Annotated in this window: 55 protein-coding genes (1 of these 55 cut by a window edge); 29 read left to right on the top strand and 26 right to left on the bottom strand. The window is 71.9% G+C overall.

Annotated features, from left to right (window positions below):
* Positions 1 to 1216: the 3' portion of an MMPL family transporter gene (locus ABD140_RS24025; protein ID WP_344243209.1), read on the top strand. Its footprint begins 920 nt before the window's first position; the window shows 1216 of its 2136 coding nt (coding positions 921-2136); its start codon lies off the left edge, out of view; it ends in the stop codon at positions 1214 to 1216.
* On the opposite strand, the gene ABD140_RS24020 is transcribed toward ABD140_RS24025, so the two are convergent.
* Both ABD140_RS24020 and ABD140_RS24015 read right to left on the bottom strand, forming a co-directional pair.
* Positions 1211 to 1672 carry a MarR family winged helix-turn-helix transcriptional regulator gene (locus ABD140_RS24020; protein ID WP_344243208.1) on the bottom strand — a complete coding sequence of 154 codons (462 nt, stop codon included), beginning with the start codon at positions 1670 to 1672 and terminating at the stop codon, positions 1211 to 1213. The two genes, ABD140_RS24025 and ABD140_RS24020, sit on opposite strands and share 6 nt — an antisense overlap.
* 55 nt (positions 1673 to 1727) lie before the next feature.
* Complete coding sequence (locus ABD140_RS24015) at positions 1728 to 2384, bottom strand: hypothetical protein (protein ID WP_344243207.1); 657 nt, start codon at positions 2382 to 2384, stop codon at positions 1728 to 1730.
* 168 nt (positions 2385 to 2552) lie between these two features.
* Between ABD140_RS24015 and ABD140_RS24010 the strand changes: the two genes are divergently transcribed.
* From ABD140_RS24010 to ABD140_RS24000, 3 genes are all read left to right on the top strand, one after another.
* A complete protein-coding gene (locus ABD140_RS24010) occupies positions 2553 to 3815 on the top strand; it encodes a sensor histidine kinase (protein WP_344243206.1) in 1263 nt (420 codons plus the stop codon).
* The gene (locus ABD140_RS24005; protein WP_344243205.1) at positions 3803 to 4462 is read left to right on the top strand and encodes a response regulator; all 660 of its coding nucleotides are present in this window, start codon (positions 3803 to 3805) and stop codon (positions 4460 to 4462) included. Before ABD140_RS24010 ends, ABD140_RS24005 begins: the two co-directional genes overlap by 13 nt.
* Positions 4463 to 4601: 139 nt before the next feature.
* Positions 4602 to 5528: a CPBP family intramembrane glutamic endopeptidase gene (locus ABD140_RS24000; RefSeq protein ID WP_344243204.1), complete on the top strand. Its 927-nt coding sequence runs from the start codon at positions 4602 to 4604 to the stop codon at positions 5526 to 5528.
* Positions 5529 to 5581: 53 nt separating this feature from the next.
* On the opposite strand, the gene ABD140_RS23995 is transcribed toward ABD140_RS24000, so the two are convergent.
* Together ABD140_RS23995 and ABD140_RS23990 are read right to left on the bottom strand one after the other, a co-directional pair.
* Positions 5582 to 8098 (bottom strand): FtsX-like permease family protein, encoded by a 2517-nt coding sequence (locus tag ABD140_RS23995; RefSeq protein WP_344243203.1) that lies wholly within the window; start codon positions 8096 to 8098, stop codon positions 5582 to 5584.
* 3 nt (positions 8099 to 8101) lie between these two features.
* Entirely contained in the window at positions 8102 to 8866 is a 765-nt protein-coding gene (locus tag ABD140_RS23990; protein ID WP_344243202.1) for an ABC transporter ATP-binding protein, read from the bottom strand.
* Positions 8867 to 9112: 246 nt separating this feature from the next.
* Here ABD140_RS23990 and ABD140_RS23985 point away from each other — a divergent pair, with 246 nt between their 5' ends.
* Together ABD140_RS23985 and ABD140_RS23980 are read left to right on the top strand one after the other, a co-directional pair.
* Complete coding sequence (locus ABD140_RS23985) at positions 9113 to 9784, top strand: enoyl-CoA hydratase/isomerase family protein (RefSeq protein WP_344243201.1); 672 nt, start codon at positions 9113 to 9115, stop codon at positions 9782 to 9784.
* Positions 9785 to 10258: 474 nt separating this feature from the next.
* On the top strand, positions 10259 to 11074 hold the full coding sequence (locus tag ABD140_RS23980) for an SAM-dependent methyltransferase (protein ID WP_344243200.1): 816 nt from the start codon (positions 10259 to 10261) through the stop codon (positions 11072 to 11074).
* A gap of 184 nt (positions 11075 to 11258) precedes the next feature.
* Here the strand turns inward: ABD140_RS23980 and ABD140_RS23975 are convergent, their stop codons facing one another.
* The gene (locus ABD140_RS23975; RefSeq protein ID WP_344243199.1) at positions 11259 to 12365 is read right to left on the bottom strand and encodes an NDMA-dependent alcohol dehydrogenase; all 1107 of its coding nucleotides are present in this window, start codon (positions 12363 to 12365) and stop codon (positions 11259 to 11261) included.
* 150 nt (positions 12366 to 12515) lie between these two features.
* Entirely contained in the window at positions 12516 to 13076 is a 561-nt protein-coding gene (locus ABD140_RS23970; protein WP_344243198.1) for an EF-hand domain-containing protein, read from the bottom strand.
* A gap of 81 nt (positions 13077 to 13157) precedes the next feature.
* On the opposite strand from ABD140_RS23970, the gene ABD140_RS23965 reads away from it, so the two are divergent.
* Genes ABD140_RS23965 through ABD140_RS23955 form a run of 3 tightly spaced genes read left to right on the top strand, consistent with a single transcriptional unit; the run spans position 13158 to position 16267 of the window.
* Positions 13158 to 14225 (top strand): SDR family oxidoreductase, encoded by a 1068-nt coding sequence (locus ABD140_RS23965; RefSeq protein ID WP_344243197.1) that lies wholly within the window; start codon positions 13158 to 13160, stop codon positions 14223 to 14225.
* Positions 14222 to 15964 carry a fatty acyl-AMP ligase gene (locus ABD140_RS23960; RefSeq protein WP_344243196.1) on the top strand — a complete coding sequence of 581 codons (1743 nt, stop codon included), beginning with the start codon at positions 14222 to 14224 and terminating at the stop codon, positions 15962 to 15964. Before ABD140_RS23965 ends, ABD140_RS23960 begins: the two co-directional genes overlap by 4 nt.
* Before the next feature lie 36 nt (positions 15965 to 16000).
* Positions 16001 to 16267: an acyl carrier protein gene (locus ABD140_RS23955; RefSeq protein ID WP_344243195.1), complete on the top strand. Its 267-nt coding sequence runs from the start codon at positions 16001 to 16003 to the stop codon at positions 16265 to 16267.
* A gap of 25 nt (positions 16268 to 16292) precedes the next feature.
* Here ABD140_RS23955 and ABD140_RS23950 read toward each other — a convergent pair whose 3' ends face one another.
* Entirely contained in the window at positions 16293 to 17126 is an 834-nt protein-coding gene (locus ABD140_RS23950; protein WP_344243194.1) for an SDR family NAD(P)-dependent oxidoreductase, read from the bottom strand.
* Positions 17123 to 17638 (bottom strand): nuclear transport factor 2 family protein, encoded by a 516-nt coding sequence (locus tag ABD140_RS23945; protein ID WP_344243193.1) that lies wholly within the window; start codon positions 17636 to 17638, stop codon positions 17123 to 17125. The genes ABD140_RS23950 and ABD140_RS23945 overlap by 4 nt, the downstream gene beginning before the upstream one ends.
* A 158-nt stretch (positions 17639 to 17796) precedes the next feature.
* Here ABD140_RS23945 and ABD140_RS23940 point away from each other — a divergent pair, with 158 nt between their 5' ends.
* A complete protein-coding gene (locus ABD140_RS23940) occupies positions 17797 to 18015 on the top strand; it encodes a hypothetical protein (RefSeq protein WP_344243192.1) in 219 nt (72 codons plus the stop codon).
* Positions 18016 to 18106: 91 nt separating this feature from the next.
* Here the strand turns inward: ABD140_RS23940 and ABD140_RS23935 are convergent, their stop codons facing one another.
* The 5 genes from ABD140_RS23935 to ABD140_RS23915 form a co-directional block, all read right to left on the bottom strand.
* Positions 18107 to 18505, bottom strand: coding sequence for a BlaI/MecI/CopY family transcriptional regulator (locus ABD140_RS23935; protein ID WP_344243191.1), 399 nt, complete (start codon positions 18503 to 18505; stop codon positions 18107 to 18109).
* A gap of 561 nt (positions 18506 to 19066) precedes the next feature.
* On the bottom strand, positions 19067 to 19798 hold the full coding sequence (locus tag ABD140_RS23930) for a DUF7873 family protein (RefSeq protein WP_344243189.1): 732 nt from the start codon (positions 19796 to 19798) through the stop codon (positions 19067 to 19069).
* A gap of 104 nt (positions 19799 to 19902) precedes the next feature.
* Complete coding sequence (locus tag ABD140_RS23925; RefSeq protein ID WP_344243188.1) at positions 19903 to 21432, bottom strand: DHA2 family efflux MFS transporter permease subunit; 1530 nt, start codon at positions 21430 to 21432, stop codon at positions 19903 to 19905.
* 325 nt (positions 21433 to 21757) lie between these two features.
* Positions 21758 to 22072, bottom strand: a complete 315-nt coding sequence (locus tag ABD140_RS23920; protein WP_344243187.1) for a DMT family transporter — start codon at positions 22070 to 22072, stop codon at positions 21758 to 21760.
* Positions 22069 to 22695 (bottom strand): FMN-dependent NADH-azoreductase, encoded by a 627-nt coding sequence (locus tag ABD140_RS23915; protein ID WP_344243186.1) that lies wholly within the window; start codon positions 22693 to 22695, stop codon positions 22069 to 22071. Before ABD140_RS23915 ends, ABD140_RS23920 begins: the two co-directional genes overlap by 4 nt.
* Positions 22696 to 22769: 74 nt before the next feature.
* Here ABD140_RS23915 and ABD140_RS23910 point away from each other — a divergent pair, with 74 nt between their 5' ends.
* The 4 genes from ABD140_RS23910 to ABD140_RS23895 all read left to right on the top strand — a co-directional run bounded on the left by ABD140_RS23910 (position 22770) and on the right by ABD140_RS23895 (position 26468).
* Entirely contained in the window at positions 22770 to 23330 is a 561-nt protein-coding gene (locus ABD140_RS23910) for a TetR/AcrR family transcriptional regulator (protein ID WP_344243185.1), read from the top strand.
* A 132-nt stretch (positions 23331 to 23462) separates the two neighbouring features.
* Positions 23463 to 24605 (top strand): DUF418 domain-containing protein, encoded by a 1143-nt coding sequence (locus ABD140_RS23905; protein WP_344243184.1) that lies wholly within the window; start codon positions 23463 to 23465, stop codon positions 24603 to 24605.
* Positions 24606 to 24618: 13 nt separating this feature from the next.
* Entirely contained in the window at positions 24619 to 25848 is a 1230-nt protein-coding gene (locus ABD140_RS23900) for a sensor histidine kinase (protein WP_344243183.1), read from the top strand.
* Complete coding sequence (locus ABD140_RS23895; protein WP_344243182.1) at positions 25845 to 26468, top strand: response regulator; 624 nt, start codon at positions 25845 to 25847, stop codon at positions 26466 to 26468. The genes ABD140_RS23900 and ABD140_RS23895 overlap by 4 nt, the downstream gene beginning before the upstream one ends.
* Positions 26469 to 26570: 102 nt before the next feature.
* Here ABD140_RS23895 and ABD140_RS23890 read toward each other — a convergent pair whose 3' ends face one another.
* Positions 26571 to 27803, bottom strand: a complete 1233-nt coding sequence (locus ABD140_RS23890) for an oxygenase MpaB family protein (protein WP_344243181.1) — start codon at positions 27801 to 27803, stop codon at positions 26571 to 26573.
* A gap of 158 nt (positions 27804 to 27961) precedes the next feature.
* Between ABD140_RS23890 and ABD140_RS23885 the strand changes: the two genes are divergently transcribed.
* Positions 27962 to 28639 carry a TetR/AcrR family transcriptional regulator gene (locus ABD140_RS23885; protein ID WP_344243180.1) on the top strand — a complete coding sequence of 226 codons (678 nt, stop codon included), beginning with the start codon at positions 27962 to 27964 and terminating at the stop codon, positions 28637 to 28639.
* Here the strand turns inward: ABD140_RS23885 and ABD140_RS23880 are convergent.
* Entirely contained in the window at positions 28630 to 29532 is a 903-nt protein-coding gene (locus ABD140_RS23880) for a hypothetical protein (protein WP_344243179.1), read from the bottom strand. The genes ABD140_RS23885 and ABD140_RS23880 overlap by 10 nt on opposite strands.
* 357 nt (positions 29533 to 29889) lie before the next feature.
* Between ABD140_RS23880 and gdhA the strand changes: the two genes are divergently transcribed.
* Positions 29890 to 31230 carry an NADP-specific glutamate dehydrogenase gene (gene gdhA, locus ABD140_RS23875; RefSeq protein ID WP_344243178.1) on the top strand — a complete coding sequence of 447 codons (1341 nt, stop codon included), beginning with the start codon at positions 29890 to 29892 and terminating at the stop codon, positions 31228 to 31230.
* A 13-nt stretch (positions 31231 to 31243) separates the two neighbouring features.
* On the opposite strand, the gene ABD140_RS23870 is transcribed toward gdhA, so the two are convergent.
* Positions 31244 to 32302, bottom strand: coding sequence for a DUF4267 domain-containing protein (locus tag ABD140_RS23870; RefSeq protein WP_344243177.1), 1059 nt, complete (start codon positions 32300 to 32302; stop codon positions 31244 to 31246).
* Positions 32303 to 32396: 94 nt separating this feature from the next.
* On the opposite strand from ABD140_RS23870, the gene ABD140_RS23865 reads away from it, so the two are divergent.
* From ABD140_RS23865 to ABD140_RS23845, 5 genes are all read left to right on the top strand, one after another.
* Positions 32397 to 35603, top strand: coding sequence for an ATP-binding protein (locus ABD140_RS23865; protein ID WP_344243176.1), 3207 nt, complete (start codon positions 32397 to 32399; stop codon positions 35601 to 35603).
* Positions 35604 to 35744: 141 nt separating this feature from the next.
* Positions 35745 to 36296 (top strand): EF-hand domain-containing protein, encoded by a 552-nt coding sequence (locus tag ABD140_RS23860; protein WP_344243175.1) that lies wholly within the window; start codon positions 35745 to 35747, stop codon positions 36294 to 36296.
* Positions 36297 to 36447: 151 nt separating this feature from the next.
* Positions 36448 to 37149 carry a siderophore-interacting protein gene (locus ABD140_RS23855; RefSeq protein ID WP_344243174.1) on the top strand — a complete coding sequence of 234 codons (702 nt, stop codon included), beginning with the start codon at positions 36448 to 36450 and terminating at the stop codon, positions 37147 to 37149.
* A gap of 112 nt (positions 37150 to 37261) precedes the next feature.
* A complete protein-coding gene (locus ABD140_RS23850; RefSeq protein WP_344243173.1) occupies positions 37262 to 38932 on the top strand; it encodes a ricin-type beta-trefoil lectin domain protein in 1671 nt (556 codons plus the stop codon).
* A 12-nt stretch (positions 38933 to 38944) separates the two neighbouring features.
* Positions 38945 to 40291: a sigma-70 family RNA polymerase sigma factor gene (locus tag ABD140_RS23845; protein WP_344243172.1), complete on the top strand. Its 1347-nt coding sequence runs from the start codon at positions 38945 to 38947 to the stop codon at positions 40289 to 40291.
* Positions 40292 to 40357: 66 nt separating this feature from the next.
* Here ABD140_RS23845 and ABD140_RS23840 read toward each other — a convergent pair whose 3' ends face one another.
* The 3 genes from ABD140_RS23840 to ABD140_RS23830 all read right to left on the bottom strand — a co-directional run bounded on the left by ABD140_RS23840 (position 40358) and on the right by ABD140_RS23830 (position 42615).
* Complete coding sequence (locus ABD140_RS23840) at positions 40358 to 41101, bottom strand: maleate cis-trans isomerase family protein (RefSeq protein ID WP_344243171.1); 744 nt, start codon at positions 41099 to 41101, stop codon at positions 40358 to 40360.
* Positions 41098 to 41658 carry a TetR/AcrR family transcriptional regulator gene (locus tag ABD140_RS23835; RefSeq protein WP_344243169.1) on the bottom strand — a complete coding sequence of 187 codons (561 nt, stop codon included), beginning with the start codon at positions 41656 to 41658 and terminating at the stop codon, positions 41098 to 41100. The genes ABD140_RS23840 and ABD140_RS23835 overlap by 4 nt, the downstream gene beginning before the upstream one ends.
* An 84-nt stretch (positions 41659 to 41742) precedes the next feature.
* On the bottom strand, positions 41743 to 42615 hold the full coding sequence (locus ABD140_RS23830) for an aldo/keto reductase family oxidoreductase (RefSeq protein WP_344243168.1): 873 nt from the start codon (positions 42613 to 42615) through the stop codon (positions 41743 to 41745).
* A 132-nt stretch (positions 42616 to 42747) separates the two neighbouring features.
* On the opposite strand from ABD140_RS23830, the gene ABD140_RS23825 reads away from it, so the two are divergent.
* Positions 42748 to 43191, top strand: a complete 444-nt coding sequence (locus tag ABD140_RS23825) for a winged helix-turn-helix transcriptional regulator (protein ID WP_344243167.1) — start codon at positions 42748 to 42750, stop codon at positions 43189 to 43191.
* A gap of 44 nt (positions 43192 to 43235) precedes the next feature.
* On the opposite strand, the gene ABD140_RS23820 is transcribed toward ABD140_RS23825, so the two are convergent.
* A complete protein-coding gene (locus ABD140_RS23820) occupies positions 43236 to 43961 on the bottom strand; it encodes a TetR/AcrR family transcriptional regulator (protein ID WP_344243166.1) in 726 nt (241 codons plus the stop codon).
* 103 nt (positions 43962 to 44064) lie between these two features.
* Here ABD140_RS23820 and ABD140_RS23815 point away from each other — a divergent pair, with 103 nt between their 5' ends.
* Positions 44065 to 44802: a siderophore-interacting protein gene (locus ABD140_RS23815; protein ID WP_344243165.1), complete on the top strand. Its 738-nt coding sequence runs from the start codon at positions 44065 to 44067 to the stop codon at positions 44800 to 44802.
* Between the two features lie 41 nt (positions 44803 to 44843).
* Here ABD140_RS23815 and ABD140_RS23810 read toward each other — a convergent pair whose 3' ends face one another.
* From ABD140_RS23810 to ABD140_RS23800, 3 genes are all read right to left on the bottom strand, one after another.
* Complete coding sequence (locus ABD140_RS23810) at positions 44844 to 45185, bottom strand: hypothetical protein (protein WP_344243164.1); 342 nt, start codon at positions 45183 to 45185, stop codon at positions 44844 to 44846.
* Positions 45186 to 45292: 107 nt separating this feature from the next.
* Entirely contained in the window at positions 45293 to 46045 is a 753-nt protein-coding gene (locus tag ABD140_RS23805) for an SDR family NAD(P)-dependent oxidoreductase (RefSeq protein WP_344243163.1), read from the bottom strand.
* 8 nt (positions 46046 to 46053) lie between these two features.
* The gene (locus ABD140_RS23800; RefSeq protein WP_344243162.1) at positions 46054 to 46941 is read right to left on the bottom strand and encodes a helix-turn-helix transcriptional regulator; all 888 of its coding nucleotides are present in this window, start codon (positions 46939 to 46941) and stop codon (positions 46054 to 46056) included.
* A 244-nt stretch (positions 46942 to 47185) separates the two neighbouring features.
* Here ABD140_RS23800 and ABD140_RS23795 point away from each other — a divergent pair, with 244 nt between their 5' ends.
* On the top strand, positions 47186 to 48328 hold the full coding sequence (locus ABD140_RS23795) for an MFS transporter (protein ID WP_344243161.1): 1143 nt from the start codon (positions 47186 to 47188) through the stop codon (positions 48326 to 48328).
* On the opposite strand, the gene ABD140_RS23790 is transcribed toward ABD140_RS23795, so the two are convergent.
* Positions 48273 to 49835, bottom strand: a complete 1563-nt coding sequence (locus ABD140_RS23790) for an AlkA N-terminal domain-containing protein (protein WP_344243160.1) — start codon at positions 49833 to 49835, stop codon at positions 48273 to 48275. The two genes, ABD140_RS23795 and ABD140_RS23790, sit on opposite strands and share 56 nt — an antisense overlap.
* Positions 49836 to 49915: 80 nt before the next feature.
* A complete protein-coding gene (locus tag ABD140_RS23785) occupies positions 49916 to 50647 on the bottom strand; it encodes an SDR family oxidoreductase (RefSeq protein ID WP_425544144.1) in 732 nt (243 codons plus the stop codon).
* 106 nt (positions 50648 to 50753) lie between these two features.
* Between ABD140_RS23785 and ABD140_RS23780 the strand changes: the two genes are divergently transcribed.
* Entirely contained in the window at positions 50754 to 51602 is an 849-nt protein-coding gene (locus ABD140_RS23780) for a LysR family transcriptional regulator (RefSeq protein ID WP_344243158.1), read from the top strand.
* Positions 51603 to 51677: 75 nt separating this feature from the next.
* Positions 51678 to 52085 (top strand): VOC family protein, encoded by a 408-nt coding sequence (locus tag ABD140_RS23775; protein ID WP_344243157.1) that lies wholly within the window; start codon positions 51678 to 51680, stop codon positions 52083 to 52085.
* 554 nt (positions 52086 to 52639) lie between these two features.
* Here ABD140_RS23775 and ABD140_RS23770 read toward each other — a convergent pair.
* Positions 52640 to 53242, bottom strand: a complete 603-nt coding sequence (locus ABD140_RS23770) for a TetR/AcrR family transcriptional regulator (protein ID WP_344243156.1) — start codon at positions 53240 to 53242, stop codon at positions 52640 to 52642.
* A gap of 73 nt (positions 53243 to 53315) precedes the next feature.
* On the opposite strand from ABD140_RS23770, the gene ABD140_RS23765 reads away from it, so the two are divergent.
* From ABD140_RS23765 to ABD140_RS23755, 3 genes are all read left to right on the top strand, one after another.
* Complete coding sequence (locus ABD140_RS23765; RefSeq protein ID WP_344243155.1) at positions 53316 to 54137, top strand: class I SAM-dependent methyltransferase; 822 nt, start codon at positions 53316 to 53318, stop codon at positions 54135 to 54137.
* A 522-nt stretch (positions 54138 to 54659) separates the two neighbouring features.
* Positions 54660 to 54959 carry a DUF6247 family protein gene (locus tag ABD140_RS23760; RefSeq protein ID WP_344243154.1) on the top strand — a complete coding sequence of 100 codons (300 nt, stop codon included), beginning with the start codon at positions 54660 to 54662 and terminating at the stop codon, positions 54957 to 54959.
* On the top strand, positions 54956 to 55213 hold the full coding sequence (locus tag ABD140_RS23755) for a hypothetical protein (protein WP_344243153.1): 258 nt from the start codon (positions 54956 to 54958) through the stop codon (positions 55211 to 55213). The genes ABD140_RS23760 and ABD140_RS23755 overlap by 4 nt, the downstream gene beginning before the upstream one ends.
* Positions 55214 to 55351 lie beyond the last annotated feature (138 nt).

Genomic DNA, 55351 nt, shown 5'->3' with positions numbered 1-55351 from the left:
GGCCCTGACCGTCCTGGTCACCATGGCCGCCTCGCTGACCCTGCTGCCCGCGCTGCTGGGGTTCTTCGGCGGCCGCATCCAGCGCCACGTCCGCAGGAGCGCCGCCAAGGCCGAGGCCAGGGGCCGCCGGGAGGGGCGCCGCTGGTACGCGCTGGCCGCCGCCGTGCAGCGCCGCCCGCTCGCCGCCCTGCTCGTGTCGGTCTTCGCGCTGCTGGCGCTGTCCGCACCGGCGCTCGGCCTGCGCCTGGGCTTCGGAGACGCCGGGAACAACCCGCCGGAGAGCACCACGAGGCAGGCGTACGACCTGCTCGCCGAAGGCTTTGGACCGGGCTTCAACGGCCCGCTCGTCCTGGTCGTCCAGGGCGGCGAGCCCGCGGCGCGCAAGCTGCGGGCGGTGCTGGAGCGGACCGACGGCATCGCCGCGACCGTCCCGCCGTGGCCCACCGAGGACGGGAGGCTGCACACGCTGATCGCCTTCCCCGCCACGGCCCCGCAGGACGAGGCCACCGCCGGCCTCGTCCACCGGCTCCGCGACGACGTCCTGCCCCCGCTCGCCCGGGAGACCGGCGCCCGCTACCTGGTCGGCGGCCCGACCGCCGCCACCCAGGACTTCGCGGACGCCGTCTCGTCGCGCATGCCGCTGTTCGTGGCCGTGGTCGTCGGCCTGTCCTCGCTGCTCCTGCTGGTGGTCTTCCGGTCGCTGCTGATCCCGGTCAAGGCGGCGGTCCTCAACCTCCTGTCCGTGGCGGCGGCGCTCGGCACCATCGTCCTGGTCTTCCAGCACGGCGGGTTCGGCGTGCCCGCGGGCCCCATCGAGGCCTACCTCCCGGTGATGATCTTCGCGATCGTCTTCGGGCTCTCCATGGACTACGAGGTCTTCCTCATCTCCCGCATCCACGAGGAGTGGGAGCGCACCCGCGACCCCTCCCGGGCCGTCCGCGCCGGCCTCGCCGCCACCGGCAAGGTCATCACCGCCGCCGCGGCCATCATGATCGTCGTCTTCGCCGCCTTCGTCCTCAGCCCCACGCGCATGCTCCAGCAGTTCGGCCTGGGCCTGGCCGCGGCCGTCCTGCTGGACGCCGTGGTCATCCGCTGCCTGATCGTCCCGGCCGTCATGCAGCTCCTGGGCGCCCGCGCCTGGTGGCTGCCGCCACCGCTGGCCCGCCTCCTCCCGAGGATCGAGGTGGAGCGCCGGACCGCCGACGTCGGGTTATGACTGCTGCCAGGAACGCTGGGAGAGGGCGATCCGCTCCAGCGCCGCCTTGAAGATCCGGTAGGCCTCCTCGCCCACGTCCTGGCGGTGGCGCCGCTCGATCAGGGCGAGGATGGCGCGGGCCTTGCCGATCTCGTCGAGACCCGACTCGGTGGGGACGACGAGCTTGGCGCGCCGGTCGCGGGGGTCGGGTTCGCGGCGCACGTAACCGAGCTCGACCAGCTCGTCGACGATCACTCCGACGATCTGCTTGTGCTGGCCGGAGCGCCGTGCCAGCTCGGTGGCCCGCGCCCCCTCGGGCGGCAGGAACGCCAGCACGGTGCCGTGCCGCGGCCGCACCTCCCGGTGGCCCTGCTCGGCCAGTTTCGCGAACAGCTCCTCCTGCAGGGCGCGTCCCAGCTGCCCGACCAGCATGCCCAGATCCGCCTCTCGCGCGGTGTCGACCACGACGACCTCCATTTAGTCATAAATATTGACTATCAATAGTCGTGATTGTACCGCCGTCGGAGGCGGATCAGCCGAAGACCTTCCGGGACCAGGTGTACTGGGCGTCGAGGAGCTCGGCCAGGAGGTCGAGGACGACGGTCCCCTTGCCGTCGGCGGCGTCGGCGTTCAGCGCGTACACCGTGTCGCCCGCCGCGCCGGGCGGCAGCAGCATGATCCGGCGGGCGCCCGACCGCTCGACCGCCCACGCCAGCTCGGTCATCCGGGCGCCGGGGGACAGTTCGAGGTCCTCGGGCAGGAGGTATCCCTCGGTGAGGTTGTCCAGGACCGCCCTGCCCGCGGAGCTCTCCTCCGGCAGCACCATGTAGGCGGGATAGGACATGACGATCGCGTCCTGGCGCAGCAGCCGCTGCATCCGGTGGTGCTCGGGCCCGTACGCCGACCCGGGCGGCACGGGCTGGGCCCGCAGCGAGCCGACCGCCGACTCCAGGAAGACCACCAGGTTCTCGCCGCACGCCTGCCACGCGCCGGGCGCCGCCGGGAAGCCGATGTAGCCGACGACCGGGAACGGCGGATCCGGCAGGGTGTTCAGCCCGAGGAACAGCCGCGGCTCCGCCACCGCCCCGGCCTCCCGGGCGTCGTGGAGCACCCCGTGCGCCACCTGCCCCAGCCCGCCCATGCCGTGGTCGGGGAACCGGGCCGCCGACCGTACTCGCGCGTCGCTCACGGTCCCATGGTGGCGACAACGGAGGACCGGCCAGGTCCGAACCGCGGAACATCCGGCTCTGCGGTGATGCGCGCCCTACGAGCGGCTTTCCGGGTACTGCTCCCGTCCGTTCCATCTGACAGAGATCGTTTCGTTGTCTAAGGTTGCTGGTCCGAAGGAGGGATGCGGATGGCGGCGAAGGGCGCCGAGGTCCGGCGGGCCGGACGCGAAGCCTTCCTGACGCGCACCCGTACCGTCCTGGACGCGCTCGAACACCTCATCGGCGGGCTCGGCACGGCCATGCTGGCGTTCGCCGCCCTGCTGTGGCTCCTCCTGGTCGGGCTCCTGTGCGCGGTCGGCGTCGGCCTGCTCCTGGGACCCACCGTGCTCCGCGTCATCCGCGCCGCCGCCGAGCGGGAGCGCGCGCGGCTGTCGCGGTGGGGCCCCGAGATCATCGGCATGGGGCCCGCGCCGAGGCGCGTGCCCGACGGCCTCGCGGACCGGACCGTCCGGCGGGAGCTGGTCTGGCTCCTGGCGCACGGCACGCTGGGCCTGCTCCTCGGCGCGCTCGGCGCGACCCTGGCGATGCAGGCGGTGCAGGACGTCACCTACCCGCTGTGGTGGCGGGTGCTGCCGCCCGACGAGGCCAGCCCGAACTTCGTCTTCTGGGCCGTGGACGGTGACGGCGACGCCGTGGCGGTCGCGCTCTTCGGCTTGGTGCTGGCCGCCTCCTTCATGCTCCTCGGACCGGCGGCGGCACGGCTCCAGGCGTGGCCCGGGCGGCGGCTCCTGACCCCTCCCGCCGACGTCGACCTGTCGCTGCGGCTGGCGCGGCTCACCGCCACCCGCGCCGCAGCGCTGGACGCGCACGCGATGGAGCTACGGCGCATCGAACGCTCCCTGCACGACGGGACGCAGAACCGGCTCGTCGCCGTCACCGTCCTGCTCGGCGCGACCCGCCGCGCGCTGGTCCGCGATCCGGAAGCCGCCGAGGCCCTGCTCGGAAAGGCGCACGACGCCGCAGAGGAGGCGCTGGCGGAGTTGCGCACGGTCGTGCGCGGCATCCTGCCGCCGGTCCTGGCCGACCGGGGGCTCGCCGACGCGCTCGCCGGGCTCGCGGCGAACTGCGCCGTGCCCTGCCGGACCGACGTCGACGTGCCCGGACGCTGCGCCGCCTCCGTCGAGGCCACCGCCTACTTCGTGACGGCCGAGGCGCTCACCAACGTCTCCCGGCACAGCCGGGCCCGGCACGCCTCCGTGACCGTGCGCCGGGAAGAGGACCTGCTGGCGCTGCGGATCGAGGACGACGGGATCGGCGGCGCGGACCCGGACGAGGGCTCGGGGCTCGCCGGGATCCGCGGCCGGATCGAGGCGCACGACGGCAGGCTCACCGTGACCAGCCCGCCGGGCGGGCCGACCGTTCTCCAGATGGAGCTGCCATGCGAATCGTGATCGCCGAGGACGATGCCCTGCTGCGCGAGGGACTCGCGCTGCTGCTGCGCGCGGAGTCCCTGGACGTGGTGGCCACCGCGGAGACCCCGGACGCCTTCCTGGCGGCCGTCGACGCCCACGGGCCGGACGTCGCGATCGTCGACGTGCGGATGCCGCCCACACACACCGACGAAGGCATCAGGGCCGCGGTGGAGGCGCGGAGCCGCCGGCCCGGCCTGGCCGTTCTCGTCCTGTCGGCGTACGTGGAGCAGGCGTTCGCCACCGAGCTGCTCGCCTCCGGCACCGCCCGGCTCGGCTACCTGCTCAAGGAGCGGGTCGGCCGCGTCGAGCAGTTCCTCGACGCGCTGCACCGCGTGGCGGAGGGAGGCACGGCCATCGACCCCGACGTCGTCGCGCAGCTGCTCACCCGGTCCCGCCCCGACCGGGGACTGGAGCGCCTGACCGCCCGGGAGCGCGACGTACTGGCCCTGATGGCCGAAGGGCTGGGCAACACGGCCGTCGCCGAGCGGCTCGTCGTCACCGAAGGCGCCGTCCACAAGCACATCCGGAGCATCTTCGCCAAGCTCGACCTGGCGCCCGACGACCGGGCGGACCGCAGGGTCGCCGCGGTCCTGCGCCACCTGGAGAGCGCCCGCGGCCTCGGCTGACGCCCGGCCTTCCAGCCTGCACCACCACGGGGGAGCAGGACGCTGGAGCGGATTTCGAGCGGGTGGCGGGAGCGACCCGGGGGCAGTGCGCTGCTGCGATGGAGCGTCCCCGTACACACCCCCATGAAGGGTTCGATCCATGCACACGTCAACGCCGCCGGACGTCGGAAAACCCGCCCCGAAACCCGGAGGCCGTGGCCTCACCGGAGTCGTCCGGCGGCATCCCCTGTCCGCCTTCTTCGTCCTGGCGTCGGGGGCGAGCTGGCTGTTCTGGCTGCCCTACATCCTGTCCAACGACGGGCTGAAGGTCCTGGACCTGGACTTCCCGCCGTTCCTGGGCGACGCCCAGATCCTCGGCGTCCTGCCCGGCGCGTACGTCGGCCCGCTCGGCGCGGCGCTGGCGGTCACCCTGGTCACCGGCGGCCGGGCGGGGCTGCGCGCCTGGCGGCGGCGGCTGTTCCAGGTGCGGGTGGGCTGGTACTGGTACCCGGTCGTGCTGCTCGGCGTCCCGGCCCTCCTGATCGGCGGCACCTTCCTGGTGCCCGGCGCCACGGAGGACCTGCGGGCGCCCTCCGCCATGGTCCTCGCGGCCTACCTGCCCCTCCTGGTCCTCCAGGTGATGACCACCGGCCTGGCCGAGGAGCCCGGCTGGCGCGACTTCGCCCTCCCGCTGATGCAGCGCCGCTTCGGACCCGCCGTCGGCACCCTGTTCCTCGGCCTGGTGTGGGCGCTGTGGCACCTGCCGCTGTTCTTCACCGGTTGGTCGCTCGCCGGCACGCGCCCGGACGCGCACTGGTGGGCCACGATCGGCGTCTTCACGGTCATGTGCGTGGCGATCAGCTACCTCATCACCTGGGTGTTCAACCACACCAAGGAGAGCCTGCCGGTCGCCCTGCTGCTGCACGCGAGCAACAACACCGTCGCCAGCATCGTCCTGCCGGAGATGTTCCCCGACACCGACGGCGCGGTGATGCTCTCCGCGGGTGCCATCGGGTACGGCATCGCCGCCGTCGCCCTCCTCGCCGTCACCCGCGGCCGCCTCGGTTACCGGGGCGCGCGCGACTGACGACGCGAGAGGCCCCGCCGGAACGCTCCGGCGGGGCCTCGTCGTGTGCGGGCCTACTCCCGGACGCCGATGCCCTCGACCGGCGGAGTGCGCAGGAGCCCGCCGATCGGCAGGATCGTGGAGACCAGCGCGAGTGCGGCGGTGCCGACCACGATGACGGCCCAGCCGAGGGCCGGGACGTAGGGGACGGGCTGCCCGGCGACGGCGTTGACGACCGAGGAGAGGGTGACCGCCGCGATCGCGACGCCGATCGTGAGCGCCACGCCCAGCAGCGCGCTCTGCTCGGCGTAGACCATCCGCCTCACCTGGCCGCGGGTCACCCCGACCAGACGCAGCAGGGACAGCTCGCGGGTCCGGGACAGCGCGGCCATGACCAGGGTGTTGGCGGCCGCGAGCACCGCATACCCGACCAGCACGGCGATCAGCAGCCGGTTCAGCCAGGCGCTGATCGCCAGGTCGCGGGCGAGCTCGCCGGTGAGCCGGTCCGTCCCGGTCACGGTGCTCGCCGGGTACCGCTCCGCGAGCGCGGCCAGCGCCGCCGTGCCGACGCCCGGCGCGGTGCGGATCAGGACGTGGTCGTCGAGACCGGTCACGGTGTGCCCGCCGAGCGTCTCGTTGGCCAGGGTGACGTCGCCGAACCCGAAGCCCCGGTCGTAGACGGCGACGACCCGCAGGGTGACCTCCGTGCCGTCGCCGAGCCACAACCGCGCCTTTCCGCCGAGCTTCCAGCCCGACGACTTCGCCCGCGACTCCGATACCGCGACGGCGGCGCCCTTCAGGTCGGCGAGGCTGCCCGACCGCACTCGCAGGTCCAGGGTCTGCTCCGCCCCCTGCGGGTCGATGCCCTGCGCGACGACCTCCTGGGCGCCGAAGTCCATGGGCACGATCACCGACGTGCGGCGCACCCCGGTCGCGGCGAGCACCCCGGGTATCCGGCGGGCCTCCTCCGCCGCTGAAGCGGGCAGCCCGGCACCGCTGGCGAGCACGTGCTGGGCGAGCGTCCCCTCGCGGCTCTGGACGACCGTCTCGCGCTCCAGGTTGTCCTGCAGGAACCAGACGGTGCCGCCGAATCCGACGGAGAGGACGAGCGCGGTGAGCACGGCGACCATGCCGCGCGCGTTCGCCCGCAGGTTCTCGGCGGCGAGGTGGCCGCTGGTCCGCCACACGGCCCGCAGGACCGGCGCGAGCAGCCGGGCGGTACCCGAGTTGATCCACGGGGCGAGGAGCGCGACCGCCAGCACGAACGTGTACAGCATGCCCACCGCGGCGCCCATGGCGGCCTCGCCGTCGAGGCCCCCGGTGAGTGCGATCAGGCATCCCGAGAGGGCGAGGAGCACCAGGCCGGAGACGACCCGGACTCGTCCGTCCGGCGCCGGTTCGACGGCCGCCTCGCCGAGCGCCTCGGTGGGGCGGATGCCGGTGGCGCGCCGCGCGGCGATCCAGGCGGACACCAGCGCGATGGCGGCCACCGCCGCGATCACCGCCGGGACGGCCAGGAAGCCGCCGCGCAGGGTGAAGGATTCGGGGACGAACCCCCGGTCCACGAGCTCGCCCCGGATCCAGACGGTGGCGGCCAGCCCGCACGGGACACCCACGACCGCGGCGAGCAGGCTGAGCACGCCCGTCTCGCCGAGGATCAGCGCCCGCACCTGGCCGGGTGTCGCGGCGATCGCCCGCAGCAGGGCGAGGTCGCGGCGGCGGTGCCGTACCGACAGACCGACCGTCGCGGCGACCACGAAAATGATGATCAGCGCGGCGTAACCGCCGAACGAGGCGCCGGCCTGCACGACGAATTCCCGCGCGGCGGCCGCCGCGGGTTCCTCGACCAGTCCGAGCCCGTCGCCCGCGTACGTCTTCGCCTCCGTGTCGGCCACGGCCTTGCGCACCGAGGCGATCACGGCCTCCGGGTCGGCGCCGGGCTCGGCGAGCACGCCGATTGCGTCGACGCGGCCCGGGTGCGGGTCGAGCAGGGCGGCCTGCGCGTCGGTGAAGAACAGCGCCGCCTCCCGGCCCCGCGCCGCCACGACGCCGCTGACCTGGAACCGCTGGACCGTCCCGCCGACGACGATCTCCGCGGTGGAGCCGGGACGCAGCCCTCCGGCCTCGGCGAGGCGGGCGTCGACGACGATCTCGCCGTCGGACCGCGGCCCCGTACCGGACACCAGCCGGTACGGGGCGAGCGCCGCGCTTCCCCAGCCGTGTCCCGCGGTCGGCACCTTCGCCGCGGCCACCGGCACCACCGCGATCGAACGGTCTCCCACCGCGTCCGCCACGCCGGGCACCGCGGCGATCCGCCGCACCAGCGCCTCCGGGACACCGCCGCGCTCGGGCAGCACCAGCGTGGTGGACTCGCTCTCGCCGAACATCTCCGGCCCGGCGATCGTGATGTCGCGCTGGGCGACGACGGCGGCGGCCCCGGCGTAACGCTGCGGCGCGCCCTGGTACCGCAGCCCCGACTCCACGAGAAGCCCGCACACCGTCAGGATCATGACTCCGGCGACGAGCGCGACGAAGGTCGCGACGAAGCCGCCCTTGCGGAAGCGCACCATCTGCACGGCCGGTCCGAGCACGGTTCAGCCCTCCCGCGCCGCGACGGGCCGGCGGCGGCCGAGCGCCGCGAGCTGCTCGGCGATGCGCCGGACCCCGGGCTGCGGCATGTCCTGCACGATCCGGCCGTCGGCGAAGACCATGACCCGGTCGGCGTACGACGCGGCGACCGGGTCATGGGTCACCATGATGACGGTCTGCCCCGACTCGTCGACCACCGCCCGCAGCAGCTCCAGCACCTCTGCCGCGGTCTGCGTGTCGAGCGCGCCGGTCGGCTCGTCACAGAAGATCACTTCGGGCCGGGTGGCGAGCGCCCGGGCGATCGCGGCCCGCTGCTGCTGGCCGCCGGAGAGCTCCGAGGGCCGGTGCCGGAGCCGGCGGACCAGGCCCACCCGCTCGACGACCTCGGCGACCCACGCCGGATCCGGTTTGCGGCCGGACAACCGCGACGGCAGCAGGATGTTCTGCTCCACCGTGAGCGCCCCCACCAGGTTGAACGCCTGGAAGACGAAACCGACGCGGTCGCGGCGCAGCTCGGTCAGCTGCTTCTCCGACATCCTCGACAGGTCGGTGCCGCCGAGCAGGACCCGGCCCGACGTGGGCCGGTCCAGCCCGGCGGCGCAGTGCAGCAGGGTGCTCTTCCCGGAGCCGGACGGACCCATCACCGCGGTCATCGTCCCTCGCCGGAATCCGGCGTCGACGTCGTCCAGCGCCACGACGGGCTGATCACCTCCGTACGTCCTGCTGACGCGCTCGACGCTGACGACGTCGTCGGCCGTGGGCATTGACATGGTGCGTGCCTTCCGAAAAGGGGGGTCTCGTGCGACGGATCCCCACGCTAAGGAGACCGGCCCTACGGCATCAATGCAGCCTGCGGCCCATGCGCGGTGGTGCAGGCACTACCGGTGCCCGGTGTGGGGGAGACCTCTGGGGAGGAAGGTGTCCTGCGCCAGATTCCGGGGAAGGGACAACCCCTACAGGGGGAGAGGCACACGCCGTGCCCGCCACGCCTCCTCCTGGTTTCCAGAAGGAGGAAAATGCCAGACCTGCGGCAAGAAGACCGTGTCTTCGTCCTGGACCTGGGCGACGGGGCCAACCGCCTCTCCCCGGAGCTGATGAAGCACATCAACGTCCTGCTGGACGAGGTCACCGCGCAACCGGGCCCGGTCGCGCTGGTCACCACCGGAACGGGCGAGTACTTCTCGCACGGGCTGGACCTGGAGTGGCTCGGCGAGCACAGCGGGGAGCAGGCCTCCTACATCACCGAGATCCACGAGTTGCTGGCCCGCTTCCTCGCCCTGCCCCTGCCCACGATGGCGGCGGTCAACGGCCACGCCTTCGGTGTCGGCGCGATGCTGGCGCTGGCCCACGACTTCCGGCTGATGCGGGCCGACCGCGGCCACTTCTGCTTCCCCGAGGCCGACGTCAACACCCCCTTCACCCCCGGCATGGCCGCGCTCATCCAGGCCAAGCTCACCCCCGCGGCGGCGATCGCCTCGATGACGACCGCCCGCCGCTTCGACGGAGTCCAGGCCCGGGAGCTCGGCCTGGTCGACGGCGTCGCCGACGAGGCGGGCCTGCTGCGGGCCGCCGCCGAATGGGTGCGCCCCCTGGCCGACAAGGACCGCCCCACGCTGGGCGCGATCAAGTCGACGATGTTCGCCACCGCCCTCGGGGCCCTGCGCGAAGCCGAACCGAAGCAGGTGTAGCGGCTCCGCGCGGACGGGACGACCGCGCCGTCCGGACGACGGCCCGCCGGGGCCGCGTCCGGCGCTGCGGTCGGCGAAGGGACGCCCGGAACACTCCGCCGCCAGGGGCTGAGCCCCTCTGCGAGCCGCGGTGTCGGCCCGGGCGGGCCGGATCGTGCTGGAGACGTGCTTTTCCGGTCGGCGCCGCTTCCCCCGCCACTGAAGGCGGGGCTTTTTGCTGTTATGGCACAGCAATCCTTAATGTCGGTCTTGTTGGAATTTCCATTTTCTCTGAGGGGCGGCTCTTCTCCGGCGGGTCCTTCAGCGGTGTCCGGCGACGGCTTCCCCTGCGGTCGAACGACCGGCCGCCCCGCAATTCACGGTTCCAGTAATATGCGAGAAGCCCGTATGGGCCGTCCCGATGCGGAACCGGCCGCATTCCCCGGGGCGGCACCTCCGAATCCCTTGCCCACCGACGAACGCAAGGAAGCTCTCGTGCAAGGCAACATCGTCTCCCCGGGCATCGACATCACGGCGGCGCACCCGGCACGCATGTACGACTACTACCTCGGCGGGCGTGACAACTACGCCGCCGACCGGAAGGCGGCGGACGGCGTCATCGCCCTCTTCCCCGACACCCCCCTGATCGCCGCGGAGAACCGCGCCTTCATGCGCAGGGCCACCGCCGCGCTGGTGCGGGAGGAGGGCATCCGCCAGTTCATCGACCTGGGATCGGGGCTCCCCACCGCCGACAACCTGCACGAGGTCGCCCAGCGCACCGCCTCCGGCATCCGCGTGGTGTACGTCGACAACGACCCCATGGTGCTCGCGCACGGCCGCGCCCTCCTGGAGGGCAACGGCGACACCCGCGTGATCACCGCCGACCTCGGCGACCCCGACCGGCTGCTCGCCGACCCCGGGCTCACCGAGCTGATCGACTTCAGCCGCCCGGTCGGCCTGATGATGCTCTCGGTGCTGCACTTCGTCGAGGGCGACCTGGCCCCGCTCCTGGCCCGCTACCGCTCCCGGCTCGCCCCGGGCTCCCACCTGGCGCTCTCCCACGTCACCGCCGAGCAGGCCGACGCCACCCGCGCCGCCCTGGTCGAGAACACCTACCGCAGCACCAACACGGCCCTGACCTACCGCACCCGCGACGAGATCGCCGCCCTCTTCACCGGCTGCGACCTCCTCCCGCCCGGCCTCGTCCCCACCTGGCGCTGGCGCCCCGACCCCGACGGAGCCACCCGCCCCGGCGCGGCCCACCCGACCGCCCCCGCGGTCCTCGCCGGCGTGGGGCGCGTCGTCCCCTGACGGCGGCACGGTTCCACGGCGGAACGGGTTCCGCGGCGGCACGGGTTCTGCGGCGGAACGGCAAGAGCCGGGACCCGAGGGTCCCGGCTCTTCCCGGGAACGCGCGGTCTCGGGGGTGTCCGGGCGGCCGACGGCGGCGGCGCCCGCTGTCAGCCGCCGGACACGTAGGGGGCGCGGGGAGGGCTCAGAAGCGGATGACGCCGCGGAGGATGCGGCCGTTGCGCATGTCGTCGTAGCCCTCGTTGACCTGCTCCAGGGTGTACTCCTTGGTGATCATCTCGTCGAGCTTGAGCTGGCCGGTCTTGTAGAGCTCCAGCAGGCGGGGGATCTCGTGGTGGGCGCTGGAGGAGCCGTACAGCGAGCCGCGGACCTGCTTCTCCAGCATGGTGAGCATGAAGAGGTTGCCGCTCATCTCGGCGTTCGCGAAGTTGGCGACCGCGGTGACGACGACCTTGCCGCGCTTGGTGACCAGGTCCAGGGCGGGGCCGATGTAAGCGCTCTCGGCGCGGTCGGTGGTGATGATGAAGGAGTCGGCCATGTTGCCGCGGGTCAGCTCGACCACCAGCGGGCCCGCCTCCTCGACGCTGGCCACGGCGTGGGTGGCGCCCAGCTCCAGCGCCTTGGTGCGCTTGAACTCCACCGGGTCGACGGCGATGATGTTGCGCGCTCCGGCGATGCGGGCGCCCTGGACGGCGCTGGCGCCGATGCCGCCGATGCCCTGCACCACGACGGTCTCGCCGGCCCGCACCTCGGCGGTGCGCACGGCGCTGCCGTAACCGGTGGGCACGCCGCAGCCGATCAGCGCCGCCTTGTCCAGCGGGGTGCCGTTGTCGATCTTGACCACGGAGGAGATCGGCACGACCGTGTACTCGGCGAAGGCGCCCAGCAGGGACATCTGCCCGATGCCCTGGCCGCGGGCGTGGAAGCGGTAGGTGCCGTCCAGCTGCGGGCCGTTGATGAGGTGCGCGCCCAGGTCGCACAGGTTCTGCATGCCCCGCGCGCAGTACGAGCAGCGGCCGCAGGAGGGGATGAAGCTGAAGACGATCGAGTCGCCCTCGGCGACCCCGGTCACGCCCGGGCCGGTCTGGACGATGACGCCCGCGCCCTCGTGGCCGCCGACGACCGGGTAGGGCATCGGGATGTCACCGGTGACCAGGTGGTCGTCGGAGTGGCACAGGCCCGTGGCGGCGAGCTTGACCAGGACCTCGCCCTCCTTGGGCGGGTCGAGTTCGACCTCCTCGATCTGCCACTTCTCGTTCTGTCCCCACAGGATCGCGGCCTTGGTCTTCATCGTGTTACGTCCTCTCGGGGGAATGTGTCACAGCTATCACACACCATACGAATCATGGATGATGTATGACAAGACTGGAGTCTCATCCGGCGCGTTCGGCCTGATGGGAGCGACACGAGAGGACGGGGGCGGGCGGCGCCCGCCGTCACGTCACGTCACGGAGGGAAGGGGGCCGAAGAGCCAGTTGCCGGGCGCCTGCTCGTCGGCGCTGCGGAAGTACTGCTCGTTGGCCAGGTGGAGCTCCTCGCGGCTGAGCCAGCCGTTGGAGTCCAGGTCGAGGTGGTCGAAGGCGGTCCGGCCCGCATCCTCGGACATGCGGAAGGCGCTCACGGCCATCCGGAGGTACTCGGTGCGGGTGATCCGGCCGTCGCCGTCGACGTCCATCAGGTCGTAGAAGGCGTCGGCGACCGGAGCGACGTGCTCGCGGTACCCCTCCTCGCGCGCGGTGACGAACGTGTCGAACCCCGCCGCGAACTCCGCGACGTCCACCCTTTCGTCGCCGTCGACGTCCATGGGGAGCGTCACCTCGTCCCACAGCCGGGCGTACCGGTCCCGCACCCGCAGCGACTCGGCGGAGCCGGGCGCGAACCCGAACGCGGTGACGAGCCGGTCGGCCGAGGCGGTGTAGTCCATCCGGTCGACCGTGCCGTCGTCGTCGACGTCCAGGAGGGCGAACAGGTGGGCCATCTTGCGGTGCAGCACATCGGACATGGAGCGGGTCCTCCCGAAGGTCTGATCACTCTTACCGTTCGAGAATTTACTATCCGTTAGCACCCGTGGGAACCTGGCTTGATGGCCACACATGTGATTGACGGGGCGAACGGGTTCGTCGGTTCCCATCTGATCGGCGCCCTGCTGGCGCGCGGGGACGAGGTGGTCGGCCTGGCCAGGGCGTCGGCGGAGGTGGTGCGCCGCAGGGTCGCGGACGCCCTGCTGTGCCTCGGCCTCGACGAGGCGCTCGCCGACCGGCTCCGGGTGCGCCGGTTCGCGCTGGACGAGCCCGGCGCCGGCCTGTCCGGCGCGGCCGCCGCGGAGGTCTTCGCCGAACCCTGCACCTACTGGCACAACGCCGCGCTCGTCACCTTCTTCCCGCGCCGCGAGGAGGACCTCCTCGCCGTCAACGTGGCGGGCTCGGCGAACACCCTGGAGGCGTACGAGCGTTACGCGCGGCCCGGATCGCGCTACGTCTCCGTCGGCACGGCCTACCAGTGCGGGCTCGACACCCGGGGAGTGCCCGAGGAGTGGCCCGAGCACGCCCCTCCGGAGCGGTTCCGCAACTTCTACGAGTACTCCAAACGCGAGGCCGAGATCGCTTTGGCCCGTTCGCGGACGGCCCGTGCGGGCGAGGCGCTGGTGGTGCGGCTGGGCGTGATGGTGGGCCACTCCCGGACGGGCCGGGCCCTGACCGACTACGGGCTGTACGACTTCCTCCGCGTGATGGCCTTCTTCGCCCGCCGCAGCCCCGGCGGGCGGGTACGGCTGCCCTGCCATCCCGACGCCAACGTCCACCTGACGCCCGTCGACACCACGGTCGCCCGGCTGCTGGCCCTGGCCGACGGCGACTTCGCCCGGCCCGTCCGCCACGTGGTGAACGGCACGAGCGTGCGGGTCCGCGACCTGTTCGCCGCGGTCAACGCACGGCTGCCGATCGAGCTGGTGCCCGCCGCCCCGGAGGAGATCGAGGCCGACCCGTTCGACCGCTTCGAGGCGGTCGTCAACATGCGCGCCAGGTACACCGCGACGTACTTCCGCCACCACTACGACTTCGCGTGGAGCCAGGACGCGGCACCGCCCGCGGTCACCGCGGAGACCGTCGACCGCCTGGTCTCCTGGTACGTACGGGAAGGGCTGCCGGAATGAGTGATTTCGTCACTTACCTGAGGGAACGGCTCCGCGACGACCGGGCGTTCGTCTTCCTCCGGGACGACCTGGAGGAGGAACGCCTCACCTTCACCGAGCTGGACCGGCGGGCGCGCGCCGTCGCGGTGTGGCTCACCGGCCTCGGCATGGCCGACCGCCCCGTGCTGCTGCTCTACCCCGCCGGGCTCGACTTCACCGTCGCGTTCCTCGGCTGCCTGTACGCCCGCGCGCTCGCCGTCCCCGCGCCCCTCCCGCAGGCGGGCGGGCAGCACGCGGACCGCGTGCGCGCCCTCCTGGCGGACTCCGGCGCCGCCCTGGTCCTCACCGACGCGGCACACGCCTCAGCCCTCACCGAGATGGCGCACGCGTCCGAGCCCGCCGCCCCACCGGTCCACGCCGTCCCGCCCATCCGGCGGGGCGGCGCGGAGGCCGCCGATCCGCCGGTTCGGGACGGCGCGGGGGCCGCTGATCCGGACGCCTGGTCGCCGCCCGCGATGAGCGGCGACACGATCGCCTACCTGCAGTACACCTCCGGTTCGACGAGCGAGCCGCGCGGGGTCGAGGTCTCGCACCGCGGGCTCCTGCACAACCTCGGGCTGTTCCGGGAGCTGGCCGGAGCCGTCCCGCCCCGGCGGATCGCCGGATGGCTGCCGCATTACCACGACATGGGGCTGGTCGGCCTGCAGCTCCAGGCCCTGCACACCGGCGCCGACCTGGTGCTCATGTCCCCGAACGCGTTCGTCGCGCGCCCCGTGCGCTGGCTGGAGGCGATCAGCCGGTACCGGGCCGACTGGACGGTCGCCCCGGACTTCGGCTACTCCTGGTGCACCCGCAGGATCACCGACGCCGAGTGCGCCGGGCTGGATCTCTCCTCGCTGACCATGGCGCTCAGCGGAGCCGAACCCATCAACCCGGGCACGCTCGACGCCTTCGCGCGGAAGTTCGCCCCCGCGGGCTTCCGTCCGACCACCTGGAACCCCGGCTACGGCCTGGCGGAATGCACCCTCATGGTCACCTGCACCCCGCGCGGCCTGGGCCCGACCGTCCGCCGCTTCGCTCCCGACGGCCTCGAACGCCGCCGCGCCGTCCCGTCCGCCGACGGCGTCCCCCTCGTGGCGTGCGGCTCGCCCACCGGCCTCGACCTGCGGATCGTCGACCCGGACACCCTCGCCCCGCTGCCCGACGGCGGGATAGGGGAGATCCAGGTGGCCGGTCCGAGCGTCGCCGCCGGATACCGCGGCCGCCCGGACGCCACCCGCGCGACGTTCCGCACGGGCGACGACGGCCGCTGGCTGCGCACCGGCGACCTGGGCTTCCTGCTGGACGGGCGGCTCTACGTCACCGGACGGCTCAAGGACGTCATCATCGTCCGGGGCCGCAACCTCCACCCGCACGACCTGGAGGAGGCCGCCCGCGCGGCCCACCCCGCGTCCGGACGAGGCGTCGCGTTCGGCGTCGTGCGGCGGGGCTCCGGCGAGCACGTCGTCCTCGTCCAGGAGGTCCGCCGGGGACGGGAGGGGCACGCCGGCGAGATGGCCGACCGGATCCTCGACCGGCTGACCGGGCGGTTCGGCGTCCCGGTGAGCGTGGTCGTGGTGGGCCACGGCGAGGTGCGGCAGACCACCAGCGGCAAGCTCCGCCGGCGGCACATGCGGGACCTCCTCCTCCGCGGCGGGCTCACGCCCGTGCACACCGAACTCGAACCCGCCCTGAAGGACCTGCTGCCCGCCTCTCCCTGACCCCGGAGAGCCCCGCCCCCGACCCCGGAGGGACCCGTGCCCGACTCCCACCCCGACCTGCACCGCTGGCTCACCGAGAAGGTGGCGGGGCACCTCGGCCTCCCGCCCGCCGAGCTCGACCCGTCGGCCAAGCTCCGCCGCTACGGCCTGGACTCCGCGCACGCCCTGTCCCTGTGCGTGGACATCGAGGAGGCCACCGGCCTGCTGGTGGAACCGACACTCCCCTGGGACCACCCCACGATCGACGCGCTCGCCGCCCACCTCACCGAACTCCTGCGGATCAGGGAGCGAGGGGGAGGGTGAAGGCGGCGCCCCTTCGGGCGGGAGGTCAGGGGAGGGGCGGGAAGACCGGGCCTCCGCCGAACATCTTCCGGGGGGAGACGGGGGTTCCGCCGCCGGGCTCGGCGATGGCGTACTCCACCGCGGCCTCCGCGCTGATGACCACCTGTCCCGTGCGGCGGTGGACGTCGGGGTCGGCGGCGAGGGCGGCGATCACGCGGCCCTGGAGCTCGGGCGTCTCGGTGTCGTTGATGGAGACGCCGAAGACCGTCTCCCTGCCGCTGGCCAGCAGCCGCTCGGTGCGGATCAGGCCGGGCCACAGGGAGAGCACGGTGACGCCGTGCTCCCGCAGTTCCAGAGCGGTGTCGTGGGTCATCTTGTCCAGTCCGGCCTTGGAGATGCCGTACAGGGCGGAGTGCAGGTAGGCGCGGGTGCCCACCGACGAGACGTTGACGATCAGGCCGGAGCCCCGCGCCACCATTGCGGGGGCCGCGGCACGGCTCGCCACGTAGTGGGCGCGCAGCCCGATCCCGATGAGCGAGTCCCAGTCCGACAGGGGCCGCTCCCAGAACGGTTCGGGCTGCTCGTGGTTCATGTCCGACGGGCCCGCCCAGGCGTTGTTCACCAGGAGGTCCAGCCGTCCGTGCTCCTCCTCGACGCGCCGGACCAGCACCTCGACCTGGAGGTCGTCGGAGTGGTCGCAGACGACGGCCTGCCCGCGTCCGCCCGCCTCCTCCACCCGGGCGACGGTCCGGTCCAGCCGCTCGGTGTTCCGCCCGGAGACGACGACCGTCCAGCCGGCCTCGCCCAGCCCGACCGCGACGCCCTCGCCGACGCCGCGGCTCCCGCCGGTGACCAGCGCGACACGTTCTTCCACACTCACGCGTGACTCCCTTGGAAAATGGTTCCTTCGGCCAGCGGTCGGACCATCTCCCACAGCACCGTCACGCGGGACGACCGGATCCTCCACCGCCCGTCTTCCAGCTCGTAGCGGTCGTCGTACTCGATGGCGCTGACCTTCTCGGTGCCCGCGACGCGGTCGACCTGACGGAACCGCAGGCTCCACGCCCCTGCGGCCCGTCCGTCGCCGAGCAGTTCGATCACCGGGTTCATCGCGTGGTGCATGTCGAGGACGGCGTACCGCCCCTCCCCGTCCCGCCCCAGCGCGATCTTCTCGAAGACGGCGGTGAGCGCCTCGGCGCCCTCGAACGCCCCGAGCGGCCCGTAGTCGAGCACCGCCCCCTCGGTGACGAAGCACTCCCGGAAGGCCTTCGGGTCCTTGCGGTCGCAGGCCCGCAGGTACCGGTGCTTGGCCGTCTTGATCGCCTCGATCGCCTCGAGCGCCGCGACGCGCTCCTCCAGGGTGCGGGCCGTTTCGCCCGAGATCGCCGCCATGTCCCGAAGCTAGGCCCCTCCGGTCGCCCGGGCCACCCCTTTCTCACCCACCGGAACCATCACTCGCGTCGCGAGAGGTCCCGCCGTACGGCGAGCCGGACCCCGCACCCCTTATGCTTCTACAGACGTGTAGAAATTGAGACCACCGGAGGGCGTACGTGGCTGCGATCGACCTGGCGAAGGTGCTGGACAAGGCGTGGGCGGACAAGGGGCTGGCGGAGATCCTGGCGGCTCCGGTCTCCGCGCTGAAGGGCGTCTCCGACCGTGACGGCGAACTGCTGAAGGAGGCGTTCGGCGTCACCACGGTCGCGGACCTGGCCGACCTGAAGTACGTCCGCTGGGCCCAGGCCCTGGCGGCCCTGGACGCCGCCGGGTAGTCGGCCCCGTCCGGCACGTTCTGGACGGGCCGGGTTCGGGTGGTGCGGTCGCCCGGCGGCCGCACCATCGGCGAAGGGCGGCGTGCTCCCGTCAGGGGGCGTCCGGCCCCTTCGGTGCTCCAGCCGCTCGTTCCAGCAGTTCCCGCAGCACCTGCTCGTCTCCCGGCGTCAACGCCGTCACGAACCTGGCCAGCACCGTGCCGCGGTCGCTCTCCCCGTCCAGGATCCGGTGCATCCGCTGCGCCGCCAGGCCCGCCTCGTCGGCCGCCGGCGTCCACACGAAGAACCGGCCCGCCTTCTCGCGCGTCACGGCTCCCTTGGCCAGCAGGCGCGTCAGGATGGTGATCACCGTGGTGTAGGCGAGGGAGCCGCCGAGCCGCTCCTGCACCCAGGCCGTGCTCGCCGGAGCGGGTGCCTCGCGCAGCGCGGCCAGCACCTCCGCCTCCAGCTCCCCCTGGCCGCGGCGCCGTCCGTGCTCCCGGTCCTGCATCCCGCCTCCCCCCGGCCGTGACGGCCGTCCGGGCGGCGACCGCCGACGCGGTGGCCGGCACCCGATCCCGGGACGTGTGTCGTAGGCGACCATGCTACGTACTACTACAAAAGTAGTTAACAGGCCGGGTCCGACCGCTCCATCGGCATCGGGGGCCGGGTCCGCCCGGAAACGGGTGGGCCCCGGGAGCTGCCCAGCCCCGGGGCCCTGTTTTTCCGCCCTTGTGACACGCCGACGGCGTTTAAGGACGGGGATCATCCATCATGATGACGTGCTCTGCCTGGCTGAGCCACCGCGCCGTGAAAGAGGCGCGAGCCGGATTCGAACCGGCGCCCCGTCGATCTTCGTCCCCGTCCGGTCGATCCGGCGATGAGCGGTGCGTGCTGAGATTGGAGCGAGAGTCTGAGTTTGACCGGGCTGCCTCTACCGTTGGGCCACCCCGGCACGGGTGCCGGGGGCAGGACTCGAACCTGCACTGTCACCTCTGTTCAGACTGAGCCTCATCCTCAGCTTTCCGGGCCGCCGGCCCGGACCCCCGCGCTCCAGCGGGGGAGTCTTCGGTCAGGCGAAAAGATAGCGGAACACCGCGTCGCCGACCCGCCGGTCGACGGCCTCGATCCCGTTGGCCTCCTCGCGCGCGTACTTCACCGCGGCCATGAGCCGGTCCACGCGCTCGCGCAGCTCGTTGATCCGCCTGGCGGGCATGGCGCCCGAGAAGCCGACCTTGGTCCAGGTGCCGACGACGATGTCCTCGGTGTAGGTCTCGACCTGGGCGGGATGCTTGTCCGTCGCCTCGTACAGGACGTGCGCGCGCGGCACCTTCTTCGTCCGGGTCGTGCGGACCTGCTCCGTCCGCCACACGTCCGCGGACTCGTCGAACGTCCACGTCTCGGCGGCGTCCAGGGTCGGGAGCTTGCCGATGAGGGTCTGCAGGTCGGTGAGCTGCTTCTCGAGGAACAGCAGGTAGGTGACCGGCACGTCGGTCAGCACGGCCTGCCCGTCCACGACGACGTCCGCGCGGGCCTCGCAGTTCGCCCAGTCCTTGGTCGCGACCACGTCGAACAGCCGTGACAGCGCGGCCCCGGCCTCCCGCAGGACGTCCTCCGCCCGGACCTGGACCCGCGTCGACTCCGGAGGCAGGATCTCGCCCTCGTCGTCGTTCGGCTGGTACGTCCGCGAGATGCCCGTCAGCAGGGCGGGCTTCTGCAACCGGTGGTAGGCGTCGGTCAGGTCACGCTGAGTCCGGGACTTGGTCCCCTTTTCCACCGCGATGATCTGGTTCAGCTTCGGCACCCGGCGAGCGTACTGCGCGCCGCCCCGGGACCGCCTCCGAATAAACCGCCGGCAGGGAAAAGGGGCCCGCCGCTGATGCGGCGGGCCCCTTCACACCGGAGCGGTCAGTGCATCGGCATGACGTTGACCGACGCGTCCGGGCGCTTCCGCGGCAGCAGCAGCGCCGGGACGAAGGCCAGCACGAGCAGGGCGAGCGCCCACCAGAAGGTGGCGCTGAACGACTCGGCCATCTTCGGGGCCAGCTGCGCCATCACCTCCGGCGGCACCTCCTCCGTCGAGCCGAGGCCGCCGCCCCCGCCGGGCATCCGGTCGGCGAGCTCGTTGGTGAGGATGACCGAGATGGCCGCGGTGCCGATCGAACCGGCGACCTGCTGGATGATGTTCAGGGCGGTGCTGGCGCGCGGCACCTCGTCGTGGCCGAGGGACTGCATGGCCGCCGACATGGTCGGCATCATCGTCATGCCCATGCCCAGGCCCATGACGAACAGCGCGACGCCCAGCACCGTCTTGGAGGTGTCGACGTCCATCTGGGTGGTGAAACCGATCATGCCCGCGACGATGAACACCAGCCCGCCCAGGACCACCCGGCCGGGACCGATCTTGTCGGTGAGCTTGCCGCCGATCGGCATCGTGAGCATCGCGCCGAGTCCCTGGGGGATCAGCAGCAGGCCGGTGTGGAAGGCGCTCTCGCCCCGCACCACCTGGTAGTACATCGGCATCAGGAACATCGCGCCGAAGAACGCCAGGCCGAACAGCACCATCGTGCCGGACGCCGCGGCGACCGATCGGCGCTTGAACAGCCGCAGGTCGATCAGCGGCACCTCGGCGCGCAGCGCCCGCACCACGAATCCGGCCACCAGGACCGCGCCGGCGGCGGTGAACCCGATCACCTCGGCGGAGTCGAACGCGCCCTTCTCCGCACCGGTGGCCAGGCCGTAGATCAGCGCGGCGAGGCCGGGGGAGAGCAGCAGCAGGCCGAGCAGGTCGAGCCGCTCACCGGGCTGGGGTGTGTCACGGTCCAGGATCCGCCAGGCCAGGAACAGCGAGAACACGCCGACGGGCACGTTGATGTAGAAGATCCAGCGCCACGAGACGTCGTCGACCAGCCACCCGCCGAGGATCGGGCCGCTGATCGGGCCGAGCAGCATCGGGATGCCGACGACGCTCATCACCTGGCCGACCCGCTGCGGGCCCGCCTTCTGGGTCAGGATCGTCATGCCCGCGGGCATGATCATGCCGCCGCCCAGGCCCTGCAGCACCCGGAAGGCGATCAGTGACTCCACCGACCAGGCCATGCCGGCCAGCGCCGAGCCGACCACGAACAGCCCGAGCGAGATCATGTAGAGCCGCTTGGTGCCGAACCGGCTCGCCGCCCACCCGGTCACCGGGATCACGGTGGCCAGCGCCAGGGTGTAGCCGGTCGCGACCCACTGGATCTGCGACAGCGGCGCCCCGAACTCCTGGGAGAGGGAGGGGACGGCGATGTGGACCACGGTGACGTCGAGGATCGACATGATCGCACCGAGGACCACGACCGACGCGACGGCGAGCACGCCCTTGTCGAGGCCGCCGCCGTTGTTCTCCGGTTGGTCACCGGGTCCGGATTTCGTCTTCAGGGGGGCTGAAGAACTCAACTTGTGGTTCCCATCTTGAGCGCCCGGTGTGCGGGCTGGACAAGCATTCGTGCCGGAGGACCCCCCGGCCTTACCGATCAGCCGCGCGATGGACCGCCCTTATTCCACCGGAGAAGGCGTTTCCAGACTGGTCCGCGGGCCGCTATGCCGATCCGAACCCGCCGCAAGAGCACACGGACCTCGATCGGAGCGGCCGTAGGTCCCGGCCGCCTCTCCTACGATCCCACCCGCTCCGCACCCCCGACACCGCCCCCCGGGACTACGGCCACCTGTGTGAGCACAGTCACTGCCCCCTGTCCGCCGGGCCAGCCCGGCGGCTCCCGGCTCAGGTGGCGACCCTGGCCAGCACGATTCCCCCGACGATGAGGGCGAGCGCCGCCATCCGGCCCGCGGAGACGGGATCGTCGCCGAGAAGGGCGCCGAGGGTGATCGCGCCGACGGCGCCGATGCCGGTGAAGACGGCGTAGGCGGTGCCGACCGGCAGGGTGTTCATGGCCTGCGAGAGCAGCCAGACGGCGGCGGCCATCAGGCCCAGGCAGACCAGTGTGGGGACCGGCCGGGTGAAGTTGTGCGTCGGTTTGATGCTCTGCGACCACGCCACTTCCACCAGGCCGGCCAGAAGGAGGACCAGCCAGTTCATCGCGCCGCCTCCCGGAGCGCGGCGGCCAGGGACTCCTCGTGCCGGTCGCGCAGGTGGGCCAGCGCCGGGTCGACGCGGGCGTTGACGAGTTCCGCGTGGATGAACGTCACGTCCTCGACCCGGAAGTGGCCCTTGAAGAAGTCGCGCAGGTAGCGCTCCTGGTGGTCGTACGGTTCGCGCGGAGTGCCCGGTCCGTACGCGCCGCCGCGCGCGCCGGTCACCACGAACGAGCGGCCTTCCAGCGACATCTTCGGGAAGGTGATCTGGTCGATCCAGGCCTTGAGCGAGGACGGGATCGAGTAGTTGTACATCGGCGCGCCGATCAGGATGACGTCGGCGGCGACCACCTCGGCGAGCAGCGGCTCCACGATCTTCCACGCCTGTTCCTGGGCGGGCGTGCGGACCGCCTCCCGGTAGCGGGAGATGTCCGTGATCTCGTGCTCCAGGATGTGGTCGCACAGCTCGGTCCAGGCCTCGCCGATGTGCGGCACGGGCCGGGCGGCCAGGTCGCGGTAGGCGTATCCGGCCTCGGGGCGGGCGGCCCGCCAGTTCTCGGCGTAGGCGCTCGACAGCTTCCGCGAGAACGACGTCCGGCGGGCGCTGGCGTCCAGATGCAGCAGCATGGGTTCTCCCCGGTTAAGTGGACATTGTGTCCGGATCACCATAACCGGACATGGTGTCCATATACAATCCCCTCATGGAGAGAGCCGATGCCGCGCGCAACCGCGCCAGGATCCTGGAGGCCGCCGCCGCGCTCTTCGCGGAGAAGGCGCCGCAGGACGTGACGATGGACGACATCGCGAAGAAGGCGGGGGTGGGCCGGGGCACGCTCTACCGGCGCTATCCGGACCGGGCCTCGATCGCCGTCGCGCTGCTCGACGAGCACGAACGCGATCTGCAGGAGCGGCTGATGCGCGGCGAGCCGCCTCTGGGCCCCGGCGCCCCGCCCGCCGAACGGCTGGCGGCCTTCTACGCCGCCATGGTGCGGCTGCTGGAGGACCACCGGCACCTGGTGCTCGGCTCGGAAGTGGGCCGTTCCCGCTTCGAGACCGGCGCCTACGGTTTCTGGCGCGCCCACGTACGAGCGCTCCTGACCGCGGCCGGCACCCCGGCTCCGGACGCTCTCGTCGACGTCCTGCTCGCGCCCCTGGCCCCCGAGGTCTACGGCTACCAGCGGGAGGCCCTCGGCCTGCCCCCCGCCCAGATCACCGCGGCCCTGGCCAGGCTCACGACGGCCATCGCCCAGGAGTCCCCCTGAGCGTCCTCCATCCTCCGAATGGAGGATGGGGGGCGTCGTCCGTCTGCCGACGATGTGCGCACTGTCGCACGATCCGGTGGACGGGGCACTTCTCGCACACTCGGTGAGAACCCACCGAGCCGAGGAGGAAACATGGTCGCCACGCTGGGATTGCGGCCGGTCGGGGAGGGCGAGCGCAGGCTCGCGCCCGACCTCGCCAGGGGCGTCATGCTGGCGTTGATCGCGGTGGCCAACTCCGCCGTCTACCTGTACGGCCGCCCGTACGGGATCCGGCAGCACATCGTCGAGCACGACCTGCCGAACCGGGTGGCGGCGGCGCTGAGCATGACGTTCGTGGACGGGCGCGCCTACCCGATGTTCGCCGCGCTGTTCGGCTACGGCATGGTCCAGATCTGGAACCGGCGGCGGGACGACGCCGAAGGGCTGCGGATCCTGCGGCGGCGGAGCCGGTGGCTGCTCCTGTTCGGCGCCGCCCACGCCGTGCTGCTGTTCTCCGGGGACGTGCTCGGCGTCTACGGGCTGCTCGGGCTCGTGATCTGCCTGCTGCTGCGGGTGCGCGACCGGACCCTGCTGGTCCTGGCCGGGGCCTGGCTCGTGCCCGTCGCCCTGCTGTCCGCCCTGGCCTACAGCGTTCCGCACGACCCGGAGGAGCGCGCCATCTTCTGGTCGCTCGCGGTCGAGGACCCGCTGACGGCGCTGGCGCTGCGGCCGGTCGAGTGGCTGATGACCCCGGTCGGGATGACGGGCGTGTTCACCGCCGGGCTCGTGGGCGTCTGGGCCGCGCGCCGCGACCTCATGGCCGTGCCGGACGGGCTGATGCGGCGGGCCGCGGTGGGGGGACCGCTCATCGGGGCGCTCGGCGGACTGCCGCTGGGCCTGGCCGCGATCGGCGTCCTCGACGTGGAGGGAACCGGCGCGGTGATGGCGCTCAACGCCGTCCACGCGGTGTCGGGGATCGCCGCGGGCCTGGGATACGCCGCTCTGATCGCCCTGCTCGCGCAGCGGATCGGGACGCGGCGCGGCCCGCTGGTGACCGCGCTTTCGGCATGCGGCCGGCGTTCGATGACGTGTTACCTTCTCCAGTCTGTGGTGTTCGTGGCGCTTCTGCCGCCTTATGCGATCGGGCTCGGCGGACGGCTGGGCTCGGCCGCCACGGTCGCGCTGGCCCTGGGCACGTGGGCCGCGACGGTGGCCGTCGCCGAGTGCATGCGCAGGGCCGGAGCACGCGGCCCCGCCGAGACGCTGCTGCGGCGCCTGACCTACCGGCGCGGTTGAGAGCGAGGGCGGCGTGCTGCGGATCAAGGACTGGGATCGGGCGTGGCGCCTCCTGCCGCTGGTCCTCCTCGCGGCGGCCGCCCTGATCGCGGCGGCGGATCCGTCGGTGCCGCCGCGCGACAAGCTCGTCACGGCCGCGCTGGCCGCAGCCGTGGCGGTGTGGCACTGGTGGATGGTGCTGGCGCATCCCGGCTGGCCGGAGCGCGCGCCGGCGCCGATGGCGGTCTACTTCGCCGGGCTCCTCGTGCTGGCGGAGGTGTTGTCCTCGCGGCACCCGGCGTACGTGCTCCTGGTGTTCGCCTGCTTCCCCACGGCCTTCGTCACGCTTCCCGGCGGATACGCCTACCTCGGGGTGGTCGTCGCGGCGTTCGCCGTGGTGGGCGACCCGTCCGTCCTGCTGGACACCGGGAATCCCTGGCCGGCCGCGTCGGCGCTCGCCGGAGCGGTGCTGGCGTCGTTCATCGGCTGGAGCATCAGGACGCTGGAGGCCGAGGTCGCCCGCCGCCGCGCCGCCAACCGGGCGCTGGAGAACGCCAACCTCCGTCTCGCCCGGCTCGGTGAGGAGAACGCCGAGCTGCAGGGCAGACTCCTGGCGGCGGCCCGGCAGACCGGCGTCGCAGGGGAGCGCGGAAGGCTCGCGAGGGAGATCCACGACACCGTCGCCCAGGGCCTGGCGGGCATCGTCACCCAGTTGGAGGCGGCTGAGGAGGCGGCGCACGACGCCGAGACGGTACGACGGCGTCTGGGCGTCGCACGCGACCTGGCCAGGGAGAGCCTGGCCGAGGTCCGCCGGTCCCTGGACGGCCTGCGCCCCGGGCCGCTGACGGGGACGAGGCTGCCCGAGGCGCTGTCGGAGCTGGTGTCGGGCTGGAGCGCCGCGAACGAGTGCCCCGCCGCGTTCACCGTCACCGGCACCGCCCGGCTGCTGCACCCCGAGGTCGAGGTCTCGGTGTACCGGGCCGTGCAGGAGGCGCTGGCCAACGTGGCACGGCACGCCGAAGCCGCCAAGACCGGTGTCACCCTGTCGTACATGGAGGACGTGGTGGTAGCCGATATCCGAGATGACGGACGGGGGTTCGCCCCCTCCGCGACGGGCGGCGCGGGCTTCGGCCTCACCGCCATGCGGCAGCGGGTCGTCCGGCTGGCCGGGAACGTCGAGGTGGAGTCGGCGCCCGGCCAGGGCACCGCGATCAGCGTGACGGTCCCCGCGATCCCCGCCGCGGCCGAACGGGAGGAGGGATGAGCGTCCGGCTGGTGATCGTCGACGACCACCCCGTCGTCCGCGACGGCCTGCGCGGCATGTTCGTCGAACAGCCCGACATCGAGGTCGTGGGCGAGGCGGAGGACGGGGAGCGGGGACTGGCCGTGGCCGCCCGGGAACGCCCCGACGTCGTCCTGACCGACCTGCGCATGCCCGGCCTCGGGGGAGCGGAGTTCATCGCGCGGCTGGCGGAACGGGTGCCGTCGGCCCGCGTGCTGGTCCTGACCACCTACGACGGAGACGAGGACGTCCTGCCCGCCCTGACCGCGGGAGCCATCGGGTACCTCCTCAAGGACTCCCCCCGCGAGGAGGTCTTCCGCGCCGTACGCGCGGCGGCCGCGGGGGAGACGGTGCTCTCCCCGGCCGTGGCCACCCGCGTCCTCGACCGGGTCCGCACTCCCGCCCCCGCCGGCCTGAGCGAACGCGAACGCACCGTGCTCTCCCTGGTCGCGCGGGGCTTCACCAACAAGGAGGCGGCCGCGGAGCTGTTCATCAGCGAGACGACGGTGAAGACGCACCTGGCGCACGTCTACACGAAGCTGGGCGTCTCCGACCGCGCCTCGGCCGTGGCCGCCGCCTACGAGCGGGGCCTGCTGCCCTGACGCCCTCCCGCACCGGGGCCGGGCGGGGGGCGGCGGGTCTCAGGTGGCCGCCGGGCAGGATCGTGCTCGTCGAGACGCGGTCCTGCTCGGCGGTGCGCCGGGTCAGTTCGGGTAGTTCGGGTTGTTGGACGCGGGGATCTCGATGCTGATCGGGAACTTCGCTCCGGACAGGACGAGCAGGACGCCCAGGCGGAGGATCTCGTCGAAGAGCCAGTAGAACTTCTGCACCGGGCCGGGCGCCCTCTCCAGGGAGAGGAGGCCCTCGCGCACGGCGATGAACGGCTCCCAGGCGGTCTCCAGGATGCCGCTCCAGAACGGCGTCTCGCGGATCTTCAGCCAGCCGGCGATCTCGTCGCCCAGGGTGTAGCGGGTGAGCGCCGACAGGACCGGCGCGCTCACGTGGCCGCCGTCGACGAAGTCGGCCAGGTTCAGCAGGATGTCGGCCAGCTTGACGCCCTCGGGGGTGGGGCCGAGGATCGGGGTGAGGACCTGCGCGGCCTGGGCGTTCGCCTCGTCCCAGGAGGCAGGGATGTACTCGTCCTTGATGCCGAGCATGTGCGCGGTGACCTGCCAGGAGTGCAGGAACCCCTCGGACTCCGCCGGGGCGATGGGAACCTTCCACCGGGTCAGCTGCTGCATCACCGTCGTGGGCAGGCTGTGCCAGGTGACCATCATGTCGGCCTGGCTGATCGGGATCGCCTCGTCGGCGACCTTGTCCCAGTGCGGTGACTTGGGCAGCAGGTGCCGCACGCCCGAGTGCGCCAGCCGCGTCTTCACGCACGTCACGATCATCTCGCCGTCGGGCTTGAAGGCGTTCTTCGTGCCGACGTCGTAACCCAGCTTCGCGGTCTTGGTGATGCGGTCGCGCATGTCCGCGCCGCCCTTGGAGTAGTAGACCGCCCGCGCCTCCCGGGGGATGACGGTGCTCAGCATCCCGCTGACGAACCCGTAGGTGACGCCCAGGTACAGGCCGCGCTTCTCGTTGAAGTTCACCGCCGCGTCCAGCTTGCCCTCGTCCGCCCACGACGGCAGCTGACGGGCCTTCTCCATGAACGCCTTCAGGTCCGCGGGCAGCCCGTCCGGCAGCGGCTGGCCGTTCTTGGTCCAGGTCTTCAGGAGTTCGTTGACCTTGGCGGTCTCGCCCCGGTCGATCACGGCGGCGACCACAAGGTCGGCCTCGGGGTCCCACACGGCCTTGGGGTCCAGGCCGTCGCCCTCGCCGATGACCGATCCCCGGGGGGACCAGGACCACGCGGGGCTCGCGGCGGCCAGCGCGCCGACCGCGCCGAGTGCTCCACCCGTGAGCAGGACCTCACGTCTGCTGCGCTCTACCATGCTTGGCTCCTCTCGAATGATACGGTGAAACACATCCTGCATCTCCATATCATGTACGGCGAGTCCAATAAGAGCACACCGTGTCGCCCGTCACAAGCCCCAGAACCCGCCTCCTTCACCGGGAGGTGGGAGAGAATGGGCGGTTTCAGGAGGAGACCATGGAACCTGCGCCGCCCTTCCCCGCCCCGGGCCCGGAGTCGCTGCTGGAGCGCGCGTACACCGACGCCGTCGAGCAGGCGGACGAGCTGGACGAGGCCCGTGCGCGCGTCCTCGACGCGGCGTACGAGCAGTTCTGCCGGATGGGCGTCCAGCGCTCCACCATGGAGGACGTGGCGCGGCGGGCCGGCGTCTCGCGCATCACGGTCTACCGGCGGTTCACCACCAAGGACGCGCTGGTCGAGCAGGTGGTGCGCCGGGAGTTCCGCCGCTACTTCGACCGCTTCCTGGCCGACATCGCCCGCGCCGAGACCGTCGCCGACCGCGTGGTGCTGGGCTTCGTCAGCTCGCTGCGCACCATCCGCGGCAACCCGCTGATCGGCGGCCTGATCGCCGCGGAACCGGACATGGTCGTCCCCTCGATGATCGGCGACGGGGGGCGGTTCGTGGCCACCGTGCGGTGGTTCGTCGCCGGGCAGCTCCGCCGCGAGCAGCGCGCGGGCAACGTCTCGGCCGACCTGGACGTCGACTCCGTCGCCGAGATGATGGTCCGGATCTCCGCGTCCTTCCTGGCGATCCCCAGCCTCCTCGTCGACATCGACGACGACGATCAGGTGGCCGCGCTGGCCCGGCGCTTCCTCGTGCCGATGCTGGAGCCGCCCGCGCCCGGTCACTCCTGAGATCTGCTCCGCGGCCGGAACGGGCCCGCACCCGGCACGGGCCGCCGCGGCGTCTCGTAGTGCGGGGTGAGGAGGAGGGCTGCGGCGAGGAGGAAGAGCCCCGGCACCAGGAGCCAGGGCGCGGAGAAGGGCGCGGTGTCCGAGCCGAGGCACAGCAGCCCGCCGACCACCACGAGGTAGACCTTGGCGACGACGGTCGCGACGAACACCACGATGGTCATCCGGCAGCGCTGCAGGGCGATCTGGAGCTGGGCGACGCCGCAGGCGACCGCGAGCGCGAAGAGGCAGAGCAGGGGGGCGGAGGGAACGAGCCCCTCGCGGGCCTGGAGGCCGAGGGCCAGCTCGGCCAGGCCGATGAGGATGCCCGCGCTCAGCCCGTAGGCGATGCCGGTCAGCGGCCTGGCGTGCTGCCCCTCGGGCCGCGCGTCGCCGAGCGAGAAGATCAGCACCGGGATCACGAGCGAGGGCACCGCGAGCAGGAGCAGCACCGGAGCGGGCACCGGCGGCGGCGTGCCGGGCCCGGACCAGGCGACCACCATGCCGGCCGCGGCCATCACCGCCAGGCAGGTCGACTCGTTCCCGCTCAGCCGCTCGCCCGGGATGGTGGCGGCCAGCAGTATCAGGAGGACCAGCCCGCACAGCAGCGCCGGCGCCAGGTCGGCGAGGGAGAGCCGGGTGAAGGCGGCGAACTGCAGCGCCAGCCCCACCGCCATGACGCACCCGCCCGCCAGCCAGACCCCGCAGGTCAGTACCGACAGGGCGAAGTGGACCGGCCGCGTCCCCCGCAGCGGTGGCAGCACGGGAGCCGCGCTCCTGAAGAGGACGATCCCCAGGAAGTAGAAGCAACTCGACACCGCGGCCATGGCCAGAACGATCGGGATGCCCGTTCCCATGAGTCGCACTCCCTCCTGGTTGAGGGACATTGTTACCCGACGGCGCTGTCAAAAGTAACCCTTTACTTATGAGGATTTCTGCGTCTTGCACCGCCTCTTTCTCGTGGTTGGCTCGTGTGGAGCCTGTTGACCGAGCGTGATCTTCTACTAGACAACGGCGTCACTTCGCCCCGGGGCCGCCCGCGCGGTGACCCCCGGACCCGCCGAGCGGCCGAGCAGGGCCCTCGGCGGCGCGGCCGGTGGTCCGGGAAGTGCGCTGACCTCCCGCGTTCGCGCCGGGGCAACGGGAGGGTGCGTCCGGCTCACCGTGCGCTGCCTCGTAAAGTGAGGGGCGACATCACGATTTGGGAGTACGTTTTGCACGAGAAACTGGCGTCGATCTATGAGAGCGTCCTGCGCCGCAACCCTGGCGAGATCGAGTTCCACCAGGCGGTGCGCGAGGTGCTCGACAGCATCGGCCCGGTCCTCGGCAAGCACCCCGAGTACGCCGAGTCCAAGATCATTGAGCGGATCTGCGAGCCCGAGCGCCAGATCATCTTCCGCGTGCCGTGGGTCGACGACCAGGGCGAGGTGCAGATCAACCGCGGCTTCCGCGTGGAGTTCAACAGCGCCCTGGGTCCGTACAAGGGCGGGCTCCGCTTCCACCCGTCGGTCTACCTGGGCATCGTGAAGTTCCTGGGCTTCGAGCAGATCTTCAAGAACAGCCTGACGGGCCTGCCCATCGGCGGCGGCAAGGGCGGATCGGACTTCGACCCCAAGGGCCGCTCCGACCGCGAGGTGATGAACTTCTGCCAGAGCTTCATGACGGAGCTCTACCGGCACATCGGCGAGTACACCGACGTCCCCGCCGGCGACATCGGCGTCGGCGGCCGGGAGATCGGCTACCTGTTCGGCCAGTACAAGCGCATCACCAACCGCTACGAGTCCGGCGTGATCACCGGCAAGGGGCTGGTGTACGGCGGCGCCCAGGTACGCACGGAGGCCACCGGCTACGGCTGCACGTTCTTCGTCGAGGAGATGCTGAAGGCGCGGGGCACGTCGTTCGACGGCAAGCGGGTCGTGGTCTCCGGCTCCGGCAACGTGGCGATCTACACCGTCGAGAAGGTCCAGCAGCTCGGCGGCGTCGTCGTGGCCTGCTCCGACTCCTCCGGTTACGTGGTCGACGAGAAGGGCATCGACCTCGACCTGCTCAAGCAGGTCAAGCAGGTCGAGCGGGCCCGGCTGGACGTGTACGCGGCGCGCCGCGGCGGCGAGGCCGTCTTCGTCCCCGGCCGCAGCGTCTGGGAGGTGCCCTGCGAGGTGGCCATGCCGTCCGCCACCCAGAACGAGATCACGGGCGCCGACGCCGCCTTCCTGGTGGACAAGGGCTGCATCGCCGTGGGCGAGGGCGCCAACATGCCGACCACGCCCGAGGGCATCAAGATCTTCCTGGAGGCGGGCGTCGCGTTCGCCCCGGGCAAGGCGGCCAACGCGGGCGGCGTGGCGACCAGCGCGCTGGAGATGCAGCAGAACGCCAGCCGCGACTCGTGGACCTTCGAGCACTCCGAGCGCCGCCTCCGGGAGATCATGCAGGACATCCACGCCCGCTGCCTCCAGACCGCCGACGAGTACGGCATGCCGGGCAACTACGTCGCCAGCTCCAACATCGACGGCTTCCGCAGGGTGGCCGACGCGATGCTGGCCCTGGGCGTGATCTGACCTCCGGGCCACGTCAGCGGCGGGCGGCGCGCAGGAGCAGCAGGCCCGAGGCGAGCACCGCCGCGGACGTGGCGCCGTGGATGCCGAACGCCGCGGCCTTCGAGCCGTGGTGGGCGAGGATCGTCAGCATGTCCCCGGCGGGGATGGTCGCGAACGCGAGCATCACCCAGCCGAGCGCCTCGCGCTTGCCCGCGGCCAGGAGCGCGAAGACGGTGAGGCCGGTACCGAGGTCGCGGACGCCCTTGATGTTCAGCCACGCGGCCTCGTCGCCGGTCGGCCAGACCGGAAGGCCGAAGCCCGACGCGGTGGCCACCGGGTCGATGAGGTAGCTGAGCCCGACGTAGGTGATGCCGACGCCGGTGAGGGCGGCGAGTGCGGTGCCGGTGCGGGACGTGCGGACGTCCTCGCGGAGCCGCCTCATCCGGGCCGCGTGGTGGCGCTGCCCGTAGAGCCGCCAGATCGCGCGGGCCGGGGCGGGCAGTCCGGCGAGGAACTCCGTGCGCTCCTGCGGTGTCGCGTCCTCCAGGACGACGCCGAGGAGCGTCAGGATCTTGGTCTTGGGGGTGTGCAGGGCGAAGTGCTCGCCCTGGGCGTTCCACTCGTCCTCGGTGAGGTGGCGTTCGGCCAGCGGCAGCAGGTTCGCCTCCTCGTCGTCGAGGTGCTCGACCAGGACGGCGCGGTGCTCGGTGAGCGCGGCGGCCAGGGCGTCGCGGCCGGCGGCGTCGGCGGTCCGCGTCCACGGACCGATGAGGCCGCGGATCCGCTCGATGGTCGCGGCGACCTTCTCGTGCTGGGCCTCCATCCGCAGGACGACGTCGGCGTCCAGGTCCACCCGCGACAGCAGCAGCGGCCAGATCAGCTCGTCCTCGCCGTGGTGGTGGTTGTGCAGGGCCATCAGGTAGTCCGACAGGTGCGCGGTGAGCGCGCGGGCGCGGCGGCGGTCGCCGGGCCGGGTAGCGCCGATCATCTCGGCCAGCAGGCGCGACTCGCGGCGGATGCCGCGGTGGATGACGACCATGGAGTGGGTGAAGGGGCGGGCGGTGCGGACCGTGTCGGTGCTCGTGTCGTTCATGTCCCCAAGGTTGCTCCGGGCGTCATGGAGCCGACTTGGAGCGCGACTTGGAGCGCGGCTTGGAGATCGTCGGGGACACTACGATGAGTCCGCGATGGTGCGAATTCGGGTATTCGGGGCGTTCGAGGCCGAGGTGTCGGGCGCGCGGGTGGCGCTGGGCGGGCCGAGGCAGCGGGCCGTCCTGGCGCTGCTGGTCGCCGCCCGCGGCCGGGTCGTCTCGGTGGACCGCATGATCGAGGACCTGTGGAGCGGCGAGCCGCCCGCCCAGGCCGTCACCTCCCTGCAGGCCTACATCTCCAACCTGCGCAGGCTGCTGGAGCCCGAGCGCCCGCCGCGCGCTCCGGCGCGGGTGCTCGTCTCCGCCGCGCCCGGCTACGCGCTGCGCCTTCCCGACGACGCCGTGGACGCCTGGCACTTCGACGCGCTCGTCCGGGATCCCGAACGGCTGGCGGACGGCTTGGCGCTGTGGCGCGGTCCGGCGTTCGCGGAGTTCGCCGACGAGCCGTGGGCGCAGGCCGAGACCGGCCGCCTGGACGAACTGCGTCTGGCCGCCCGCGAGCAGCACGTCGCAGCCCTGCTGCGCGCGGGCGACGCCACCGGCGCCGTGCCCGAGGCCGAACTCCTCACCGGCGACGAGCCGCTCCGCGAGGAGGGATGGCGCCTGCTGGCGCTGGCGTTGTGGAACTCAGGCCGCCAGGCCGACGCCCTCGCCGCCCTCCGCAGGGCCCGCACCACGCTCGCCGACGAACTCGGCCTCGATCCGGGACCCGCGCTGACCGACCTGGAAACGGCGATCCTCCAGCAGCGCACCGACGACCTCGGACACCCCGCGCCCCCCTCCCTGCCCGTCCCCGCACCGGTCCCCGACCGCGAGCTCTTCCTGGGCCGCGACGACGAACTCGCCGCGCTGGCCGAACTGGCGGGCAAGGGCGGCGGCCCGCGCGTCGCGCTCGTCACCGGCGAGGCCGGACTGGGCAAGACCGCCCTGCTGACCCGCCTGGCCGGCTCCCTGGAGCAGAGCGGCTGGCTCGTCACGACCGGCCGCTGCCCCGAAAGCGAGAGCGCGCCCCCGGCATGGGCGTGGACGGAGGCCCTCACCGCCCTCGCCCGGCACGTCCCGGCCCCCGAGGAGGTCGCGCCGCTGCTGCGGGACGCCTCCACCGCCGGGCCCCGCGACACCACGGCCGGCCGGTTCCGCCTCCACCGCGCCGTCTGGGACTGGCTGAACGACGCGGCACGGCGGCGCCCCCTGGCCGTCATGCTCGACGACCTGCACTGGGCCGACGCCGAGACCCTCACCCTGCTGTCCGCCCTCTCCGGAGACGCGCCCCTGCTCCTGGTCGCGGCGTTCCGGGCCGACGAGACCGGCGCGCGCCTCACCGGCGCGCTGGCCGTCCTGGCCCGCCGTTCCCCGCTGCGCCTGCCCCTGCGCGGGCTGCCCGAGCCGGCGGTCGCCCGGCTCATCGCCGCCGAATGCGACACCGGCGTGGACGCCGCCACGGTCGCCGCGCTCGCCGAACGCACCGGCGGCAACCCCTTCTACGTCCGGGAGAGCGCGAGGCTGCTCAGCAGCGAGGGCGCGCTCGTGGCGACCTCGGAGGTCCCCGAGGGCGTGCGCGACGTGCTGCGCCGCCGTCTCGCACGCCTGCCCGAGCCCGCCGTCGCCGTCCTGCGCCTGGCCGCGCTCGCGGGCCGCGAGGCCGACGCGGACACGCTCGTCATGGCGGCCGACACCGATGAGAACGGCGTGCTGGACGCCCTCGACGCCGGGCTTGTCGCCGGGCTGCTCACCGAGCGGGCACCGGGCAGGATCCGGTTCACGCACGCGCTCGTCCGCGACACGATGATCGCCGACCTCAGCGCGCTGCGCCGCACCCGCATGCACGCGAGGCTGGGCGCGGCCCTGGAGCGCCTCACTCCCGACGACGCGCCGGCGCTGGCGTACCACTTCCACCGCGCCGCCTCCGCCGCGACCGCCGCCAAGGCCGTCGCGTACGCCGTCCGGGCCGCCGACCTGGCCGAGAACCGCTACGCGCACGAGACGGCGGTCGAGCTGCTCACCCAGGCCCTGGAGTCCTTCGAACGCCTCCCGGACCGGGACGACGCCGCCCGCGTCGACCTGCTGGGCCGCCTGCTCCGCGCCCAGGCGCGCGCGGGCGCGGTCCAGGACGCCCGCGCCACCCGCCGCCGCGCCGTCGACCTGGCGGAGGCGGCCGGGCGCGACGACCTGCTGCTGGCGGCCTTCACCGCGTGGACCGAACCCGCCCCCTGGCAGCTCCGCCCCTACGGGATCGTCGACCACCACCTCGTCGGGCTGCTCTCCCGCCTCCTGGAACGCGACGGCCTCGCCCCGGACGTCCGGTGCCGCCTCCTCGACGCCTACGCCGCCGAACTGTCGGGCCTCGGCGACGCAGGTGCCCGAGCCGCCGCCCAGGAGGCCGTGGAGATCGCGCGGAGCCTGGGCGACCCGAAGCTGCGCGTGTTGACGCTCTTCACACTCTGCCGCGAACACGACCCCCGGGAGGCCGGCCGCCAGGTGGAGCGCGCCCGCGAACTGCGCGAACTGGGGGCCGAACACGACATCCCCGCCGCTTCGTGGTCGGGCACGTTCAACCTCGCCGGGGTCGCCGCGCAGCAGGGCCGCCCCGACCAGGCGCGCGCTCTGCTCTCCGAGGCGGCGGAACTGGCCCGCCGCTACCGCATGCCCGAGGCGACCGCCGTCTGCGAGAACGCCAGAGCGTCCTTCGCCCACGCCGAGGGACGCCTGGACGACGCGGAACGCCACTACGCCGTGGCGACCGAGGCGATGGCCGAACAGGGCTCCCTGCACACCGCCGGTTTCAGCATGCTCGCGCACGCGACGCTGGCGGTGTCACGCGGCACGCTGGCCGACTTCGCCGCCGCGATCACGAACGTTCCGCCCGAGTTCCTCCCTTCGGTCGCCGACGTCTTCGCCGCCGCGAACGCCGCCGCGGGCCGACTCGACGAGGCACGCCGCCTCCACGATTCCGCCGCCCGGATCCAGCCGGACTACTTCTTCACGCTGTTCTGCACCTTCCGCGCCATGACCGTGATCGCCTTGGGCGACGAGCAGGAGGCCGCGGCCCTGTACGAGGCGCTGCTCCCGTACCGCGACGGCCCGCCCGCCGGCCTGGAGAGCCTGTCGGTCGCCCTGCAGCCGCCCGCCCGCACCCTGGGCGAGCTCGCCCGCCTCCTCGGCCGGGACCCCGCCCCGCACTTCCAGCGCGCCGCCGAGATCGCCGCCCTGTGGAACGCGCCCCAAGGGGAGTCCGCGCCCTAGCGGCGCGCGCATCCCGAACGGCGACCGTCGCACCGGTCATCTCACTCCCGTTTCTTTCGTTACGCATGGTGAACGAATGGACACGTAGAGTTTGCTGCTGGAGTTCGGGCAGCACTCCACGTCACGAAAGCGAGCACCGCCATGACCACCGCCGCCATCGACCCGATCACCGCGAAGCTGGACCGGATGTTCAGCGCGACCGACTCCAACGGCGACGGCTACGTCGACTGGAACGACTACCAGCGGATCATCGACCGCTACCTGAGCTCCTACGGGATCGACAGGAACGACCGCAGGGCGCACGCGCTGACGGCCGCCCACCAGATGTACTGGATGGAGCTGCTGCGCCACGCCAACGGCGGCGACCGCCTGGACAAGGAGCAGTACTACCACGCCAACCGCGCGGTGAGCGTGGACACCAGCCGCTTCAACATGGTCGAGGGGATCCCGCACGCCGTCTTCGACATCATGGACGCCGACGGTGACAACACCATCAGCAAGGCGGAGTTCAAGCAGTACCTGGACGTGTGGGGCATCGCCGCTCCGGACGCGATGGACTCGTTCGTGGAGATGGACCTCGACGGCGACGGGGCCATCAGCCGCCAGGAGTACATCCGGGCGATCCGGGAGTTCTTCTACTCGCCCGACCTCAACGCCGCGGGCAGCCTGATCTTCGGCCGCCTCGGCGCCTGACGCGCGGTCCGGCCCGGGGCGGCCGTCCCGGGCCGGGCACCTCGCCACGGCACGGCGAGGACGCCTCGGCGTGTGAGCCACGTCACCTTGGCGTCCGATATGTCGAGTAATAATCTGAAGACCCTGTTCGATATATCGTTAAGGGGTCTCGATGGGACGTGGCGACTGGGTGCTGGAGCGGCTGCTGGTGCGGGGGGCCGCCACCGCGGTCGAGGACGCCGGGGGCCGGTGGCGGCGCGTCCGGCTGGAGGGCGTCGGCGGGCTCGACTGGAAGCCGGGGCAGCACGTGCGGGTGCAGGTGGGGGAGCTGTCGCTGCGAGCCGCCCGTGACCTGCTGCGCACCTACTCGGTGTGGGACTACGACGGTGACGCGCTGGAGCTCCGGGTGTTCGGGCACGGTGAAGGCCCCGGCGCCCGGTGGGCCCAGGAGTTGAAGCCGGACACCCAGGTGATGTTCAAGGCGCCAGAAGGCGGGTTCACCGTACGGGAGGGCGCGCCGGGCCACCTGTTCGTCGGCGAGGAGACGGCCTCGGTGGCGTTCGGCGCGATGATGCGCTCCCTCGACGGGAAGGCGCGGGCCGTCGTGGAAGCGGGCGACACCGCCGACAGGCTCCCGCTCGACGGCGACGTGGCGTGGCTCGACCGCGGCACGGACTCCGCCTTCGACTCCGCACGGCTGGTGGAAGCCGTGGCCTCCCTGGAAGGCATCACCCCGGGAACCGTCGCCTACCTCGCCGGCGAGGCGAAGACCTGCCAGGCCGTCAAACGCCACCTGCTGCACGACCGCGACTGGCCGCGCCGCGACATCGTGGTCAAGCCCTTCTGGACCCCGGGCCGCCGCGGCATGGACTGAACGGCCGCGCTGACTTCGAGCGGAAGTGCCGTCGGCGGCCGGCGAAAAAATCTCGTGAGAGCGCGTAAGTGAGAGGCGCCGGATGACTCCTTGAAGGTGAGAGGAGTCCGAGATGAGAATTGTCGTGCTGGTGGCCGCCGTCGCGGCGCTGGTCGCCGGAGGTGTGGTCGGCTGGGCGTCGTGGGGCGGCGATCAGGGTGCGCGGCCGGTCGCGGCCGCCACGTCCGTGCCGTCGAGTCCGGCGCGGTTCGCCTGTGACCGGAAGGATGGCCCCGGGAAGGGGTGGGTGCTCCCCGTTCACGTCCATCTGCCGGGGAAGAAGGCGACGGCGAAGGACGTCGGGACGATCCGCAGGACGCTGTGGGAGACGGACCAGACGTTCGACGCGAGCGCGCGCCGGTTCGGGACGTCGCGGCGGATCCGGTTCATCCCGGGTTCGGGGTGCCGTCCAATGGTGGCGTCGATGGAATTCGCCCAGGGGCGGAACCGGGCGGAGATCGGCGGGGAGTTCGTCAAGAACTACTCGGCCGAGCTGCCGGCCGCGGTGCGGAAGGCGATCTCCCAGAACCGGGTGAAGCTGCTGCTGTTCGTCGCCGACGACGAGATCACCACGTCGTGCACGGGCGGCGGCGCCGACGCGGGGCTCAGCAACGGCGGCGCCATCCTGCCGCGCTGGTGCTGGAGCGAGGCCGGGCTGACGCACGAGTTCGGGCATTCGTTCGGCCTGTCGCACTGCGGCCAGAACGGGAAGGGACAGAACGGCAACGACCCGTTGTGCCGGAACCTGGGCACGCGTCCCGAGTGCACCCGGGACGCGGCGTCCAACTACCTGCTGGACTCCTGCCGGACCGACGACTTCCGGTACTTCGAGCCGAAACCGCTGAAGGGCAGGAAGAAGCTGCCCCGCAACCGGAACGTCGCGTTCAGCCCGTACCTGATCTCCGGGAAGCCCACCGCGGCGGTCAACATGCGGTTGCAGGTGGCGGAGGCGAACCAGTGCCTGGACGGCGGCCGCGCCGCGGTGATCCTGCTGCCCTGCCGGTCGGTGACCGTCCAGACGTGGCAGCGGCGGATCGACAAGTCCGGTTACGTGACGCTGCGCAACCTCGGCACCGGCAAGTGCCTGCAGATGTCCACCAAGCCGAACGCGCGCGTCGCGCCGGTCGTGTCCGCCGCGTGCGTCCCGGGCAAGCGGGCCCAGCAGTGGCTGCCGAGCAACGGTACGAACTTCGTCAACCGCACGGGCGGGATGAAGAACGCGGCTCTCACCGTCCAGAACGGGGAGAAGCGCGCCGGAGCCCTGGTCGTGCGCGGCGGCGGCACCGGACTCGTCCAGGACTTCGCGGTACGGAAGGGCTCGGCCGTCCGGCCCGCGCTGCGCCGGGCGGCGCTGCGGAGCGTCCCGTACGGCACCTGCCTCACCGTGAAGGGCGGCAAGGTCGCGCTGGGGGCGTGCTCGACGCGCTGGGAGCGGGTGCCGACGGCGCGGCTCGGCGTCGGGCTGCGGCTCGACGGGAGGTGCCTCACGCTCGGCGCGGTCCAGAACGGGGTCCGGTCCCTGAAGATGCAGGCGTGCAGCGGCAAGAACCGCGACCAGCTGTGGATGTTCCGGACGGCCGCCGACGGGAGCGTGACGATCGAGAACGCGAGCCTCAAGGCGGTGCGCGGCGAGGCGTCGCAGAGCGACCAGGTCGTCGTCTACGCCGGGAATCCCGCGAAGAAAATCTCTGTCCACGCGGGGATTCCCTATCCCGACCAGACCCGGCAATTCCGGCTGGCCTGATAGGAAGGCGGGGTGATCGAGGACGCTGAGCTCACCGCGCGGGTCCGCGACGGCGACGAGCAGGCGGTCGAGGAGCTGTACCGGCGGCACCACGCCGCCGTCCTCGCCTTCGCCGGAAGGCTGTGCCGCCGGCCGCAGCTCGCCGAGGACCTCGCCAGCGAGGCGTTCACCCGCACCCTTCAGACGGTCCGCTCGGGAACGGGCGGGCCGTCCGGGGGCTGGCGCCCCTACCTGTACACGGTCGTGCGGAACACCGCGTCGGCCTGGTCGCAGGCCGACGGCCGGTCGGTGCTGACCGCCGAGTTCGAGGACCTGCCCGAAGGGGACGAGACCGTATCGGAAGTGGCCGCGCTGGCCGCCGACGCCTACGAGTCGCTGCCCGAACGGTGGAAGACCGTCCTATGGCACACGCTCATCGAGAACGAAAGTCCCGACCGGGTCGCCGAGCTGCTCGGCACGACCGCCAACAACATCAACGTGCTCGCCTTCCGCGCCCGCGAAGGGCTGCGCCGTGCCTTCCTGACCGCGCACGCCGCCCGCGCGTCCGCCCCCGAGTGCCGCGCCTACGCCGACCACCTCGCCAAGGCCGTCCGCAAGCCCGCCGCCCGCCGCCCCCGCGCCCTCCGGCAGCACCTGGACGTGTGCCCTTCCTGCGCCCGCACCCACGCCGGCCTGCTCGACCTCAACACGACACTGCGCGCGTCCCTCCCGATAGCGCTGCTCTTTCCCCCCGCGAACTCCACCGCCCCCGTCGTCGTCCCTGCCGCGGCAACGGGATGGGCGACGAAACTGGCGCTGGCGGGAGGCGCCCTGGCCGCCGCGGGAGCCGTGACCGCCGGACTGATCGTGGCCATGGACGAGCCGCCGAGAACACCCCCGCCCGCCGCGGCCACCGCCCGCCCCGCGGCCACCCGGTCCTTGTCCGTACCGGCACTCCAGCCCAAGCAGGTCCTGGACGGAGTCCGCATCCGTCGATCAGGCGCCGCCTGCGTAGGCGTGACCGGCCGAGCGGCCGTCCCCCTCCCCTGCGACGACCCCCGAACGGCCTGGCGCCGCGAAGGCAAGGACCACTTCCGCCTCGTCAACGCGGCCACCGGCCGCTGCCTCGCCGCAGCCGAGCACTACGACCGCACCTCGTTCAACGGCGGCGGCATCCGAGCCCTCCGCACCGCCCCCTGCTCCACCGCCGGCACCTGGTCCACCCCCCGCTTCTCCGACGGCGTCCCCCGCCTGATCGACGACACCACCCGCGCCGCCCTCTCCACCGGCAAGCCCTTCAACGGCACCCCCAACCCCACCCCCTACATCCTCTACGGCCCCTACACCGACTCCCAGGACCAGCACTTCACCCTCACCTGACCCCCGCCGAGGACGGTTTCTCCAGCGGGTCCTCCACGCGGAGCGGTTCCCGTGAAGCCGTGCGGGTCAGTGGTCGCGGAGGAGGGTGCCCGCGCCGGGGACGCGGTCGTCGAGGCCGTGGTCGCGCAGGGCGTGCCAGAGGGTGGCGGCGTTGATGGCGATGACGGGTTTGCCGAGCTCCTCTTCCAGGCGGGAGGCCAGGGAGACGAAGGAGAGATTGGTGCCGACCTGGACGATGGCCTCGACGTCGGGGGCGTCCAGGGCGGCGACGACGTCGCGGAGGCGGTCGTCGGGGACGCGGGCGATGTCCATGGCGGTCGGGCAGCGCAGACCGGTGACGGCGGCGACGTCGAAGCCCGCTTCGGTGAAGAAGCGGCCGACCTCCTTGTCGGCGATCGGCTGGTAGGGGGAGAAGACCGCGACGCGGCGGAGGCCGAGCTCGTGCAGCGCGGCGCGGCAGGCGCTCGCGCCCGTGGTGACGGGCAGGCCGGTGCGCTCGCGCAGCCGCTGTTCGAAGGCCGCGTTGCCCTCGACGCCGCCCCAGAACGTCTCCGCGGACATGCCCATCACCATGCGGTCGGGCTCGGCGGTGAGGACGTCGCGGACGGCCGTGTCGATCGACGCCCGGATCTGGCCGAGCAGCGCCTGGAAGTCCGCGTCGTCGCCCATGACCGGGTTCGGGATGTGCATCGATCCGGCGCGGTAGGCGACGCCGGGTATCCCGGCCGTCCAGTAGTCGTGCTCGACGACGGTGTTCGTGCTGGGCACGATCACTCCGAAGACGGCGCGGGGCCCCACGGCGTTCGTCATGTTCTCTCCAGTTGCGCGATGATGTCGTCGGCGGTCCGGTGCGCCCGGGCGCGGTCGGCGGGCCGGTCGAGGAGCAGGGCGTCCAGGAGCAGCGGCGAGATGATCGCCGCGACGGCGTCCTCGGCGGCCGGGGCCGGGACGCCGGCGGCGCGCAGGACGTGGTGGAAGGGCGCGAGCAGGTCGGCGACGTAGCGGTGCCGCAGTTCGGCGGCCGTGGGGTCGGCCGCCGCCGCGGTGACGAGGGCGCGCAGGAACACGCCGACGGGCTTGTCGCGCAGCCTGTCGCACAGCAGGTCGACCTCGGCGTGCAGGTCGGTTCCCCAGTCCCCGCCGGAGCGCCGCGGGGGGTGCGGCGCCACCGCGATGAGGTCCTCGAGGACGGCGCGCGGGGTGGGCCAGTGCCGGTAGACGGTCGAGCGGGACACTCCCGTGACGGTGTGCAGCCGCTGGGGGGTCAGCGCGGCGGCGCCTTCGGCGAGGACCAGGTCGAGCGCGGCGTTGAGCACGGCCTCCCGTGTTTCGGCGGCCGGTCCCGCCGGACGTCCGGGTCGTGTCACGGGATTGACGATACATCTTGTACTGGTTTTTGGTCGGCGCTCCAGGTGACCGGGGCGCCGACGTGACTCCTTCGAAGTCGCCGCCTAGCGGCCGATTCCGTCCAGTTCGGCGAGGTCCTCGGCGGAGAGGGGGAGGCCCGCGCCGGCGGCGTTCTCGCGGAGGTGCGCCACTGACGAGGTGCCGGGGATGAGCAGGATGTTCGGTGATCGCCGCAGCAGCCAGGCCAAGGCGACCGACATCGGCGTCGCGTTGAGCCGGGAGGCCACGGCGGAGAGCGCCGAGGACTGCAGCGGGGTGAAGCCGCCGAGCGGGAAGAAGGGCACGTAGGCGATGCCCTCGCGGGCGAGTTCGTCGATCAGCTCGTCGTCCTGGCGGTGGGCGAGGTTGTACATGTTCTGCACGCAGACGATCGGCGCGATCGTGCGTGCCTCGGCGACCTGTTCCGCCGTCGCGTTGCTCACGCCGAGGTGCCGGATCAGGCCCTGCCGCTGGAGTTCGACGAGGGCCTCGAAGGGCTCGGCGAGGGAGCCGGACTGCGGGCCCTGGGCGTCGCCGATCCGGAGGTTGACCACGTCGAGCGCGTCGAGGCCGAGGTCCTGCAGGTTCTCGTGGACGGCGCGGCGCAGTTCCTCAGGGCGCCGGGCCGGAGGCCAACCACCCTGCTCATCGCGGACGGCGCCGACCTTGGTCACGATGTGCAGCGCGTCGGGATAGGGGTGCAGCGCTTCACGGATCAACCGGTTGGTGACACGTGGGCCGTAGGCGCCGGCGGTGTCGATGTGGGTGATCCCGAGTTCGGCGGCCTCGCGCAGGACGGCGAGCGCGCCGTCATGGTCGGCGGGCGGGCCCATGACGTTGGGGCCGGCGAGTTGCATGGCGCCGTAGCCGAAGCGGGTGACGGTCAGATCGCCCAGGGTCCAGGTGCCACCGGGAAGGGGAACGGAAGGTGCGCTCATATCTCTGTCCTTCATGGATGTGCTGGTAGGGGTGCCTTTTCGGCGTTGTTCGCCAACATAGGTATGTTGCTCTCCAACGGGAAGTAGGCACCTGAAAGTGCGTAAGGCACCCAGGGGTGGGAGGAGCGATCGATGGCCATGACGGCGGACCGGAGACGAGCGCAGGCCAAGGTGGAGTACGACGCCTTCCTGGCGGTCTGCCCGAGCCGCAAGCTGCTCGAACGGATCTCCGGCAAATGGGTCGCGCTGATCCTGGCCGCACTGGGCGGCGGCGGCTCGCCCCGGCCGGACGCCGACTGCGCCGGTGAGCCCCGGTCGATGCGCTACTCGGAGCTGTCGCGCCTGCTGGTCGGCGTCAGCCAGAAAATGCTCACGCAGACGCTGCGCTCCCTGGAACGCGACGGCCTCGTCACCCGCACCGTGACGCCCACCGTCCCCGTCACGGTCTCCTACGAGCTGACCGAGCTCGGCCTCTCCCTGCACCACATGATGCGCGGCCTCAAGACCTGGGCCGAGACGCACATGGACGACGTGCTCACTCACCGCGCGGCGTACGACGACGACCGCACCGGCTGAACGCCGGACGCGGCGCCCCGGTCAGGGGAGGGGCGTCGAGGCGTTCAGCCGGCGGGGCGGCCGGTGCCGTCCAGGGCGAGGGCGTGGGCCAGGTCGCGCAGGCACTCTTCGAAGACGGGTTCGAGGTCGGTGTAGGCGAAGTCCAGTTGGTGGAGGACTTCCATGCACAGCAGGCCGTACAGGCGGATCCAGCAGGACAGGAAGACGTGTGCGGCCGCGGGCGGCAGCAGGCCGTCGATGGAGGCGGAGTAGGCGGTCAGCTGCTCGCGCTGGGAGGCGGGCATGGCGTCCGTGTCGGGCACGGGGAACGGGTGGGTCCGCCAGAGCTCGGCGGTCAGGTCCAGCAGGATCTGTTCGAAGCGCTGCGCGGCCCGGTGGCGCACGGAGTCCGGTCGCCGGTCCGGGGGGCTGATCGGGCTGGCGAAGATCCAGCCGAACTCGGCGGGGTGGGCGACGGCCCAGGCGCGCATGGCGCGGCAGGCGGCCAGGATGCGCTCACCGGCGGGTGCGTCGGCACGGGCGTCGCGGGCCTGTTCCATGGCGGCGGCCAGTTCGCGGAAGAAGCCGGCGGTCACCGCGCCGACCAGCTCGTCGTGGCCGGCGTAGTAGTGGTACAGGGCGGGGCCGCTCATGCCGACCTGCCTGGCGACCGCGTTGATGGTCACCGCGGCCGTCCCCTGTTCGACCAGGAGCCTGCGCGCGGCCGCGTGGATCTCCTCCAGGGTGGCCTGGCGCAGCTTCTCCCGCCTGCTGGGCGTGCGTGCGGTCATCCTCGCCCCTCTCCTCGCGTCGCTTCACGGCCGTTGACATCCTAGAGTATCTATGTTTCCTTAATGGCTCTAAGTAAATTTAGAGCCATTAAGGAGATTTGGCATGCCGCGCAATCCGCTCACCGCGGTCTTCGGCAAGTACGCCATGGAGGCGAGGATCACCGTCGCCGAGCAGGTCACCCCCGCCATGCGGCGTATCCGGCTGGAGACCGACGAGCCCGTCGCGTTCCCCTACACGCCCGGCCAGCACGTCAGGATCCAGTTGAAGGACCCGCTGTCGGTGTCGGGCATCCTGCGCCCGGCCGAGACGCTGCGCACCTACACGATCTGGGACTTCGAGCGACAGGCCCTGGAACTGCGGATCCACCTGTACGAAGGCGACGGCATCGGCCTGGAGTGGGCGCGCACGGCCCGCCCCGGTGACCGGGTGACCTTCTGGTGGCCGCAAGGCGACTTCTTCACCCGCGAAGCGGACTTCCACGTGTTCATCGGCGAGGAGACCGCCAGCGCCGCCTTCGGCCCGATGATCCGGGCTCTGGGCGCTTCAGCCGAGGTGTACGGGGTCCTGGAAGGCGAAGCTCCCGAGCACGACCTGCCCGTCCCGGCACCCCGCCCCCTGACGCGCGTCCACCGCCACGGCGCGCAGGCCGCCTCCTCAGGAGTGCTGCTCGCGGCCGTCGCCGAACTCGACCTGCCGACCGGCTCCGGAGCCGCCTACGTGGCGGGCGAGGCCAGGACCTGCCAGATGGTCCGCGACTTCCTGGTCCGCGAACGCTCCTGGCCCCGCACCTCCATCAAGGTCAAGCCGTTCTGGACCCCCGGCAAGCGCGGCCTGCACTGACCCGGCACACCACGACCCGCGGGGAACACGACCGGCTCGGGTCAGTAGACGCGGATACCGCCGTGGTCGGCGGCTCGGGCGCCGAGCTCGGCCAGGTCGCGGACGTTGCCGAGGAGGCCGTCGGAGACTCCGTCCACGAAGTTGCGGTACTCGGAGACGATGTATTCACCCTCGCGGCCGCCGAGCAGGCGGGCGATCTCGCGGCATTCCTCGGGCGTGACGATCCACTCGTCGTTGGATTCGAATTTGTGCATCTGGATGACGCTCTCGCCTTCCGCCAGGGAGATCGCCAAGCGGAGCGTCTCGCGCACGTCCACCATCTCGCTGCCCGTGATGGACAGATTGTGCCCGCTGTCGTCCGCGCACCTGAACGCGTATCCCATCACGCCCCCCTTCGTCGGTGCGGCGATTCTTCCGAGGCCGGGGCCCCGGTCTCCAGGGACCGGGGTCCTGTTCCGGCCCGGGCCGCCGGGGCGTCCGGGTAAGGCCGTCAAAGGCGCAGTCCGAGGGGTGCCGCTCCCACGAGGCCGCCGTCGATGACGAGGTCCTGGCCCGTGATGTACGACGCGTCTTCCGAGGCCAGGAAGGCGACGGCGGCGGCGACGTCGTCCGGGTGGCCGAGCGAGCCGAGCGGCACCTCCGCCAGGATGCGGTCCTGCGCGTCGGGGTCGATGGCGGACCGGTACATCTCGGTCGCGATGTAGCCGGGGCTGACGGAGTTGACGCGGATGCCGCGGGGCGCGAGATCGGTGCCGAACGTGCGGGCGAGATTGTGCACGGCCGCTTTACCGGCCGCGTAGAGCGAGGCCACCGGGAGGCCGCGGTGCAGGGTCCAGGAGGCGTTGATGACGACGGCGCCTCCGTCGCCCATCAGCGGCAGCGCCTTCTGGATCGTGAAGAACACCCCCTTGAAGTTGATGCCGACGGTGCGGTCGAAGTCCTCCGGGGTGAACTCCGACTTGAAGTCCGCGATGCCGGCATTGGCGAAGACGACGTCGAGAGCGCCGCGCCAGGTCTCGACGCGCCGCACGAGGAGATCGAGGTCGGCGTCGACGCTGACGTCCGCGCGGACGGGCAGGACCCGCTCGGAGCCCAGGCGTTCCGCCGCGGCGTCGAGGCGGGCCTGGTCGCGGCCGGTGATGACGACGTACGCGCCCTCGTCGAGGAGCCTGCGCGCGGTCGCGAACCCGATGCCGCTCGTGCCGCCGGTGATCAGAGCCGTTCTGTTCGTGAATCGCTTCATGACGACGATCATCGAGCGGCGCCAGCCTGCGCGGCAGTGTCGGCCGAACCTGGGTCTGACACCACTATCAAGCGCTCCAGCAGGGCCTCCGTTCCCGTCCCGGGCATGGGGACGTGCAGCGACAGGCGGTGGCCGGGCAGCTCGGGCAGCGGCAGGACGGTGGCCTCGAAGGTCAGCGTCCCCAGGCCGGGGACCTCCAGGGCCTTGGTGCCATGGGTGGGGCCGCCGACGGGGAGCTCCGCCCAGATCTCGGCGAAGGCGGGGCTCGCGGCGCACATGTCCGCGGCCAGGCGGCCGAACGCGGGATCGTCCGGGTAGCGGGCGGCGTCCGCCCGGAACATGCCGACCATCGCCCGCGCCGCGTCGTGCCAGTCCACGACCGCCGCGCGGTAGCGGGCGTTGGTGAAGAAGCTGACCAGGCAGTTGTGGTCGTACTCGTTGCACTGGAACACGATCTCCGCCGCGCGGTTGAGGGCGAGGACGTTCCAGTGCCGGTCGATGACGTACGCGGGTCGCGGCAGCCAGCCCTCCAGCAGCCGCCGCACGGCATCGGGGACCCGCCCTTCGGAAGGCGCCGCCCGTGGCGGATTGAGGCCGGCGAGGAGATACAGGTGCTCGCGCTCGGCGGGCTCCAGGCGCAGCACCCTGGCGACGGCGTCCAGGACGTCGGCGGAGACGTTGATGTCGCGCCCCTGCTCCAGCCAGGTGTACCAGGACACTCCCACGCCGGCGAGCACGGCCACCTCCTCCCGCCGCAGCCCGGGCGTACGACGGCCTTGGCCGGCCGGCATGCCCACGTCGGCGGGCGTCACCCGGGCCCGCCGCGACCGGAGGAACGCGCGCATCTCGGAGCCGCGCCGCCGCCGCGCATCCGCGGGAAGTCGGGAAACGTCCACTTGATCATGCTATGTCGCGATCCACGAACCTCGCCTGGTGCGCCCGGCGGCGGGGGATCACCCCGCGTCCCGAGGGTGACGTCGCGGATCGGCCAGCCTTCACGGTGCGGGGCCTGTTGAACTGATCACGCAGCGACAGGATCCTCACAGGACGGAATTCATGATCTCGACGAGCACCGCCACCGCGCATCCCCCTGGCAGAGCCGGGCGACCCCTCCGGTCTCCGTCGTCCGGATGGCCGGCCGTGGTCACGGTGACGCTGGGCATCTTCTCGATCGTCACCACCGAGATCCTGCCGATCGGCCTGCTCACCGGGATCGGTGCCGGTTTCGCCGTCTCCGACGGGATGGCGGGGCTGATGATGACCATGCCCGGGTTCCTGGCGGCGGTCTCCGCGCCGCTGGTCACCGTGGCGACCACGCGTATCGACCGCCGTCTGATGCTGTGCGTGTTCATGCTCCTGCTCGCCATGGCGAACCTTCTGGCCGCCGTGGCATCGGACTACTGGCTCGTCCTGCTCTCCCGCGTCGTCGTCGGCGTCGTCATCGGCGGCTTCTGGTCGATCGGCGCCGGACTGGCCGAACGCCTGGTACCCGCCGAGTCGGTCGGCCGCGCCACAGCGGTGATCTTCTCCGCGGTGCCGCTGGGTTCGGTGCTCGGTGTGCCGGCCGGCACCTTCATCGGCGACCTGGCCGGCTGGCGCACGGCTTTCGTCGTCCTGGGCGTTCTCGCGTTCGGCGTCCTGTTCATGCTGCTCCTGGTGATGCCGCCGCTGCCGCCGGTCCAGGCGACCCGCCTGAGCGTGCTGCGCGGCATGCTCCGGAGCGTCGACACGCGTTTCGCGCTGCTGCTGACCTTCCTGGTCGTGCTGGCGCACTTCGGGGCCTACACCTACGTGGCTCCGTTCCTCGAACAGGTCACCGACGCCGGTCCCCGGCTGATCACCGTCTTCCTGCTGGTCTACGGTGCCGCGGGGATCATCGGCAACTTCTCGGGCGGGGCGCTGGTGGCGCGGCGTCCCCGGGCGGCCTTCGGTCTCGCCGCGGGCCTGATCGCGGCGGCCACGCTGCTACTGCCGGTCCTGGGACGCTGGGAGGTCGGGGCCGCCGCCCTGCTGGTCGTCTGGGGAGCGGCGTACGGTGCCGTCCCCGTCGCCTCCCAGACGTGGTTCGCCAAGGCGGCACCCGGCTCCCGCGAGGCGGCCTCGGTGCTGTTCACCGCTTCCTTCCAGGCGACGATCTCGCTCGGAGCGCTGGCCGGAGGCCTCGTGGTGGACCGCACCTCGCCGTCGGCGGTCATGGCCCTCGGCGGCGGCACCGCCATGCTCGCGGTCATGGCCGTATGGGTTCACTTCGCCCGGCGTCCGACCTGGCCGGCCGGCACCTGAACGCAGAAGGGGACGCGGGGCTCGGAACGGTCGCTTGAAGTGCCGTGATGACGTCATGGGTGATCGGGCGGTCGCCCGCGGACCAGAGGTGCTGCGCGGCGTAGCCGCGCCACGGTCGCCAGTCGGCGGCACGGTGGATCAGAGCCGCGGGAGCGGTCGGCAGGGAGAGCTCGCCGGCCGCCCGTCTGATGCCGGGGTCCGTGGCGGGAAAGGCGTCCGGATCACCCAGCGCGCGCAACGCGATGGTCTCCACCGTCCCCGGTTCCACACCGGGAAGGCTCTCCAGTTCGGTGCGGGCGTCTCGCCAGTCGCTGCCCGCGCCTAGATCGATGTCTCCCGAGGCCAGAGAGCCGATCAATGCGAAGACGGAGGCCCTGTGTTCCTGCGGCAGCGCCAGGGCGGCCGGATTGAGGCCGGCCAAGGCAGCCGGAGCGGGGAAGACATGGGTGAGCCCTCCGCCGGAATCGGTGACGGGAACGCCGTGGGCGGCCACCAGACGTGCGGCGTGCGTGCGCGCGGCCGCCATGGAGGCCTGCTGCCCGAGCAGCGCCCGGATGGAGAACTCCTCGCCGTCGACGGTCTGCGGGATGCGGAGGCCGGGTTTTCCGCGGACCAGCGGACCCATGACCGGGTCACGCCCCAGCAGCTCGTCGATCGCCACCGGATCGGCGTCCAGGTCCAACAGGCGGCGGCAGCGGTTGATGGCGGTGGTCAGATCGCGCAGGTCGGACAGAGCCAGCGTGCACTGGATATACGAGGCATCGGCGGGCCGAAGCTCGGCGACACCGTGTCCGTGCGGCAGGCGCAGAGTGCGCCGATAGGCACCCGAACGCCACTCCTCCACGCCCGGTACCGAGGAGGCGACCAGGTGCCCGAACAGGTCGTCCGGGCACAAGGGGGCGCGGAACGGCAGCCGTAGGGAGACCACACCGGTCACATCCGCCGCGCGGCCGCGGCTGCGCAGACCGGTAGGGGACAGGCCGAACACCGCGCGCACGGTGTCGTTGAAAGCACGGACAGAGGAGAAGCCCGACATGAAGGCCACATCCGCCATGGGCAGCGCGGTGGTCTCGATGAGCAGCCGGGCGGCCTGGGCGCGCTGGGCCCGGGCCAGCGCGGCGGGCCCGGCGCCGACCTCGACCCGCAACTGGCGTTCGATCTGGCGCAGGGAGTACCCCAGCCGGGCCGCCAGCCCGGCCGTGCCCTCCCTGTCGACGATCCCGTCTTTGATCAACCGCATGGCGCGGGCGGCCAGGTCCGCCCGCTCGTTCCATTCGGGGGAGCCCGGAACCGCGTCGGGCCGGCACCGCTTGCAGGCCCGGAACCCGGCCTGCTGGGCGGCCGCCGCACTGGGATAGAAGCTCATGTTCTCCGGCTTGGGCGCCATCACGGGGCAACTGGGCCGGCAGTAGATCCCGGTCGTCAGCACCGCGGTGAAGAACCACCCGTCGAACCGGGTGTCCCTGGACCGCACCGCCCGGACGCACCGCTCCACGTCTTCATGCATGCGCCCAGCATGCCCCGGCCCTCAGGACCGGACTGGCGGTCCCGCGACATCACCCTGCCGCGACGGCCGGTCCGGCGCCGTCACCAGGGCACGACACCGGCGTCCTCGAAGAACCCTCCGGTGGGGCCGCCGTCGGGCAGGGTGGCCAGGCGGATGGCGGTCGCCGCCCCTTCCTGGGGGCTGCGCACACCGCGGAAGCCGTTGAGGTCGGTGGCGACGAACCCCGGACAGGCGCAGTTGATGAGGATGTCCGTGTCGGCCAGTTCCCGCGCGTACTGCAGGGTGACCGCGTTCAGGAACGACTTCGAAGGCGCGTAGGCCACGGCCACCGGGCCGGTGGTGGTCTCGCCGCCCACGCCGGATTGGCGGGTCAAAGAGCCGACGCTGCTGGACATGTTCACGATCCGCGGCGACGCCGCACGGCGCAGCAGCGGCAGCATGGCGTTGGTGACCCGGATGACACCGATGACGTTGGTCTCCACGACCGTGCGGATGACGGCGGGGTCGACGGTGCTCGGCTGCTGCGGCCCGCCTCCGGTGATGGCGGCGTTGTTGACCAGGGCGTCCAGATGCCCGACGCGTTCGGCGATCAGGTCCGCGGCCGCGGTGACGCTGTGCTCATCGGTGACGTCCAGCGGGACACCGAAGGCGTCGACGCCGGCCTCGACCAGTCCGGCCACCGCCTCGTCGCGCCGGGCCCGGTCACGCGCGCCGATCCCGACGCTGTAGCCCAGCGCGCCCAGACCCGCCGCGATCTGGTAGCCGATTCCCTTGTTCGCCCCGGTGACCAGGGCGGTTTTGGTCGTGTTCATGCCTTCCATGATGGGGATCGGCTCGTGGAGGCGTCCAACACCGCTCGGGTCATGAGCGATACCGCACGGGTATCGATGGGAGTCGCCCCTTGAGTAGCCTGTCCGGGTGGAGTCACGCGAGCTGCGCTATTTCGTCGCCGTCGCCGAAGAGCTGCACTTCGGCCGGGCGGCGCAACGGCTGGGCATCGCCCAGCCGCCGCTGTCACGGGCGATCCTCCAGCTCGAACGCCGCTTGGGCGCCGCGTTGCTGCGGCGCACCAGCCGCTCGGTGACCCTGACCGAAGCCGGCGAGGTCCTGCTGCGGGAAGGCCGCACGGCCCTGGACGCGCTGGAAGCCGCCGAGCACCGCGCTCAACGCGCGGCCCGTGCCGCCGCCGGTCGCCCCGCCCTCGTCCTGGCCGCCAAGGCCGGCGCCTCCAGCGAGCTGCTGGCGAAGCTGCTCCACGCCTACGCCGCCGAGCCCGGATCGATCCACGTCGACGTGATGCTCTGCAGACCCGGTGCGCAGGAGCGACTCCTGCGCAACGGGCAGGCCGACGTGGCCGTCCTCCACCGGCCGTTCGACGAGACGACGGGCTTCGACACCGAGGAGATCCTCACCGAAGGACAGGTCGCGGTCCTGCCCGCCGCGCACACGCTCGCCACCCGCAAGACCCTGCACCTGAAGGACCTGGCCGACGCGGAGGACCTCCCCACCCCCCGCTGGCCCGGCCCCGACGGCACCTACCCCGCCGGCCCCGGCCCCGAGGTACAGAGCCACACACAGCTCCTGCAACTCGTCTCCCTCGGCCGCGCCTTGATGGTGGCACCCGACTCCTGCCGCTCCCAACTACGCGACGACGTGGTCGCCGTCCCGGTCATGGACGCCCCGAAGGTCACCACGGTCATCGCCTGGCCCCCGCACAGCCGCTCACAAGCCGTCGCCACTCTCGTACGAACGGCACTCCGCCTTTGACCATCAGGGAAACCGCTGAAACGAACGGGGGAAACTCAGTTCCAGGCCCCCATGATCTTGTGGCAAGATCGCGGGATGCTGCGACTCACCGACTTCATCATCGACTGCCCGGACACGATGGAGCTGGCGGCCTTCTACTCCGCGGTGACGGGCCGCCCGGTCAAGGAAGGCAGCGACGAGGACTGGGCCGGCATCAAGTTCGGCGAGATCGAGCTGGCCTTCATCCGGGTGGACGACTACCGCGCTCCGCAGTGGCCCGACAGCGAGCACCCCAAGCAGTTCCACCTCGACTTCGAAGTGGACGAGATCGAGCCCGAGCAGCGCCGCATCCTCGCCCTCGGCGCGACGCTCCAGCAGGATTTCATCAACCCCGAAGGCTACGGCTGGCGGGTCTACACCGACCCCATCGGCCACCCCTTCTGCCTGTGCCGCAACAAGGGCGTCACCTGGACCGACCAGGGCCCGATCTGGCCCAAGCGCTAGACGCTCCCGCTCGTACCCAGGGCTTCAGTCCAGGCGGCCCTTGCGGCGCCGCTCTTCGTGGGTCGCCTCTCGGTACGCGTCCAGTGAGCCGTAGTCGTAGCCGGTCTTGTCGAAGACCGCTCGCACCCATCGGATCTGGTGATCGCTGGAGGCCTTCCAGAGGTAATCCAGGGTCAGCAGGGTGCTCCTGCGCCGTTTTCCACGGCCACTGACGGCGAAATCCCAACCATGCTCATGGCCCAGAGCCGGCCCGTCGGTCCCATCTCTGGGATCACCCCGGATCTCCCGAATCCGGAGAGCTCTGCCGGAGGCACTGCCTTGCGCCTATGGATGTTCCTGCCTGCGGTCGCCCGGTCGTGATCCCGCTATGGCGGCGGGCCGCGCCCGAGTCCCCGACCGCCTGCTGGACGCCCTCGACGTGAACGTGAACGCGCTTCGACGCGGCCGGCGCGCTCGTGGACCACGTCCTCGGCGTTATGGACCGGACGGCCTTCCTGGACAATGCCGCCGCGCGATGGGCGCTGATCGATCCCAGCCGGTAGCTCGATCCTGGGCTAGGCCGGTCGTCGTCGTACGGCCTCGGCGATGACCGATGTCACGAACTTGTCGACGGATTCCGTGGTCGGCGGGCCGGGGTCGCGGTCCGCGAAGAGGAGATGCCCGCCGCCGACCAAGGAGAGGGTGAGTGAGTCGATGTCGGCGTCGGCCGCGATACGGCCCAGTTCGCGCTCGTCGGCCAGATAGGCGGAGATCGCGGTCGTGGCCTGGGCGAGGATCGCGATGCCGCCTCCGGGCATGGCCTGCCGCAGCCGTGCGCGCAGCTCGTCCCGGAAGGTGATGAGCGGGATGATCGCCACCGGGATCGGCCCGAACAGGGTGGTCAGGGCGCTGGTGAGGTTGTCGGCCACCGTGCCGGTGCCGGCGGAGGCGCGCAGCGCACTCGCCTGCGTCTCGAGTTGCGCGGCCCGGTTGAGCACCAGTTCGGCGAGGAAGGCGTCGAAGTCGGGGAAGTGCCGGTGCAGGACGCCTTTCGCGCAGCCCGCCTCGTCGGTGACGGCCCGGCTGGTCAGCCCGTTCGGTCCGTCCCGCAGGAGCACTCGCTCGGCGGCGTCGAACAGTTGTCGCCGCGCATCGCGAAGGTGCACGCCAGTCGGCACTCGCCACTCCTCCCATGTGTCGCCCCGTCGGCACCCGTTGCCTTAGTGGGCGCACGCCCACTAAGGTGGGCGCATGCCCACAATAGCGCAGGAGCAGCCAGAACCGTCCCCGGGGGAGCCGCAGAAGGCCCGAGGAATGGCCGAGTCGTTCGGCGTGGACGCGCAACGCTACGACCAGGCCCGGCCCGGCTATCCCGATGAGCTGGTGGCGCGGATCGTCGCCGGAAGCCCCGGGGCCGACGTGCTCGACGTCGGCTGCGGTACCGGCATCGCGGCCCGCCAGTTCCAGGCCGCCGGCTGCACCGTGCTCGGCGTCGAGCCCGATGCGCGGATGGCGGACTTCGCACGATCCCATGGCCTGCAGGTCGAGGTGGCGACCTTCGAAGCCTGGCAGCCGGCCGGCCGGACGTTCGACGCGGTCATCGCCGCACAGTCATGGCACTGGGTGGAACCGGTCACCGGTGCCGTGAAAGCGGCACGTGTGCTGCGCCCAGAGGGACGGCTGGCGATCTTCGGGCATGTGTACGAGCCACCCGCCGAGGTGGCCGAACCGTTCGCCGCCGCCTACCGGCGGGCGGCGCCCGACTCCCCGCTCAGCGGCCAACCGCCCCGACGCCCCCTCGACCTCTACCGGGCGGCATACGCGAAGCTCGCCGACCAGATCCACGAGACCGGTCAGTTCAACGATCCCGAACAGTGGCGATTCGACTGGAAGCAGTCCTACACACGCGATCAATGGCTGGACCTGCTCCCCACCACCGGCGGCCTCACCCAACTGCGCCCCGATCAACTGACCGAGATCCTGGACGCGGTCGGCAGCGCCATCGACTCCCTGGGCGGACACTTCACGATGAACTACACCACCCTGGCCGTGACCGCCGCCCGCCCCGGCTGAGCTCCCCCCACAACACGGGAACATCAGGAGATGCGTTGTGATCCCTGAACTTGGGAGATCCCGACGTTCTTGGACGGGGAACCTGCCGGGGGTGCAGGGGGGCGGAACCCTCTTGCCGGGGTTCGGGGGCTCGGCCCCCGATGGGCACGGCCCCGAGCTGAGCGAGGGACCACGCCGTCGGGGAGGGACGGCGCCTGCGAGGGCCTGGGCGCTGGGTGGAGTACCGGGAAAACGAAAAGAGCCGGGACCTCAGGCCTCGGCTCTTCGTGATCTTGCTGTATCCCCAATGGGATTCGAACCCGTGCTACCGCCTTGAAAGGGAGAGAACGATCTTTCTTCTTGCCTGGCAAGACGCTGACCTGCGGATTCTCGGGTTCTCTTCCCGTGAGTGACCGTGGTTGACCGCGGCTCGCCTTCCGTTCGGGCACGCAACGGGCACGCGTCCGAGTCGTCTGTCGTCGTGTGGTGACCTGGTTCGGCTACCGGGGCCCTGCTGATGGTCGGGGAGATAGATTGGTCGGCATGACTCCTCAGCCTCTGGAGCCGGTGGAACCGCGTGATCCGGGTGAGGATCCGGCTGCGATCTTCGACGCCCTTCCGCTGTCACATCGCGCCCAGTTCCGTGCGGAGTATGACGAGGCTTTGGATGCGGCTCATGATCTGGCCCGCTTCAAGCAGGTGCAGGCGTTGCTGCGTCAGTGGCGTCTACGGGCGATCGCCTACGCACGGCCAGGCTATGAAGAGGCTGTCCAGGATGCCGTTGAGGGCCGGACAGAGATGTTCACGCGCTACGCCCCGCCGGAGTGGAAAGGCCGGGTGTGAGCTACAAGTTCGACGGTTTCCACGGGCGGGCTCTGTATGAGCTGAACGGCCTGCCGGAGGAGGTCCGTGACGGCCCGCTGCTGGAGCGTCTGATCGAACTTCTTCACTCTCCCTGGGACGCGGTCGCAGAACGCCCCGGTCAGTCCGTGGTGAGGCACGCCTTCTTCGGCGAGACCGGTCAAGGGATGCTGACGTTCATCCTCGACGAGGAGACACAGACCTTGCGCATCATCGACATCCTCTGGGTCGGCTGATCTCGTTCCACCTGAGCGGATGAGTACAGGACCGAAGACGTCGTCACGGAGCAGTAGAGGCGCTCGCCTTCAGGCTGGTCGTGCTGAGAAGCCCGTAGCGGCGGGCGGGGGCGGGACACAAAGGTAAGAAGCTCTTCA

It is taken from the genome of Actinocorallia libanotica, from assembly GCF_039525175.1.
Classification (GTDB): Bacteria; Actinomycetota; Actinomycetes; order Streptosporangiales; family Streptosporangiaceae; genus Actinocorallia; species Actinocorallia libanotica.
This window is presented reverse-complemented; position numbering and strand designations above follow the sequence as displayed.

What these genes read in the sequence shown, in the direction of transcription:
- ABD140_RS24020 (WP_344243208.1), bottom strand. Translation starts at nt 1,672, where the DNA reads ATGGAGGTCGTCGTGGTCGACACCGCGCGAGAGGCGGATCTGGGCATG.
- ABD140_RS23860 (WP_344243175.1), top strand. Translation starts at nt 35,745, where the DNA reads ATGACCACCGCCGCCATCGACCCGATCACCGCGAAGCTGGACCGGATG.
- ABD140_RS23915 (WP_344243186.1), bottom strand. Translation starts at nt 22,695, where the DNA reads ATGCTGCTGCATCTGGACGCCAGCGCCCGCCGGACGTCGTTCTCGCGG.
- ABD140_RS23965 (WP_344243197.1), top strand. Translation starts at nt 13,158, where the DNA reads ATGGCCACACATGTGATTGACGGGGCGAACGGGTTCGTCGGTTCCCAT.
- ABD140_RS23880 (WP_344243179.1), bottom strand. Translation starts at nt 29,532, where the DNA reads ATGGGAACGGGCATCCCGATCGTTCTGGCCATGGCCGCGGTGTCGAGT.
- ABD140_RS23840 (WP_344243171.1), bottom strand. Translation starts at nt 41,101, where the DNA reads ATGACGAACGCCGTGGGGCCCCGCGCCGTCTTCGGAGTGATCGTGCCC.
- ABD140_RS23765 (WP_344243155.1), top strand. Translation starts at nt 53,316, where the DNA reads ATGCCCACAATAGCGCAGGAGCAGCCAGAACCGTCCCCGGGGGAGCCG.
- ABD140_RS23960 (WP_344243196.1), top strand. Translation starts at nt 14,222, where the DNA reads ATGAGTGATTTCGTCACTTACCTGAGGGAACGGCTCCGCGACGACCGG.
- ABD140_RS23885 (WP_344243180.1), top strand. Translation starts at nt 27,962, where the DNA reads ATGGAACCTGCGCCGCCCTTCCCCGCCCCGGGCCCGGAGTCGCTGCTG.
- ABD140_RS23920 (WP_344243187.1), bottom strand. Translation starts at nt 22,072, where the DNA reads ATGAACTGGCTGGTCCTCCTTCTGGCCGGCCTGGTGGAAGTGGCGTGG.
- ABD140_RS23865 (WP_344243176.1), top strand. Translation starts at nt 32,397, where the DNA reads ATGGTGCGAATTCGGGTATTCGGGGCGTTCGAGGCCGAGGTGTCGGGC.
- ABD140_RS23790 (WP_344243160.1), bottom strand. Translation starts at nt 49,835, where the DNA reads ATGCATGAAGACGTGGAGCGGTGCGTCCGGGCGGTGCGGTCCAGGGAC.
- ABD140_RS23815 (WP_344243165.1), top strand. Translation starts at nt 44,065, where the DNA reads ATGCCGCGCAATCCGCTCACCGCGGTCTTCGGCAAGTACGCCATGGAG.
- ABD140_RS23895 (WP_344243182.1), top strand. Translation starts at nt 25,845, where the DNA reads ATGAGCGTCCGGCTGGTGATCGTCGACGACCACCCCGTCGTCCGCGAC.
- ABD140_RS23810 (WP_344243164.1), bottom strand. Translation starts at nt 45,185, where the DNA reads ATGGGATACGCGTTCAGGTGCGCGGACGACAGCGGGCACAATCTGTCC.
- ABD140_RS24000 (WP_344243204.1), top strand. Translation starts at nt 4,602, where the DNA reads ATGCACACGTCAACGCCGCCGGACGTCGGAAAACCCGCCCCGAAACCC.
- ABD140_RS23830 (WP_344243168.1), bottom strand. Translation starts at nt 42,615, where the DNA reads ATGAGCGCACCTTCCGTTCCCCTTCCCGGTGGCACCTGGACCCTGGGC.
- ABD140_RS23935 (WP_344243191.1), bottom strand. Translation starts at nt 18,505, where the DNA reads ATGCAGGACCGGGAGCACGGACGGCGCCGCGGCCAGGGGGAGCTGGAG.
- ABD140_RS23905 (WP_344243184.1), top strand. Translation starts at nt 23,463, where the DNA reads ATGGTCGCCACGCTGGGATTGCGGCCGGTCGGGGAGGGCGAGCGCAGG.
- ABD140_RS24010 (WP_344243206.1), top strand. Translation starts at nt 2,553, where the DNA reads ATGGCGGCGAAGGGCGCCGAGGTCCGGCGGGCCGGACGCGAAGCCTTC.
- ABD140_RS23870 (WP_344243177.1), bottom strand. Translation starts at nt 32,302, where the DNA reads ATGAACGACACGAGCACCGACACGGTCCGCACCGCCCGCCCCTTCACC.
- ABD140_RS23910 (WP_344243185.1), top strand. Translation starts at nt 22,770, where the DNA reads ATGGAGAGAGCCGATGCCGCGCGCAACCGCGCCAGGATCCTGGAGGCC.
- ABD140_RS23990 (WP_344243202.1), bottom strand. Translation starts at nt 8,866, where the DNA reads ATGTCAATGCCCACGGCCGACGACGTCGTCAGCGTCGAGCGCGTCAGC.
- ABD140_RS23985 (WP_344243201.1), top strand. Translation starts at nt 9,113, where the DNA reads ATGCCAGACCTGCGGCAAGAAGACCGTGTCTTCGTCCTGGACCTGGGC.
- ABD140_RS24005 (WP_344243205.1), top strand. Translation starts at nt 3,803, where the DNA reads ATGCGAATCGTGATCGCCGAGGACGATGCCCTGCTGCGCGAGGGACTC.
- ABD140_RS23890 (WP_344243181.1), bottom strand. Translation starts at nt 27,803, where the DNA reads ATGGTAGAGCGCAGCAGACGTGAGGTCCTGCTCACGGGTGGAGCACTC.
- ABD140_RS23855 (WP_344243174.1), top strand. Translation starts at nt 36,448, where the DNA reads ATGGGACGTGGCGACTGGGTGCTGGAGCGGCTGCTGGTGCGGGGGGCC.
- ABD140_RS23805 (WP_344243163.1), bottom strand. Translation starts at nt 46,045, where the DNA reads ATGAAGCGATTCACGAACAGAACGGCTCTGATCACCGGCGGCACGAGC.
- ABD140_RS23975 (WP_344243199.1), bottom strand. Translation starts at nt 12,365, where the DNA reads ATGAAGACCAAGGCCGCGATCCTGTGGGGACAGAACGAGAAGTGGCAG.
- ABD140_RS23945 (WP_344243193.1), bottom strand. Translation starts at nt 17,638, where the DNA reads ATGGCGGCGATCTCGGGCGAAACGGCCCGCACCCTGGAGGAGCGCGTC.
- ABD140_RS23820 (WP_344243166.1), bottom strand. Translation starts at nt 43,961, where the DNA reads ATGACCGCACGCACGCCCAGCAGGCGGGAGAAGCTGCGCCAGGCCACC.
- ABD140_RS23775 (WP_344243157.1), top strand. Translation starts at nt 51,678, where the DNA reads ATGCTGCGACTCACCGACTTCATCATCGACTGCCCGGACACGATGGAG.
- ABD140_RS23760 (WP_344243154.1), top strand. Translation starts at nt 54,660, where the DNA reads ATGACTCCTCAGCCTCTGGAGCCGGTGGAACCGCGTGATCCGGGTGAG.
- ABD140_RS23825 (WP_344243167.1), top strand. Translation starts at nt 42,748, where the DNA reads ATGGCCATGACGGCGGACCGGAGACGAGCGCAGGCCAAGGTGGAGTAC.
- ABD140_RS23785 (WP_425544144.1), bottom strand. Translation starts at nt 50,647, where the DNA reads ATGAACACGACCAAAACCGCCCTGGTCACCGGGGCGAACAAGGGAATC.
- ABD140_RS23850 (WP_344243173.1), top strand. Translation starts at nt 37,262, where the DNA reads ATGAGAATTGTCGTGCTGGTGGCCGCCGTCGCGGCGCTGGTCGCCGGA.
- ABD140_RS23970 (WP_344243198.1), bottom strand. Translation starts at nt 13,076, where the DNA reads ATGTCCGATGTGCTGCACCGCAAGATGGCCCACCTGTTCGCCCTCCTG.